Below are 57500 nucleotides of genomic sequence, written 5' to 3'. Positions count from 1 at the left end.
GGCCAGCTCCGCGGCCATCTCGCGCTCCAGCGCCGCGTACGCGGCGACCTGGTGGGCGGCCAGGCTCGGGTGACCGTGCAGTCGCCGGCGCCGGTTGAGCCAGGGCTCGGCCGGGTCGTCGTAACCGTCCTCGGCCTGGGCCAGGGCGGCCCGGGTCAGCGCGGCCCACGGTGGCAGCTGCGGCGGTTGTTGCGCGACCAGCGCGAGGAGCCGGCGCAGCCGCAGCGTGTCGCCGTGGAAGAGGGCCTCCTCCTTGCCGCTGAAGTAGTTGGAGAACGTGCGCCGGGAGACGTTCGCGGCGTCGGCGATCGCCTCGACGGTGATCCGGTCGGGGCCGTGCTCGACGGCGAGCGACAGCGCCGCCTCGTGCAGCGCCTGCCGCGTGGCCGCCTTCTTCCGCTCGCGCAGCCCGGTGCACTCCTCCATGCGACAAGCCTAGGTGACCCATTTCTCAATGGGCAAAGTTGCCCGACGGGCAAGGTTTAGTGTTGATTGCTTGAGGCAACGAAGCGGCCAACCCGCATCGACACATCTGGAGGACGCGCGCATGAGCGCACCCACCGTGACGGCTGAGGCCGCCCCGATGAGCAAGCGGAAGACGCTGGAGGCGCTCAGCGGTCTGTTGCTCGTGCTCTTCGTGGCCATGCTGAGCAGCACCGTGGTCTCGACGGCCCTGCCGAAGATCATCGGAGCGCTCAACGGCTCGCAGACGCAGTACACCTGGGTGGTCACCGCCACCCTGCTCACCGCCACCGCGACCACCCCGATCTGGGGCAAGCTGGCCGACCTGTTCAACAAGAAGCTGCTGATCCAGATCGCCATCGTGGTGTTCCTGGTCGGGTCGATCGCGGCCGGCTTCGCGCAGAGCGCCGGGCAGCTCATCGCCGCCCGCGCGTTCCAGGGCATCGGCGTCGGCGGTCTCCAGGCGCTGGTCCAGGTCGCCATCGCGGCCATGATCCCGCCGCGTGAGCGGGGCCGCTACAACGGCTACCTGGGCGGCGTCATGGCGCTGGCCACCGTCGGCGGCCCGCTGCTGGGCGGCCTGATCGTGGACACCTCCTGGCTCGGCTGGCGCTGGTGCTTCTTCGTCGGCGTACCGGTCGCGGTGGTCGCGCTGTTCCTGCTCCAGGTCACCCTGAACCTGCCCACCGTGCGCCGGAAGAACGTCAAGATCGACTATCTGGGCGCCACGCTCATCGCCGCCGGCGTCAGCGTGCTGCTGATCTGGATCTCGTTCGTCGACGACTCGTTCGCCTGGGCCTCCTGGCAGACCGGGGCCATGGTCGGCGGCGCGGTGCTGCTGCTCGCGCTCGCGGTCTGGGTGGAGGCGCGAGCCGCCGAGCCGGTGGTGCCGCTGCACATCGTCCGGGAGCGCACCACCGCCCTGGCGATCCTGGGCAGCCTCGCGGTCGGCATGGCGATGTTCGGCGGCGCGGTCTTCCTCGGCCAGTACTTCCAGATCGGCCGCGGCTACAGCCCGACCGAGGCCGGTCTGCTGACCATCCCGATGATGGTCGGCGTGTTGATCTCCTCGATCGTGGCCGGCCGGATGATCACGGCCACCGGGAAGATCAAGCCGTACATCGTGTTCGGCGCGGTCGTGCTGGTCGTCGGGTTCGCCATGCTCGGCACCATCGACCACGAGACCTCGCTGGTCTTCGTCGGCCTCGCCATGTTCATCGTCGGCGTCGGCGTCGGCATGACCATGCAGAACCTGGTGCTCGCGGTGCAGAACACCGTCGCGCTCAAGGACATCGGCGCGGCCAGCGCCAGCGTCGCGTTCTTCCGCTCGCTCGGCGGCACCATCGGCGTGTCGGTACTCGGCGCGGTGCTGGCCCGCCGGGTCACCGACCGGATCACTCACGACCTCGCCGCGGCCGGCATCCCCGCCTCCGGCGGAGGCGGCGGCAGCACGCTCAACCTCGACGCGCTGCCCGAGCCGGTCCGGCAGATCGTGCGGGCCGCGTACGGGGACGCAACGGGGCACATCTTCCTGATCTCGGCCGCCATCGCGGTGGTGGGTATCGTGGCGGCGCTGCTGCTGCGCCCGGTCACCCTGCGTTCCAGCCTCGACCTGCCGGACACCGGCCGGTCGGTGGCGGTGGGAGCGGACGCCGTCGACGGCGCGCCCGCCTTCGACGAGGTGAGCGTGGACTCGGCCGGGCGGGAGGAACGCGCCCGCCGCTGAGCCCGTACCCCCAGGGCCGTCGCCGACCCCGGCGGCGGCCCTGATCCGTGCCATTAGGCACCGAAGGAGGAGTCGTGGACATCACGCGGGCCGCGCCGCCGCGCCTGGCCGCATGGCGGCGGGCCGCGCGTGAGCTGGCGCTCGTCGCCGTGCTCTTCCTCGCCTACAAGGCGGGCCGGCAGGTGGTGGCCGACCACGCCGAGGTGGCGCTCGCCAACGGCGAGTGGATCTGGCGGCTGGAGCGACTGCTGCGCCTGCCCGCCGAGGCGGCGGTGCAGGGGCCGCTGCTGTCGCACGAGATCCTGATGCGGCTGGCGAACAGCTACTACGCCTTCGTCCACTTCCCGGCCACCGTGCTCTGCCTGGTCTGGCTCTGGCTGCGCCGCCCGGCCCACTACCTGCGGCTGCGGCGCGCCCTGGCGGCGCTGACCGCGGTGGCGCTGGTGCTGCACGTGTGCGTCCCGCTCGCGCCGCCCCGGCTGACCGAGCTCACCGGTCTGGTCGACACCGGCACCCGGTTCGGCCCGAGCGTCTACGGACCGCCCGACACCGACCAGCTCAGCAACCAGTACGCGGCCATGCCGTCGCTGCACGTGGGCTGGGCGCTGGCGATCGCGCTGGCGCTGATGGCGGTCACCACCGGACGCCTCCGCTGGCTCTGGCTGCTCCACCCCCTGGCGACAGCGCTCGTGGTGGTGGTCACCGGCAACCACTACTGGCTCGACGGCCTCGTCTCGGTCGCGCTGCTCGTGGCGATCCTGGCCGTGCTGCCCCGGCCCGCGCCGGACCGGCCCGCGCTCGTCGAGGCAGCCGGACCGGTGCGCCCGCACGTGGTGCCGGCGCCGCGCCGCGCCGGCCACCACCGGAACCCGCGGGTCCCGGCGGCGGCCGACGCGCGGCTGCGCCCTCCCGGGCGGGACTGAGGGCCGGTCAGCGCAGCGTGCAGACCGTCCCGTTGAGGCGGAACGCGCCCGGCGGCACGTTCGGCCCGCTGTACGCGCCGACGAACCCGACGGTCGTGCTCCCGCCGTCGGCGGCGAGCCGCCGGTTGTCGGCGGTGGGCGTCACCCGGACGTTGCGGCCCTGCTGGTCCCAGGTGGCGCTCCACCCGCTGCTCACCTGCTGCCAGGCCGTCGGCCAGGTCCAGGTCAGCGTCCAGCCGTCGACGGCCTTCGCGCCGGTGTTGATCACCTCGACGTTCGCCACGTACCCGTTGCCCCAGTCGTTGTCGTCGTTGAACCGCACCGCGCAGGAGCTCTCGGCGGGGCTGCCGGTGGCGAACGTCAGCGGCGGGGACGACCAGGAGACCCGCCCGGCCGTGTCCCGGGCGAGCACGTTGACCGTGTAGCGGGCGCCCGGTTCGAGGTTGCCCACCGTCAGCGACGTGCCGGCGGTCTCGCCGAGCTGCTCGCTCACCGCGCCGTACTGCCGGTGCACCTCGTACTTGGCGATCGGGGACGCGCCCGGCGTGGCCGCCGGCCAGGAGATGGTCGCCGCACGGTCGGTCACCGCGCCCGCCGTCGGCCGGCCCGGGGCGCCGGGCCGCCCGGCCGAGCTGCCGGCCGGTCGCAGCACGAGCGTGGTCAGCGAGTACGGCGGCAGCGTGCGCACGGTGGCGCTGCCCGAGCGGCCGGTGCTGATCCCGGTCGCGCCGTTGGCGAGCGTGTGCACTGTCGGGGCCTCGTCGGCCGGGGTGAAACCGGCGTAGTCGAGTGCCACCGGGTGGGCGTTGTCCGGGTCCTTGTTGAGCAGCAGGACCGCGACGCTGCCGTCCGGCCGCCGGACCGCGTGCGCGGCGACCAGCGGCTCGTCGGTCCCGGCGCGGACGAGCTGGTCACCGGGCCGGGCGAACAGGTTCATCATGGACAGCGCGTGGTACGGCGCGAACGGGGTGTTGAACGCCGGCTGGCACACCTCACCGTCGCTGGTGCAGTTGCCGCTGGACAGCATCCCGAAGTCGCCGTAGTCGGTCTGCCCGGCCACCTCGGAGACGGTGCCGATGCCGTTGTGCACGTTCCACCACTGCACCGTGAAGACGCCCTGCTCCAGCAGGCCGCTGTAGGCGTCGGCCAGGAACAGCGCGCCGGGCGCGGTGGTGCGGCCGGCGTCCACGTTCAGCTCGGTGAAGCTGATCCCGATCCGGTCCGCGCCGGGGCCGGCGTACCTGGCGATCTGCTGGCGCAGCAGCCAGGCCGCGTCGGGCAGGTGGTTGGTCCGGGCCAGCGAGTCGGCGGCGTTGCCGCCCGGGTACCAGTGCACGTCCACGAAGTCGATCTTCGGGCCGGCGAGGGAGAGCACGGTCTGGTTCCACGGGCCCGGGTCGGAGCCGGCGGTGATCCCGTCCGGCCAGTTGCCGGGCATGGTGAGCACCGCGCCGACCTTGATGCTCGGGTCGACCGCCTTCATCGCGTCGGCGTACTCGACCACCAGCCGCGCGTACTGGGCGGCGCTCTTGTCCGGGTGGTCGTCGGCCTCCCAGGCCGAGCCGTAGTGGCCGTTGCCGTAGTTCTCGTTCCCGACGGTCCACCACTTGGCGCCGTAGCCCTTTGTGACGTTGGCGTACCGGACCCAGGCGGCGGCCTCGGCGGGCGTGCCGGTGCCGTAGTTCGCGATGATCATCGGCTGGGCGCCGACGCGGCGGGCGCCGGCCATGAACGTGTCGAAGTCGGTGTTCGGCGCGACGTAGCCGCCGGGCGCGGTGTGCGTCTCCCAGTGGTAGATGTCGGCGTACGAGCCGCCGGGGTAGCGCAGCATCTTCACACCCGCGGCCTTGAGCAGGTCGGACGTCTCGGCGCTGCCGAGCTGCGAGTCCCAGATGGCGTGGTTGACGCCGAGCGCGGTCTCCGGGACCGTGGCCAGCCCGGCGCGGGTGTTCACGGTGACGGTGACCGGGTCGGTGGGGTCGGCGGCGGCGACCGGTCCGCCGACGGTGCTGAGCGCGGTGGCGAGCAGGAGCAGGCTGGCCGCGAACGCGGTGGTTCTCCTCATGCGGGGGTGTCCTCCGGGGAGTGGGACGACGAGGCGATGCCCGGTCTGCGTCGTCCTCCCGGACGCCTGGCGGCGGCGGGATGCCCAGGAACGACGATCGGCTCCGCGCGGCGAGCCATCGACGAGGATCATACGCCCGGCGCCGGGCAGTGCAGGGCTTAATTTATAGACAGGAGTCTTTACTGTAAACAATGTTTAATTTATGTTCGGGGCACCTTCCGTTCCCCCCGAAGGAGTTGCCACCATGCGTCGAAGAATCACCCTCCCGCTGCTCACCGCAGGCGCCGTGACCGGCACGCTGGCGCTCGCCGCGCCCGCGCAGGCCCACGGCTACGTCTCCTCACCGCCCAGCCGCCAGGCGCTGTGCGCGCAGAACCGGGTGCCCGACTGCGGCCAGATCAAGTACGAGCCGCAGAGCGTCGAGGGCCCCAAGGGCCTGCGCAGCTGCCACGCCGGCATCGCCCAGTTCGCGGTCCTCAACGACGACAGCCGCAACTGGCCGGCCACCTCGGTCGGCAGCACCGTCACGTTCACCTGGGTCAACACCGCCCGCCACGCCACCGCCAACTGGGAGTACTGGATCGGTGGCACCCGGGTCGCCGTGGTCGACGGCGGTGGCCGTCAGCCCGGCGCGACCGTGTCGCACACGGTCAACCTCGGCGGCTTCTCCGGCCGGCAGAAACTGCTCGCCATCTGGAACATCTCCGACACCGCCAACGCCTTCTACTCCTGCGTCGACCTGCAGATCGGCGGCGGTGGCGGCAACCCGACCCCGTCGCCCACGCCGACGGCGGCGCCGACCACCCCCGCGCCCTCGCCCACGCCCACCCGGACCAGCACGCCGGCGCCGGGCGGCACGTGGACGGCCGGACGGGCGTACCAGGTAGGTGACACGGTCACCTACGACGGCCGCAGCTACCGCTGCCGCCAGGCGCACACCGCCATCGCCGGCTGGGAGCCGCCGAACGTGCCGGCGCTGTGGCAGCAGATCTGAGCCCGCGTACCCGCGCGGCGGAGCCGGCCGGTCCCCGGCTCCGCCGCGCGTCCGCGGCCCTGCTCGGCGTGGTGCTGACCCTGGCCGGTTGCGGCGGCCCGCCCGCGGCCGATCCGTCCCCGCCGGTCCCGTCCGCCACGGCCTCGGCCCCGGACACCACGGTCAGCGGGATCGACGCGCTGTTCCTGGCCATGATGGTGGCCCACACCGAGCAGACGCTGGAGATCGTGCGGCTCGGTCTCGACCGCGCCACCGATACGCGGATCCGCACGCTGATCGCCGCCGTGCGGGCCACCGAGACCGACGAACTGGCCACCATGCGCGAATGGCTGCGCGACGCCGGGCCGTCGGCCGCCGCCGCGGCCGCCCGGCACGACCACTCCGGGCACAGCGACGCCGCCGCCGGACTGGCCCGGCTGCGCGCCGCCGCGCCCGCCGACGCCGACCGCGTGCTGGTCGACGTGCTGAGCCGGCACCAGCGCACCGCGGCCGACCTGGCCCGCGCCCAGGTCGCCGCCGGCACCAGCGACCGGGTACGCGAGCTGGCCCGCCGGATCGAGCGCTCCCGGACCGCGGAGATCGAACTGATGGGCCGGATGGGCTGAAACGGCGCGCCCGCACGCCCCGGAGCTGCCCGGACGCGCCATGACCTTCGTCACGTCGACGTCGCGCCCACTGGCCCGCCGAGGTTCACGAATCGGCGCGCAACCGCCCTTTTCCGTGAGCCGCCGGCCCGCCGTACGGCCGTGCGCAGGCCCGGGACGCCTCGTCCGTCGGCATAATCCGCCCCGGTCTGTCGCCGGTCGTGGTTAGGCTTCCCGCCGGACGTCGCCCCGCCGCGCGTTCCGCCCGCGCCCGGACGGTGCGTGGCGACCCCCACCGCCTTCGGCAGCCGAACCGGATCCAGGAGACCGTTAGTGACCCAGCAACCCGTCGCGACGTCGACAAAGCTCGACGCCGCGGTGCTCAAGGTGGCCGGCGTCGTCGTGCTCGGCGCGATCATGTCGATCCTCGACGTGACAGTCGTCAGCGTGGCGCTCCCGACGTTCCAGAGCGAGTTCGACGCCTCGTACGCGCGCGTCGCGTGGACCATGACGGGCTACACGCTCGCGCTGGCCACGGTGATCCCGCTCAGCGGCTGGGCCGCCGACCGGTTCGGCACGAAACGCCTCTACATGGTGGCGCTGGCGCTGTTCACCATCGGCTCCGGGCTCTGCGCCACCGCCGACTCGATCGGCGAGCTGATCGCCTGGCGTGTGGTCCAGGGCCTCGGCGGCGGCATGCTCATGCCGCTCGGCATGACGATCATGACCCGGGCCGCCGGCCCGCACCGCATCGGCCGCCTGATGGCAGTGCTCGGCATCCCGATGCTGCTCGGCCCGATCACCGGCCCGATCCTCGGCGGCTGGCTGATCGACGTCGCCAGCTGGCACTGGATCTTCCTGATCAACCTGCCGATCGGCGTGGTGGCGCTGATCTACGCCCAGCTCGCGCTGCCGAAGGACAACGCCGAGCCGTCCCAGGCGTTCGACTTCCTCGGCATGCTGATGCTGTCGCCGGGTCTGGCCCTGTTCCTGTACGGCATCTCCACGCTGCCCGAGACCGGCACGATCGCCGACACCAAGGTCTGGCTGCCGATGCTGGCCGGCGGCGCGCTCGTGGTCGCCTTCGTGGCCTACTCGTTCCGGCCCCGCCATCCGTTGCTCGACCTGCGGCTGTTCCGCAACCGCAACCTCACCATCGCCTCGATCACCATGTTCGTGTTCATCATCGCGTTCATGGGCGCGGGCCTGCTGTTCCCGAGCTACTTCCTGCAGGTGCGGGGTGAGACGACGCTCGCCGCGGGCCTGCTGATCGCGCCGCAGGGCATCGGCGCCATGCTGACCATGCCGATCGCGGGCACGCTCGCCGACCGGGTGCCGGTCGGCCGGACGGTGCCCTTCGCGCTGGTGCTCATCGCGGCCGGGTTCTTCACCTTCACGCAGCTCGGCACCGACACCTCGTACTGGCTGCTCTGCGGCTCGTTGTTCGTGATGGGCCTCGGCATGGGCGGCACGATGATGCCGATCATGACCTCGGCGCTGAAGACGCTCAGCGCCGCCGAGGTGGCGCGCGGCTCCACGCTGGTCAACATCCTCCAGCAGATCGGCGGATCGATCGGCGCCGCGATCATGTCGGTCATCCTCACCAGCGAGCTGAACGGCTCGCGGCCCATCCCCGGCGTGACTGACCCGGGCACCGGCGCCCCGCTGACCGAATCCCAGCTCGCCATCGCCGCACAGCAGCGGCCCGAGCTGATCCAGCAGTTCCCGGTGCCGCCGTCGCTCATCGAGCGGGGGCTCGACTACGCCGCGGGCGCCTTCTCGACCACGTTCTGGGTCGCGTTCGGGCTGGTGCTGCTCACCTTCGTCCCGGCCGCCTTCCTGCCGCGCCGGCGTGAGCCGTCGCACCTGCTCGACGGCGAGACGGGCGAGGACAAGCAGCCGATGGCGCTGCCGATCCACTGACCGCCGTGACCGGGGCCGGACGCCTGAGCGTCCGGCCCCGCGCCACATCGGTGCGGTGCCGCCCGCCGTGCCGGGTGGGCGCGTTGTCGGCCACCCGCCGGTGTCCTCGCGCTGTCGGCCCGCCCGGCCGTGTCGGCGTGGCTTTCGCCGCCGGGACCGTGCCGGCGGGGCCAACCCGCCACCGGGGCCGTGACGAGCGCCTACGATCGGCACAGGGGGCCGGCGGGGAGAGGCGGGCAGCGTGAGCGCAGACGACGCGCAGCGGTCGGCGCGACGGCGTAACCGCATGCTGCTGGCGGGCCTGCTCGCCGTCGTCGGGCTCATCCTGCTGCTGCTCGGGCTCACCGTCGCCAGCGGCACCGTGGCCGGCGTCGAGGTGGTGCTGGCGCTGCTGCTCCTGGTCAGCAGCTACGCGATCCAGCGGCTGGCCCGCCGCGAGACCGTCTACCGCGACGAGCGGCGCTGACCGGCGCGGCGGTCCGGCCGGGCTAGGCTGCCAGTGTGGATCACGAAGACCGGATCGCGCTGTTCCTCGACTACGAGAACCTGGCCCTGGGCGTACGCGACCACCACGGTGGTGGTGCGTTCGACTTCCGGCCGATCGCCGACGCGCTCGCCGAGCGGGGGCGGGTGGTGGTGCGCCGGGCGTACGCGGACTGGTCGTACTTCGACGAGGACCGGCGGATGCTCACCCGGTCGCACGTCGAGCTGATCGAGATCCCGCAGCGGATGGGCGCCTCCCGCAAGAACGCCGCGGACATCAAGATGGCGGTGGACGCGGTCGAGCTGGCGTTCGAGCGCGGCTACATCTCCACGTTCGTGATCTGCACGGGCGACAGCGACTTCACCCCGCTGGTCCACAAGCTGCGCGAACTCAACAAGCGGGTGATCGGTGTGGGGGTGGAGAAGTCCACCTCGGCGTTGCTGCCGCCGGCCTGCGACGAGTTCCTCTACTACGACCGCCTCGAAGGCGTCGACGTGCCGCCGCCGTCCGCCCGCCGGTCGCGTCCGGCCCGGACGGCGCCGCCCGGGCCGGTGGCGGAACCGGTGGCGGAACCGGTGGCGGAGGTCGCGCCGGAAGCCGCTGCGGCCGAGGAGGGGCGGGCCCGGGACGTCGACACGCTCGCCGTCCAGCTCGTGCAGACGGTGGCCGGCATGCAGGGCAGCTCCAGCGGTGACGTGACCGCGTCCGCGCTCAAGCGCGCGCTGCTGCGTAAGGACCCGACGTTCAGCGAGTCCGACTACGGCTTCCGTACCTTCGGCGAGCTGCTGCGCCACCTCGCCGCGCGCAACGTGGTGGAGCTGGCGGCGGGGCCGGCGAAGGGCGACCCGGAGGTGTCGCTTCCGGAACAGGGCGACCGCGACGTCGCGTTCGGGCTGCTGCGATCAGTGGTGGTGGACCTGGCCGGCGAGGGCGGCGCGGTCGCGCTGTCCGGGCTGAAGGACCAGCTCCGGCGGGCCCGGCCCGACTTCAGCGAGAAGAAGCTCGGATATCGCAGCTTCCTGCAGTTCTGCAAGGCGGCCGCGACGGGCGGCGCGGTGGAGCTGCGCTGGAGCCCAGAAGACGGCGACTACCTCCTGACCCCCCACACCCCCTGACCCCCCACCCCACCCGCCCCTCGCCCTTCGTTCCCGCGATCTTGCACTTGCGGCCCGCCTAAAGCGGGATTAATCCGGCATCTGCGGGGCGCGAAGTGCAAGATCGACGGCGAGGGTGAGGCGGGGTGACCGCGAGGGCGGGACGGCGGGGAAGTGGGAGAGCGGCGAGCGTGGGGCGGGGTCAGGGGAGGGTTGCGTCTTGCTGGGCTGTTGCGCCGGAACCGACGGCCAGGCCGAGGTGCAGGCCCACCAGGTCCAGGACGCTCGGCTCGGCGGATGCGGCGGACGGGCTCGGCTCGGTTGTCGGATCGGGCTCGCCGGTCGGAACCGGATCAGCCGTCGGGCTCACGCTCGGCGCCGGCGTCGCCGGACCGGCGGCGGGTGGGCCGGACGATTCGACGATCACGGGCGTACGGCCGCTCACGTGCGTCGACGGGGATCCGGCGGCAGGTGGCGCGGTGGTGGGGACCCGATCACCCGAACCGGCGGCCGGAGGTCGCGGCGCGGGCCGGGGCGGCCGGGACGCGGGGGGAGACGACGGGTTGACCGGGGTCGCCACGGGCGGCACTGACGAAACGGCCGGTGGGGGTGCGGTCGCCGGGTGGGTCGCGGTTCGGGCTGCCGGGTCGGTCTGCCCGGCGGTCGCGGTCCAGGTGCCGGCGGAGGTGACGCCCAGCAGTACGGCCATCGCTGCGACGCCCGCCGCGGCCAGCCGCTGGGGGAGCGCCCGTTCGGCGGGGGCGTCCCACGGCCCGAGTGGCCGGGGTGGGCGGGGCCGGGCGGCCCGGTGGGCGGACCACAGCGCCTCGACGTCCTCCACCACCACGGTGCGCGTACCGGTGGCGTCGGCGTGGGCCAGGGTGAGGTAGAACCGGGCGTTCGCCGCGCCCGGCGCCGGTACGCGCAGACCCGCCGGTGCGCCGCCGTCCGTGCCGTGCAGCAGGGTGACCGGACGGCCGGGGTGGTGCCCGAGTCCGCGCAGAGTCGGCAGGGGCCACTCCCGGCCGACGCCGGGCCCGGTGAAGGCGACCCGCCGGTCGGTCACCACGGCGGCGCCGCTGGCGATCACGCGCAGCCCGGCCGGTAGCGGGCCCTCGGCCGGGTCGAGACATCCGGCGAGCGTGCCGTCCGGCACCGGCAGTCCGGGTAGGTGCCGGGCCGTGGCCTCGACGAGGTCGACGGTGGGCAGGATGCGGTAGACGACCTCACCGTCGTCCAGCGGCACCGGTAGCGGGGTGCCGGCCAGGACGCACCCGTGGAAGCCGGCCGCCTCGATCCGCAGCCGGTCGAGGTGCTCCGCGCGCCGCCGCCAGGCCCGCGCCGCCGTCTCGTACGCCTGGCGCCGGCGCTCGTTCTCGCGCCGCGCCCAGGCCAGCCGCCGCCGGGGATGAGCCCCGATCGCGTCGGGTCGCCTCGCCGTCACACCTGGTACAACGCCCTGCGTAAGCCGCGGATACGTGAGCGCGGCTATCGTCCGTTTTGTTGGTGGTATGCCCGCGATTACACTTCGGGGCATGCCGCGGATCGTCCAGTTGCTGGCCTCGCCCGTGCACCGGTACGTGGGCCGCCCCGCGGACGGGCCCGCCCCCGCACCGCCCGGTGAACTGGTCGAGCGGGTGGAGGTGCGCGCCGGGCTCGGCATCGTCGGGGACCGCTACTTCGGCCGCCCGGCGCACCGGCAGGCGAGCGTCACGCTGATCGCGCGGGAGTCGCTGCCGCCCGGGGCGGACCTCACCCAGTTGCGGCGCAACGTGCTGACCGACGGCATCCCGGTGGACGAGCTGGTCGGCCGGGTGCTCACGCTCGACTCCGGCGACGGTCCGGTCCGCCTGCGGGTGCACCGGGCCGCGCCGCCGTGCGCCTGGCTCGACGTGGTGGTCGCGCCCGGCACCTGGAAGGCGATGCGTCGCCGGGGCGGTGTGCGCTGCGCGCCGCTCACCGACGGCGTCCTGCGGGTCGGGCCGGTCACCGTCTCCGTCGACGACGACTGACCCGGTTCGGGAACTTTTCCCGCCCGCCGGCCGACCAACCGGAGGTCGCCGACAGTCAGGCCCGGTGGCAGGAGGGACGCCAGGGATGAACCGAGCGGGCAGCGGATCCGTACCGTCGGGCATGACGATGTCGGGCCGGCGGGCCGGCCGAGGATGAGCCCGGACGCCGACGACGAGCAGGTGACCGGGTGGGCCCGGAGCGCCGCCCGTGGTGACCGGCTGGCCGCTGCCGCGTTCGTCCGTGCCCTCCAGGCGCCGGTGTGGCGGTTCCTCGCCCACCTGGCCGGGCCGGCCGAGGCCGACGACCTGGCCCAGGAGACGTTCCTGCGCGCGCTGCGCAGCCTGCCCGGCTTCGCGGGCCGGTCGTCGGCGCGTACCTGGGTCTTCACCATCGCCCGCCGGGTCGCGGTGGACCACGTCCGGGCGGCGACCGCGCGGCCCCGCACGGCCGCGCTGGCGGACTGGCAGGCCGCCGCCGAGGCGGCCGGGGCGGTGACCCGCGGCGGGGACGACGGGGTGGTGTTGCGCGGGCTCATCGCGGCGCTCGCCCCGGACCGCCGGGAGGCGTTCGTGGCCACCCAGGTGCTGGGCCTGTCCTACGCCGAGGCCGCCGAGGTGTGCGGCTGCCCGGTCGGCACGATCCGGTCCCGGGTCGCCCGCGCCCGGGAGGACCTGGCCGCCGCCTGGTCCGGCGACGTCCGTGACCGCCGGGCCCGCTGACACCCGCGAGCCCCGGCCGTCCGGCGGTTCAGGCCCCGCGCGGCACCGCGCGTCAGGCCGCGCGCCGGTTGCGGGCCTGTGCGGGGTACGGGCCCGGCTGCACCAGCCGCAGCGGCGCCGGCGCGGCCGGTTCCTCGGTGCGCAGCGCCCACCGCGATCCGCTCGACCGGCCCCGCCCGGGCGGCGTGTCGCCGGGGCGCCAGCCCGGCCGGGACAGCACCAGCATCACGGCCCAGCCGACCAGCAGGAAGCCGTGGCTGACCAGCCGGGTCATCGCGACCTGACCGGTGATCAGGTCGTTCACCGACAGCAGCACCAGCGTGGCGACGAACGCGCTGAGCATCGGCAGCAGGCCGGACGGCGTGGTCCGGCGTGCCGCCACGTAGAGGAACCCGGCGCCGACTGCTACGTTCCACGCCGCCGACTCGTGCCACAGGTGCTGGCCGGAGGTGTGGGCGTGCGCGACGACCGCCTCCCGGCCGATCTGGGCCAGCCCGAGCACGAGCTGCACCGCGCCGAGCAACCCGAGCGCCCCGCGTAGTCCGAGCGCGATCCGCTGGCGGCGGCTCGGCCGGGGCGGCGGCGCGGCGGCGAGCACCGCGTCGACCAGGTCGGGTACGCGCGGGGCGAGCTGCGTACGGGCCCGCCGGGTGACCGCCGCGGCCGAGTCGAACCAGCCCCGGCAGCCGGCGCAGCCGGTCAGGTGCGCCTCGGCCGCCTCGATCTCCGAGCGGGACGCCTCACCGTCCAGCTGTGCCGACAGGATTTCCCGCCACTGCTCACACGCCATACAGGGATAGTCGTCGGGAGGGGCGCGCTGGTTCCCGGCGGGGTGCCGGTCACGCCGCCGCGGCCGCTGACCGTTCCGCCCACGCGTGCAGCGCGTCCCGGTCGCCCGCCGAGTCCAGGTTCAGCGCAGCCTCGATCAGTGCCAGATGGGTGAACGCTTGCGGGAAGTTGCCCAGCGCCGTGCCGTCGGGCGCGCGTTCCTCCGGATGCAGGCCGAGCGGCCCGGCCCGGCCGGCCAGCCGGTCGAAGATGTCCCGCGCCTCGCCGTGCCGGCCGGCCAGTACCAGCGCCGAGACCAGCTCGAAGGAGCAGAGCAGGAACGCCCCCTCGGTGCCGGGCAGCCCGTCGTCGGCCCGGTAGCGCCGGATCAGGTCGGGCGCGACGGCGAGGTCGGCGCGGATCCGTTCGACGGTGGCGACCACCCGGGCGTCGTCGCCGGGCAGGAACCCGACGAGCGGCATCCGCAGCAGCGAGGCGTCCGGCTCGGTCCCGCCGTACGCCATGACGAAACTGCCGGCGCGCTCGTCGTACCCGCGGTCGAGCACCTCGGCGTGCAGCGCGTCACGTTCCCGGCGCCACCGGTCCACCGGCGCGGCGCCGTCGCCGAGCAGCCCGGCGAGGCGGATGCCCCGGTCCAGGCAGACCCAGGTCATCACCTTCGAGTAGACGTAGTGCCGGCACGGGCCGCGGATCTCCCACACCCCGTGGTCCGGTTCCCGCCAGCGCTCCGCCATGGTCTCGACGTGCCGCCGCAGCAGCGCCCACTGCGGGCCGGTCAGCTCGCCGGTGAGCAGCTGGTAGGCAAGCGCCGCGTCGAGGATGTGCCCGTACGTGTCGAACTGGATCTGGTTCGCCGCCTCGTTGCCGACCCGCACCGGCGCCGAGCCGGCGTAGCCGGACAGGTGCGGCAGCTCACGCTCCTCGGTGGCGTGGCCGTGGATGCCGACGAGCGGCGCGAGCGGATGCTGCCGCGCGCAGATGCCGAGCAGGAACCGCAGATAGCGGCGGCCCTCCTCGGCGTGGCCCAGGCGGAACAGCGCGAGCAGCAGCAGCGCCGCGTCCCGGTGCCAGGTGAAGCGGTAGTCCCAGTTGCGGACCCCGCCGATCTCCTCGGGCAGCGATGTGGTCGGGGCGGCCAGCAGCGCGCCGGTCTCGTCGTAGGACAGGCCGCGCAGCACCAGGGCGCTGTGCCGGACCGCGCCGGCCGCGAAGCCCGTGTAGTCGCCGCGCGCCGACCACGCCCGCCAGCTGTCGGCGGTCCGCTCGGTCAGCTCCTCGGCGTCGGCGAGGGCGGGCACCGGGTCGGCGTACCCGAGAAGCAGCGTGGCGTCCTGCCCGGCGCGCAGCTCCGCCTCGGCGACGAGCGTGCCGCCCTCGACGGTGACCGGCAGGTCGGTGCGCAGCCGCAGCGGCGTGCCGTCGGCGTGCCAGCCGGTACCGTCGCGCCGCCAGCGCACCGGGCGTGCCCCGTACCCGGGGCGGGGCGTCAGCTCGGCGCGGACCCGCAGCACACCGTCGGTGACCCGCAGCCGGCGCACCAGCACCCGCTCGGCGTGGATCGGCCGGTCGGCGGCGCCGGGCCGGACCGCGAGCAGGTCCTCGCCGGCCGCCGCGCCGGACGGGGCGGCCCAGTCGTTCTCCAGCACCAGCGTGTCCGGCCGGTAGCGGCGCCGCGGCGCCGGGCAGCCGGCGACGGTGAGCGTGAACCGGCCGCCGGTGTCCCGGTCGAGCAGCCGGGCCGCGACCGCGTCGCCCGCCGCGTCCGGTACGCAGAACCACTCGACCGCCCCGTCCGGTGCGACGAGCGCCGTGGTGTGCGTGTCGGACAGGAACGCGTACGCGTCGATCGGCGGGAACGACAGCGGCGGCTCGGACACGGCGGTGACTACCCGGCGCGGGCACGGGTAAGCGGGCCGGGGAGGGGCCGCTGTGACACGCGAGTTCGTGAACTGGTCCGGCAGTCTCCGCTTTACACCGGCGGACCGGGCCGAGCCGGCCGACGAGGCCGAGGTGTGCGACCTGGTGCGCCGTGCCCGGGCCACGCGCGCGACCGTCCGGCCGGTCGGCTCGGGGCACTCGTCCAGCCCGCTGGTGCGTACCGACGGGATCCTGCTGAGCCTGGACCGGATGGCCGGGGTGATCTCCGACGACGGGCGGGTCGCGACCGCGTGGGCCGGCACGAAGCTGCGGGCGCTGGGCGAAGGGCTCTACGACGCCGGGCTGGCCATGGACAACCTGGGCGACGTCGACTACCAGTCGATCGCTGGGGCGACCGCCACCGGCACCCACGGCACCGGCATCGGATTTGGGAACCTGAGCACCCAGGTCACCGGCGTGCGCCTGGTCACCGGCACCGGCGACGTGCTGGACGTCGACGCGCGGCGCAACCCGGAGCTGCTGCCGGCGGTGCGCCTCTCCCTCGGCGCGCTCGGCGTGGTCACCCAGGTCACGCTCGACGTGCAGCCGACCTACCAACTGCACCGCCGCTCCTGGTGCGCGCACCTGGACTGGACCCTGGACCACCTCGCCGTGCTGCAGCACACCAACCGCAACATGGACTTCTACTGGTACCCGCGCAGCGACCAGACGCAGATCCGGGTGATCAACCGCACCGACACGGACGCCGCGCCGGACCGGGCACAGCCCCGGCTGCCGGACGGCGAGCCGCGGCAGAGCCAGGTCGGGCCCACCCACCGCACCATTCCCCGGCACCGGGAGCTGCGCTTCGAGGAGATCGAGTACATGCTGCCGTCGGAGGCGTTCCCGGCCTGCTTCGCCGAGGTGCGCCGCCGGGTGCGCGACCGGCACCGCCGGGTGGCCGCCTGGCGGGTCCTGGTCCGCACCATCGCCGCCGACGACATCTGGCTCAGCAACGCCTACGGCCGCCCCACCACCACGATCGCCTGCCTGCAGAACACCTCGCTGCCGTACGACGAGTACTTCCGGGACATGGAGGCGGTGTTCCGGCACTACGGCGGACGCCCGCACTGGGGCAAGAAGCACTGGCTCGGCGCGCGGGAGCTGCGTCCCCTCTATCCCCGCTGGGACGACTTCCAGGCGGTGCGCCGCCGGCTCGACCCGGACGGGGTGTTCCTCACCCCGGACCTGGCCCGGCTGCTGGAGGAGTCGTGAGCGCGCCGGTCGGCGCCCGGGTCTGGGTGGTGCCGGGCGGGCACGTGCCGTTCCCCGCGCACGGCCCGGAACCGGCGTTCACCGCCTTCGACCAGCTCTGCGTGCTCAACGCCGCCGACGAGGACGCCGAGCTGGAGCTGGACTTCTACTACCAGGACGTCGAACCGGTCGGACCGTACCGGCTACTGGTCGGCGCCCGCCGGATCCGGCACGTACGGGTGAACGACCTGATCGACCCGGAGGCGGTGCGACTGGACCGCCCGTACGGCTGCGTGCTGCGTTCCCCGGTCCCGGTGGTGGTGCAGTTCCTGCGCCAGGACACCCGGCTGCCCGGCGTGGTGGCGCTGACCGGCACGATGGCGTACCCCGGGTGAGGTTCGGGCGGGCGACCGCGGGTACCCGGCCGCATGCGGGATGCCGTCGACCGGGTACGCGACGCCGGGCGGTCCAGCCGCCGGCGACTGGGCACGTACTTCATCGTGGCGGTCCAGGCCGGCCTCGCGGCCACGCTGGCCTGGACGGTGGCCCGCGAGGTGCTCGGCAACCCCGACCCGACGTTCGCGCCGGCCGCGGCGGTCAGCGTCATCGCCGCCTCGCTCGGCAACCGCACCCGGCGGACCGTGGAGCTGGTGGTCGGGGTGGTCCTCGGCATCGTCGTCGGTGACCTGCTGGTGCATCTGTTCGGCACCGGGCCGTGGCAGACCGGCGTGATCGTGTTCCTGGCGGTCTCCGCGGCGGTGCTCGTACGCGGTACCGGCGCGCTCGTCACCCAGGCCGGCGGTACGGCGGTGCTGGTCGCCACGCTGACCCCGGTGTCGCCCGACCTGGAGCTGCCCCGGACCCTCAACGCGCTCGTCGGCGGCGCCGTCGGCCTGCTCGTGGTGCTGGTGATCGCGCCGCTGAACCCGCTGCGCGCGGTCCGCCGCGTGGCAGACCCGGCGCTCGACACGTTCGCCAGTCAGATGACCGCGTCGGCGGAGGCGCTTGCACACGCCGACGTGCGCGCGGCCGACGAGGTGCTGGCCCGGATGCGCGCCGCCGAGACGGAACTGGACCGGATCGACGAGATGGTCGGCGCCGCCGACGAGGTGGTCCGGTTCTCCCCGGTGCGCTGGCGGCGACGACGCGCCCTGGCCGCGTATCGGCACGGCGCCGAGCACCTGGACCGGGCGTTCCGCAACAGCCGGGGCATGGTGCGCCGCATCGGCACCGCGTTACGGGACCGGGAGCCGGTGCCGCCGCACCTGCCCGCCGCGCTGGAGCACTTCAGCGAGGCGATCCGGCTGCTGCACCGGGCGTTCCTGGCCGCCGAGGAGCCGGCCGCCGCCCGGGAGCGGGTGCTGCGCGCGGTCCGCGACGCGGGCGAGGCGTGCCGGCAGGAGATCGGCTTCTCCGGCACCATCGTGGTCTCGCAGTTGCGGACCGTCGCCAACGACCTGCTGCGTGCCACAGGCGTGCCGGCGGACGAGGCCCGCCGTCAGGTCCGCCGCGCGGCAGCGGCCCGCTGAGAGGGCCGCTCACGCCTCGGTCAGCAGGGTCTTCTGCACCTTGCCCATCGCGTTGCGGGGCAGCGCGCCGACCAGCCGTACCTGCCGGGGGCGCTTGTGCGCGGACAGGTGCCGCGCCACGAAGTCGATCAGCTCGGCCTCGGCCACGCCGTCGCCGACCACGTACGCGGTCACCTGCTGCCCCAGGTCGGGGTGGGGCGTGCCGACCACCGCCGCCTCCCGCACACCCGGGTGGGCCAGCAGCGCGTCCTCCACCTCGCCGGCCCCGATCCGGTACCCGCCGCTTTTGATCAGGTCGGTGGCGGCCCGGCCGACGATGCGGTGGACGCCGTCCGGGTCGACCGTGGCGACGTCGCCGGTGCGGAACCAGCCGTCGGCGGTGCGACCGGCTGCGTCGGCGTCCGGCCGGTTCAGGTAACCGTCGAACAGCGTGCCGCCGCGTACCTGCAGCTCACCCATGGCCGCGCCGTCCGCCGGCAGCGGGTCGCCGTGCTCGTCCCGCACCCGCGTGTGCACGCCGGGCAGCGGCACACCCACCGTGCCGGGCCGCCGGGGACCGTCCGCGCGGGCGCTCACCGTCACGAGCGTCTCGGTCATGCCGTACCGCTCCAGCGGCCGGTGCCCGGTCAGCCCGGCCAGCGCCGCGAAGACCGGATCGGGCAGCGCCGCGCTGCCGGACACGAGCAGCCGGGCGCCGCGCAGCGCCCGCGCCGCCGCGGGTTGCGCCGCGATCCGCGACCAGATCGTGGGTACGCCGAAGTACAGCGAGCCGCCCGCCGCCGCGTACCGCTCGGGGTGGGGACGGCCGACGTGGCGCAGGCGGCTGCCGACGCGCAGCGGGCCGAGCACGCCCAGCACCAGCCCGTGCACGTGGAACAGCGGCAGCCCGTGGACCAGCACGTCGTCCGGCGTCCACGCCCAGGCGTCGGCGAGCCCGTCCAGGCAGGCGGCGACCGCGCGGCGGGACAGCATCGCGCCCTTGGGCGCGCCGGTGGTGCCGCTGGTGTAGAGGATCAGCGCGGTCGCCGCCGGGTCGGGCTCGGGATGGCTGGTGTCCGAGCGCCGAGCCAGGTCCAGCGGCACGAGCGGCGGCGAATGGGCTTTCCGTGTGCCCGGCGCCGCCAGCAGCACCTCCGCGCCGGAGTCACGCAGGATGTGGTCGCGTTCCATCGGTCCGGCGTCGGGCGGCACCGGCACCACCGCCGCACCGGCGAGCAGCCCGCCGACCACGCCGACCACCGTCTCCAGGCTCGCCGTCGCGGGCACCGCCACCCGGGCCGCGCCGCGCAGGTCGTCGGCGACCGCGGTGGCCGCCCGGCGCAGCTCCACCCAGGACAGCGAGCGGTCCTGCACCCGGATCGCGCCCGGGCGCTCGTCGGTGGCTTCGGCGAGCCGGCTGAGCAGCGGCACGGGCAACCCCTTTCCGGTACGTCCCTGACGTGACCGTAGCCGGACGGGCCACCCCGGCCGGGTGGGCCGTCAGGAATGTGTCATCGTGGTCGGCGGCGAGAGAGGGGTCGGCATGTCGGGTCCGTTGCACGGCGTGCTGGTCGCCGACTTCTCCCGCATCCTCGCCGGGCCGTACGCGATGATGCTGCTGGCCGACCTCGGCGCGGACGTGGTCAAGGTGGAGGCGCCGGGCGGCGACGACACCCGCGGCTGGCGGCCCCCGGTCCGCGACGACGTCTCCACCTACTACCTGGCGGTCAACCGCAACAAGCGCTCACTGGTGCTCGACCTGACCGACCCCGGCGACCTGACGCTGGCGCACCGGCTGGCCGACCGGGCCGACGTGCTGATCCAGAACTTCCGTCCGGGCGCGCTGCGCCGCTTCGGCCTCGACCACGACACGGTCACCGCCCGCAACGCCCGCCTGGTCTACGCCTCGATCAGCGGCTTCGGCGCCGCCGGGGGCGCCGACCTGCCCGGGTACGACCTCATGGTGCAGGCCGCCGCCGGGCTGATGAGCCTCACCGGGGACGCCGACGGCCCGCCCTACAAGGCCGGCGTGGCCGTGTTCGACGTGATCGCCGGGCTGCACGCGGCGGTCGGGATCCTGGCCGCCCTGCGGCACCGCGAGTCGACCGGGCGCGGGCAGCACGTCACGGTGGACCTGCTCTCCTCGGCGCTGTCCGGGCTGGTCAACCACACCAGCGCGCACGTGGCCGGGGCAGCGCAGCCGCACCGGATGGGCAACGCGCACCCGAGCATCGTGCCGTACGAGCCGCTGCCCACCGCCGACGGCGAACTGGTGGTGATCGCCGGCAACGACGCGCAGTTCCGTACCCTCTGCCGGGTTCTGGGCGTGCCGGAGCTGGCTGGCGACGCGCGGTTCCGGCGCAACGCCGACCGCGTCGCGCACCGCGACGAGCTGCGGCCGCTGCTGGTGGCGGCGCTGTCCCGGCGCGGCAGCGCGCAGTGGTTCGGCGAGCTGCGCGCCGCGGGTGTGCCGTGCAGCCCGATCAACTCGGTGGCCGAGGGGGTGGCGCTGGCGCAGGGGCTGGGCCTGGAGCCGGTGGTGACGACCGGCGGCGTGCCGGGGATCCGCAACCCGATCGGCCTGTCCGGCACCCCGCCGCGCTACGAGCTGCCGCCCCCGGAGCTGGACGAGCACGGCGACCAGCTGCGCGCCTGGCTCGCCGCCCCCTGAGCCGGGCGCGCGGTCAGAGCGTCTCGACCAGGCGGAAGCGTTCCAGCACGGCCATGGTGTCGTCGTCGACGGTGAACGTGGGGTCGCCGAGCCAGCCGCGGTAGTCCTCGCCGTGCCAGAACCGCTCGTGGCCGGCCCGCCAGGCGGCGACCGACTCGTAGCCCTCGCCCTCGTCCCGCGCGTGGTCGAGATCGACGTCGCCGAGGCGGGCGACGCGGACCTCGACCAGCTCGATCACCGCCACGGGCCGGCGGTCGGAGTCGATCACCGCCGAGCGGGTACCGACGGCCGGCAGCGGCTCGCCGTCGATCTCGTAGTCCTGGACCAGCGCGGTAGTGGTGGTCTTGCTCCCGTCGAGCACGGCGGCGACGAGCTGGTCGCGCAGCGGGCCGGGGAAGGCGAACTCGAAGGTGGGCAGCGCGGCATCCATGCCCGGCAGGCTAGCCGTCGGCGGCGGCGCGGCGCGCGGAGAATTGGAGGCGGAACCGGCAGCCCGCTCAGCCGGCCGGCGGCAGCAGGCGGTCCAGCCAGCCCAACAGCACCCGCTCGTACTGCGGGCTGACACTGTCCAGGTCCTCACCCTCGCCGAGCGTGGGCGCGTGGTCGCAGCCCGCCAGCCGGGCCACCGTCAGCTCGGCGTCGCGGGCCGCCCGCCGCCACACCGCGAGGCTGTCCTCGATCGGGATCCAGGCGTCCGTCTCGCCCCAGCAGAGCAGCACCGGGCAGGTCAGCCGCGTCAGCACCGGCTCCGGGTCGTAGTCCATGTCGGTCCACGTGCCGGGCGTGGCGGGCAGTTCCTCGGGCAGGGACGCCAGTGGGAACCAGGGGTGGCGCACGGCGACGTCCAGCTCCGCCTGCGCCACCGCGCGTGGCACGTCGCCGCGCAGGTAGTCCTCGGCGAGCGCGCGCAGCCGGGTCAGCTCCACCACGTCGGCCGGCCCGTACCCGTGCCGGCGCAACTGCTCAGCGGTGCCGTAGCGCATCTGCCTCGCGGGGCTCACCCCGCTGCACCCGACCAGAACCAGGAAGTCGACCGGGTGCCGGGTGGCGGTCAGCGCCGCCGCCCACGCGCCCTGGCTGAACCCCCACAACCCGACCGGGACCGCCCCGACGTGCCGGCGCAGCTCGGTGAGCGCGGCGGAGGCGTCGTCGGCCTGGTCGGCCAGCGGCACGTCGTGCCCGTCGACGCGGGGGCGGCGGTCGTAGCGCAGCACCGCGATCCCGGCCCTGGGCAGCAGCCGGGCCAGGTGCGCGTACAGGAAATGGGAACGCTGCCCGGCGTGCGAGCCGTGCAGCACCACCAGGCCTCCCCGTACCGGCGCGGCCGGCAGGTCGAGGACCGCGGGCAGGCCCGCCGTGCCGATCGTCGTCTCCATGCCGGGCAGTGAACCACCAGCCGTCCCGCCCCGTGGTCCCGGCCGCCGCCCGCAACGCCCGCGTGCGTACGCTGACCAGGTACGCAGCCGCGACCGTGGAGAACCGCCATGACCAGCCCCGCACCCCGTACCGTCCGGGTCGCCCGCCCCGGCGACGTGGCCGCCCTCGTCGACCTGATCGAGTCGGCGTACCGGGGTGAGCGCAGCCGGCAGGGCTGGACCCACGAGGCGGACCTGTTGGCCGGGCAGCGCACCGACCCGGACATGGTCGCCTCGGCGGTCACCGCCCCGGACGGCGTGGTGCTGGTCGCCGAGCAGGACGGTGACCTGCTCGCCTGCTGCCAGCTGGAACGCCGCGACGACCACGTCTACTTCGGGATGTTCGCGGTGGCCCCCGGCCGGCAGGGCGGCGGCCTGGGCCGGGAGCTACTGGCCGAGGCCGAGCGGTACGCGACGCAGCAGTGGCACGCCGGTGAGATGCGGATGACCGTGATCGTCCAGCGCGACGACCTGATCGCCTGGTACGAGCGGCGCGGCTACGTCCGCACCGGCGAGCTGAGCCCGTTCCCGTACGGCGACGAGCGCTTCGGCGTGCCGCTGCGGCCGGACCTGGCGTTCGAGACGCTGCGCAAGAAGCTCGGCTGACTCAACCGGGCCGGTCGACCAGCGCCACGAGCTTCTTCGGGGCCAGCACGCAGTAGCTCTCGGTGAGCAGCTCGGCGACCTCGGTCCAGTCCGTGTCCGCGTCGAGTCGCAGGCCGACCACGTCGGCGGCCCAGTCCGGCTTGAAGAAGTGCGGCCCGGCCGCGAGCAGCCCGGCGATCTCGTCGCCGGGGGAGCGGAACGTCATCACGCAGACCGGCTCGTCGGTCGCCGCCGCCCGCGCGTACGCGGCCTGGTGGCCGGGGTCGACGGTGAGCACGTGGGCGAACGTGCGGCCGCGCACCCGCCACCGCACACCCACCCAGGCCGGCTCCTCGTAGGCGTCGGGCAGGCCGAGGCAGACCGGGCGCAGGCGGTCGAGGTGCTCGGGCGGAACGTCTCCGGGACCGGTCATGCCCGCACGCTAGCCGCAGCCCCCGACATTCCCGCCGTACCGGCGTGGCGCCCGGCCGCCGCGCGTCCGGCGGAGAAATGTCAAGCCTGGGAGTACCACGACGATGAGTTTCGGCGAGGCCCGCGGTCAGTGCAGGGAAGACACCTGGATGGAGGACGAGACATGAGCGGCGTACGGGTACTTGTCGGCACGCGCAAGGGCGCGTTCATTCTGACGTCGGACGGCAAGCGCGACGACTGGACCGTCGACGGACCGCACTTCGGCGGATGGGAGATCTACCACCTCACAGCTTCACCCGTCGAACCGGACCGGCTCTACGCGTCCCAGTCCGGCGGCTGGTTCGGGCAGCTGATCCAGCGCTCGGACGACGGCGGCCGGAACTGGACGACAGTCGGCAACGACTTCGCCTACAGCGGCGAGGTCGGGCAGCACCTCTGGTACGACGGCACCCCGCGCCCGTGGGAGTTCAAGCGGATCTGGCACCTGGAGCCGTCCCGCCACGACCCGGACACCCTGTACGCGGGCGGTGAGGACGCCGCGCTCTACCTGTCCACCGACGGCGGCCAGAAGTGGTCCGAGCTGACCGCGCTGCGGCAGCACCCGACCGGCCCGTCCTGGCAGCCCGGCGCGGGCGGGATGTGCCTGCACACGATCATCCTCGACGCGGCCGACCGGGACCGGATCTACGTCGCGATCTCGGCGGCGGGCGCGTTCCGCAGCGACGACGGCGGCGCGAGCTGGCTGCCGATCAACAAGGGACTTCGTTCCGGCGAGATCCCCGACACCGACTCCGAGGTGGGGCACTGCGTGCACCGCCTCGCCCAGCACCCGTCCCGGCCGGACACGCTGTTCATGCAGAAGCACTGGGACGTCATGCGCACCGACGACGCCGGCGGCAACTGGCGGGAGATCAGCGGCGACCTGCCGACGGACTTCGGCTTCCCGATCGCGGTGCACGCGCACGAGCCGGAGACGGTCTACGTGGTGCCGATCACCAGCGACTCGCTGCACTACCCGCCGGAGGGCAAGCTGCGCGTCTACCGCAGCCGTACCGGCGGTGAGCACTGGGAGCCGCTGACCGAAGGGCTGCCGCAGTCGCACTGCTACGTCAACGTGCTGCGCGATGCGATGGCCGTCGACACGCTCGACCCCTGCGGGATCTACTTCGGCACCACCGGCGGTCAGGTCTATCACTCGGCCGACGGCGGTGACACGTGGGCGCCGATCGTGCGCGACCTGCCGGCCGTGCTCTCGGTCGAGGTCCAGGTGCTGCCGTGATCCGGGTGGTGTTGCCGGCGCACCTGAAGAACCTGGCGCACGTCACCGGCGAGGTACGCGTCGAGGTGGCCGGGCCGCCGACCCAGCGGGAGGTGCTCGACGCGCTGGAGGCCGCGTACCCGATGCTGCTCGGCACGATCCGCGACCGGCACAGCGGGAAGCGCCGGCCGTTCGTCCGCTTCTACGCCTGCGAGCTGGACCTGTCGAACGAGTCGCCGGACGATCCGCTGCCCGAGGAGGTCGTCAAGGGCAAGGAGCCGTTCATCGTGCTCGGCGCGATGGCCGGCGGCTGAGCGCGTTCGGCCGGGAACCGTGCTCGCCGCGGCCACGTCTGACGGCCCATGACCTTTCGCAGATTCCGGACGATCGGATGGACGATGGCCGCCGCGCTGGCCCTCGGTGGCTGCACCGCGTCACCCTCGGCCGACCCGCCGCCCACCGGCCGGCCCGTTCCGGCCGGTGGGTTGCGGCTCGTCGCGTTCGACTCCTGCGACGAGGCGCTACGGCAGATCCGGGCGGCCGCTCGGGCGGCGGTGGGACCGTGGGGTCTCGGGCCGGGCCGCGACCTGCTCCGGTTCGGCGCGGAGGCCGGGGCCGACAGCGGTGCCCAGAAGGCGGCCGGGCCGGCGTCCGCTCCGGACTTCTCCGGGACGAACGTGCACGAGGCCGGCGTGGACGAGCCGGACCTGGTCAAGACCGACGGCCGACGTATCGTCACGTACGGCCGGGGCGTGCTGACGGTCGTCGACCCGGCGACCCGCCGGCAGACCGGCCGGCTGGCGCTCGATCCGGCCGCCGACCGGTTCTCCGGGCAGGAGGGCAGCCTGCTGCTGCACGGGGACCGCGCGCTCGTGCTGCTGCGCGCCGGAAGGGTCCCCGAGTCCACGGTGCCCGGTCGGCGTCCCGCACCCGGCGTGGTCGGGCAGGCCCGGCTGGTCCTGGTCGACCTCGCCGCAGCGCCGCGCGTCGTCGGCGAGTACCGGATCGACGGCCGGATGGTCGACGCACGGCAGGTCGGCGCGACCGCCCGCATCGTGATCAGTTCCGGTCACCGGCTCGAGTTTCCGCAGCAGCCGGGGGAGCGTACCGACGCGCAGCGGATCGCCGCGAACCGCGGGGTCATCGACAAGGCCACGCTCGACGACTGGCTGCCCCGGTACGAGATCCGCGACGGCGTCCGCACTGTCGGCAGCGGTCGGGTCGGCTGCGACCGGGTGAGCCGGCCGGCCGGCTTCTCCGCCGCCTCGACGCTCACCGTGCTTAGCTTCGACCTGGCCGCGCCCGCGCTCGGCGCCGGTGACCCGGTCACCGTGTTCGCGGACGGCGACACCGTGTACAGCAACGGTCAACGCCTCTACGTCGCCGCCGACCAGCGCTGGCGGACGTGGCGGCGCGCCGCGTCACCGGAGGCGCGCGACGTCAGCACCGAGATCTACCAGTTCGACACCGCCGCGGGCACGCCGCGCTTCGTCGCCGCCGGGTCGGTGCCCGGCTGGCTGATCAACCAGTACGCGCTGTCCGAGTGGGACGGTCACCTGCGGGTCGCCACCACCACCGGCGACACGTGGAGGCGGGAGAGGTCCTCCCAGTCCGGCGTCTACGTGCTGCGCGCCGACGGTCCCACGCTCAAGCGGGTCGGCGCGGTCACCGGCCTCGGCAAGGGCGAGCGGATCTTCGCGGTGCGGTTCGTCGGCGGCACCGGATACGTGGTCACGTTCCGGCAGACCGACCCGCTGTACGGCGTGGACCTGCGCGACCCGGCCGCGCCCCGGGTGACCGGCGAGCTGAAGATCAACGGGTATTCGGCGTACCTGCACCCGGCCGGCGACGGCCGCCTGATCGGCGTCGGCCAGGACGCCACTGACGAGGGGCAGGTGACCGGCACCCAGGTGTCGCTGTTCGACGTCGCCGACCCGGCCCGGCCCACCCGGATCGCCCAGCACCACGTCGCCCGTGGCTGGTCGGAGGCGGAGCACGACCCGCACGCGTTCCTCTACTGGCCGCCGGAGCGGCTGGTGGTGATCCCGGTGATGCAGTCGGGCGTGGACACCGATGGGCCCGACGGCACGAAGCGCCCGCCGTTCGGTGGTGTGCTGGCGTTGCGGCTCGGCGACAAGGGATTCACAGTGGCCGGCGCGGTGGACCATCCGGGGAGCCTGGCCGACGGCGGCGAGCGGACGCCGATCCGCCGCTCGCTGATGATCGACGGCGTGCTCTGGACGGTCTCCGACGCCGGTCTCAAGGCGACCGCCCTGGCCGGCATGACCAGCCTGGCCTGGGTGCCGCTGAGCTGACAGCGGCCGGGCCTCGCCGCGCGGTAGGCGTGCGACGAGGCCCGGCACGTCACTGTTCCAGCGCCGCCTCGGCCGCCGCCACCTGCGGTCCCACCCGCGCCGCGTACGCGACGACGCCGCCGAGGAGGAACGTCGTGGCGGTGACCGCGGCGATTCGGTTGCCCGGCTCCTGCGCCATCCACAGCGCCGCCTGCCGCCATTCCGGCCCGCCCGGCGCGGCCATGAAGGACGCCATGGCGGCCCAGGCGGTCGGCGCCTGCCAGGCGGCCCGGGCGCCGGCCAGCGCCGCGCCGAGGCCGACCAGCCCGATCAGCCCGGCCGTGTTGCGGGCCAGCACGGACAGCGGTCCGAAGTCGACGCCGAGGACGCGGGCGGCGGCCAGCAGCCCGACCACCGCCGCGGCGTACCCGAGCAGGTGCCCGGCCCGGCGCGGCGCCCACTGCCACGCGGCGGTCCGTTCCAGCGCCGGGTCGGTGCCGGCGAGCGTCGGCCCCAGCGGCGCCACCGCCAGGGCGGTGGTGAGCACGGCGAGGCCGGCGGGCACCTCGGGGCGGTCGGTGAAGCCGGCCCAGGCGACGGCCATCACGGCGACGGCGATAGCGGATCCGGCCAGGGCGGCGGGTAGCCGGCGGGACCGCACGTACAGCGGCAGCCAGCGGGTCACGGCGCGGCCCGTCCGGTGAGCGCCGGCATCAGGTCCGGCTCGCACCGCGCGGCTGCGTCCCGCAGCGCGGTGATGCGCCGCAGCTGCTCCGGCTCGGGCAGCGCGCGCAGTTGCCGCACCCCGTCCCGGATCTCCTCCTGCTGCTCGTCGGCGTACCGGTAGCCGGTCCAGGAGTCCCACAGCCGCACGGTCTCGGCGTCGAGCAGCCAGGCCGCGGCGATCGCCGGGGCGATGTCGTCGCCGCTGCGCCCGCAGCCCGACCACATGGTGCCGCCGCCCAGGGCGATGCGCTCGGCCACGTCGGCGGCCCGGCCGGTGTCCGGGTCGACCTCCAGGAGGAACTGCACGGTGCCGGGTGCCGGCTTGGGCCGGTGCCACTGCTCGCTGTCGTTGCTGCCGACGGTGTCCAGCCGCACTTCCACCGCGCGGGCCGGCGCGTCCGGCAGCTTTGCCAGCGCCTTGAGCCCTCGGCGGGCCTCGGGAGTGATCTCGGGCAGCAGGTGCGCGTTGACGGCGGTGACGCACACCTGCGGCGTGCCGTCGGCGCAGACGAAGCGGCGTGCGTCCGGATCGAGCTGCCAGATCCCGGTCGGGCCGGGCACGCCGATCAGCAGGAGACCCGCCACGCCCCCGGCGAGGCTCGCGAGCGCCCCGGCCCGGACCGGCCACGACCGGCCCGCCGCCAGCAGCAGCCCGGCGAGGACCAGCCCGACGCCCAGCGCGAGGCGGCTGAGCAGCAGCCGGTCGGACAGCGTCTCCCACGGCGTGTCCGGCGGCCAGGAGATCATCAGGGAGGCGTTCGACAGCCGGCTGGTGCTGCCCGGACCGCCGAGCATGGCGGTGCCCTCCTGCGCGACCAGGCCGGCGGCGGCCAGCAGCGGCGGCAGCAGCGGCGAGGACCACAGCCGGCCGACGGCCACCCCCACCCAGGCCGCGCCCACCAGCACCAGCACGTCGGTCAGGGGCCCGGCGAGTCCGCGTACGCCGAGGTAGGCGCCGTCGAAGGTGACCACCGCGCCGGCGCCGGCGAGCACGAGCAGGTGCGCGGCCGCGACGGCGACGCCGAGCGCGGTCATCGCGGGCAGCGCGCGCTGCCAGCGGGGCCGGCCGGTGCTGTTCATCAGCTCGTCGGCGCGGGTACGCCGGTCCCGGCGGCCCAGTACCGCGCCGCCGGCCAGCGACAGGGGCATCAGGAGGAACATGCCGGAGGAGTGGACGTAGCCCAACCGCAGCCACTGTCCCTGCCAGAAGCTGTACATGCTGGCGGCGCCGAGGATCCCGATGATCAGGAGCAGGACCGCCATGGTCGGCGCGTTGGAGCGGCGCAGTTCGACGCGTACCTGTCGGATCATCAGGCGCTCCGGTGCTGCTGGAGAAGGTACGAGTAGCCGCGCTCGGCGGCGCTGTCGCCGACGCCGCCGGTCTCGCCGTGGCGGACCAGGTCGGCGGGCAGGCCCTGGAACACGCGGGTGCCCTGGTCCATCAGGATGACGTCGGAGCAGGCCGCCACCACGTCCTCCACCAGGTGGGTGGAGACCAGCACGCAGGCGTCCGCGCCGAGTTCGCGGATCAGCTCACGGAACTCGACCCGCTGTTCCGGGTCCAGGCCGACTGTCGGTTCGTCGAGCAGCAGCAGGTCCGGTTCGTTCACGATCGCCTGGGCGATGCCGGCCCGGCGCAGCATGCCGCCGGACAGCGACTTGAGCTTGGCGTCGGCCCGGTCGGTGAGGCGTACCCGGTCGATGGCCCGCTGGGTCGCGCCCGGCACCGCCGAGGCCGGCATCTCCCGCAGCCAGGCCACGTACTCGACGTACTCCCGGACGGTGAACCGCGGGTAGTAGCCGAACTGCTGCGGCAGGTAGCCGAGCCGGCGGCGCACCGGCCGCAGCTCGCGGGACGCGGTGGCGTCCGCGCCGAGCAGCCGGAGCACCCCGCCGTGTGGTTTGACCACTGTGGCGAGCGCGCGCATCAGCGTGCTCTTGCCGGCGCCGTTGGGGCCGAGCAGCCCGTGCACACCGGTGCCGAGCGTCAGGCCGAGGTTGTCGACGGCCAGGTGCCGTCCGGCCTTCACCGACAGTCCCACCGCCTCGATCCGCCAGGCGTGCCGGGTCGGCGCCACCTCGTCGGCGCTCACTGCGCGTACCAATGTCGTCTCCTTCTCGGGGCAGGGTCGTCCGCGGCGCCGGCGGGGCGCCGTGGCGTGGTTCCGGGGGGCCGGCGTCAGCCGGCGGGCCGCCGCAGGTGGTCGGCGCGCAGCACGGTCAGCGCGGTGAGCACGGCGGCGGCCGCCGCCCAGGCGGGCATGGTGGCGGGCCGGAGCAGGGCTTCGGTGACGGCGGCGGCGCGGGCCGCGTCGGCGTCGCCGGTGAACGACGCGGCCGCGACCGCGGTGAGCCAGCCGCCGCCGAGGACGGCGGCGGCCAGCGGCACGCCGACGCGGCTGCCGAGCAGCAGCGTCGCCGCGGTGAACGTCAGGCAGGGCAGCAGCCACAGCGCGGGGTTGCGGCCGACCGCCAGCCCGGCCACCGCGAGCACGGGCGCGACCAGGAGCAGAACCGCGAGGGTACGGCGAAGCAGCAGTTCCAGCCCGGCGCGGGCGGTGCCGGCGACCACCTCCCAGTTCGGGTTGGCGCGTCGGGACCAGGCCACCGCGAGCCCGGCCAGCGGCGCGACCGGCGCGAGCAGCAGCACCGTCGAGGGCTGCTCGGGGTAGTTGCGGTCCAGCAGCACCGCGGCGAGGATCGCCGTGCACGTCATCGCCGCCCAGGCCAGCAGCGACCAGTCGGTCCAGCGCAGCCACCACCGTCGCAGCGGTCGCCGGGGCACCGGTCGCGGCCCGGTGCGGGCCTGTGCCAGGATCGCCTCCCGGGCGTCGCCGAGCAGCGCCCGCAGCGGCGGCGCGGCCAGCTCGCCGAGCCGGTCGCGGCACTCGGCGCAGCCCTCCAGGTGCACCTCGATCGTCCAGGCGGCGGCGTCGTCGGGGCTGCCCGCCGCGTACGCGACCAGTGCCGGCGGGGGAACGTGAGCGGTCATGCCAGTGCCTCCCGTAGCGCGTTGCGGGCACGCCGCGCCCGGCTCTTCACGGTGCCTTCGGGCACCCCCAGCAGGACCGATGTCTCCCGGACGGTCAGTCCGTCCAGGACCATCGCGGCGAGCACCGCCCGCAGTTCCGGGGCCAGCGCGTCCAGCGCGGCTCCTACCTCCGAGCCGAACGACCCGGCGAGCGCCTCGTCCTCGGCGGCCGGCGCGCTGCGTACCGGAAGCACGTCGGTGGGCACCTCCTGGACGCGGGCGCGGCGGCGCAGCGCGTCGACCAGGCGCCGGGCCGCGATGGTCCAGATCCAGCCGGCGGCCGAACCGCCCGGCGCGTCCGATCCACCGGAGCGCCGGATGCCGGAGAACGAGCCGGCGGCCCGCCACACCGTCAGGTACGTGTCCTGGAGGACCTCGGCGACGATGCCGTCGTCCGCGCAGCGCCGCCGCAGCCGGATCGCGAGCCACGGCGACGTACGCCGGTACAGCTCGTCGAACGCGTCGAGGTCGCCGCGTGCGACCCGCCGCAGCAGCCGCTCCTCGTCCTGTTTGCTTCCTCCCACGCCTAGATGGTCGTTCACGGCCCCTCCGACGGATCACGGCGCGGCGTGACCTGGGTCACACCGCGCCGTGGGCGGGTGTCCGTCACTGCGCGGCGGCGAACGGTCCCTTCGGTCCGAACGCCAGCGCGGCGAACCGCTCGCCGATGCGGCGGTCGGCGGCCGGGTCGGGGTGCAGCTCGTCGGGCAGCGGCAGCTCGGCGTAGTCGGCCTCGCCGTACAGGTCCAGCCCGTCGAGGTAGTGCAGGTTCGGGTCCGCGCCGGCCCGGGACGCCACGATCCGGGCCAGCTCGGCGCGGATGACGCGCAGCGTGAGCCGGCCGGATGCCACCTCGGCCGGGTCGCCGGTGGCCCGGAACCGCACCTTCCCGTCGATGAACTCGACAGCGCCCGGGCCGGGCGTGTCCTCCTGGATCGGGCACAGGATCGACGACACGACGAGCAGCGGCGTGTCCGGTTGCCCCTCCCGGATGGTGTCCAGGAAGCCGTGCACGGCCGGGCCGAACGCGCGCAGCCGCATCAGGTCGGCGTTCACCACGTTGATGCCGATCTTGACGCTGATCAGGTCGGCCGGGGTGTCGCGCATCGCGCGGGCGGTGAACGGATCGAGCAGCGCGCTGCCGCTGAACCCCAGGTTGACCAGCTCCACGCCGGCCAGCGTGGCGGCCACCGCCGGCCAGGTGCCGGTGGGGCTCTCCGCGTCCGAGCCGTGGCTGATCGAGCTGCCGTGGTGCAGCCACACCCGGCGGTCACCCGTGTCGACCGGCTCGACCGGCGCATCCGTGCGCAGCGCCACCAGCTCGGTGATCTCCCGCTGCGGCAGCCAGATCACCACCTCCTTGTCGGTGGCGGGCAGGTCGGTGAAGCGCACCGTGCCGACCGGGCCCGGCTCGATGCCGGACGTGCCGGTGGCCAGGTCGATGGTGAGCACCTTGCCGCCACCGGCGGTGGCCTGACCGGCGAGGCGGCCGTCCACGACCAGGTCGTAGCGGCCGTCGGGACGCGGCCCGGTGCCCCGGTAGACCATCTTCATCGGCAGCACGTCCAGCTCGACGGTGGTGGCGCGGGTGCGGAACACCAGCCGTACGCCCGAGGGCATCGCCTCCGCCGTCGTCAGCTGCGGGTCGATGTTCTGCGCCCGGGCCCACGCGGGCAGCCGGTGCGGCAGCACCCCGTCGGCGGTCTGTTCCAGGTCGAGCGCGCCGCGCAGCAGGTCGGAGGTGATCGGAGTGGTGAGGTGCGGGGATGCCATGATCCCGATCCTGCCCCCGGATCCGGGGGACCGGCCACCTGATTTATCCGACAGGCCGGACTCGTGACACTGAGTCAGTCGGTGAGCACGAGATCCACGTACCGGGCGGTCATGGTGGCGAGCACCTGGTCCGGGTCGGTGGCCCACACCTCGGCGTTGAAGATCTCCACCTCGACGTCGCCCGAGTATCCGGCGGCCTCCACCGCGCGGCGCAGCGGCGGGAAGTCGATGTGCCCGTCGCCCATCATGCCGCGCCCCAGCAGCACGTCGGCCGGGAGCGGGGTGAGGAAGTCGCAGATCTGGAAACTCGCGATCCGCGTCCCGGCGCGGGCGATCTGCCGCCACACGTCCGGATCCCACCAGACGTGGAACGTGTCCACCACGACGCCGACCTGCTCGGCCGGGAACGCCTCGGCCACATCGAGGGCCTGCCCGAGCGTGGACAGCACGGCCCGGTCGGCGCAGTACATCGGGTGCAGTGGCTCCAGCGCGAGGCGTACCCCGCGCGCAGCCGCGTACGGGGCCAGCTCGGCCAGCGCGTCGGCGACCCGCTGCCGGGCGCCCGCCAGGTCACGGGAGCCGGGCGGCAGCCCGCCGACGACGAGCACCAGGCAGGCGGCGCGCAGCGCGGCGGCCTCGTCGATCGCGCGCCGGTTGTCCGCGAGGGCCGCGGCCCGTCCGGCGTCGTCGGCGGCGGTGAGGAAACCGCCCCGGCACAGCGACGACACCCGCAGCCCGGCGTCGGTGACGAGCCGCGCCGCGGCCGGTACGCCGATCTCGGCCACCTGCTCGCGCCACAGCCCGATCGCCGGGATGCCGGCGCGCACACAGCCGTCGACCGCCTGCGCCACCGACCAGCGTTGCGTGGTGCGCTGGTTGAGCGACAGCCGGGCCAGCCGGGGATCGGCGCTCATCCGGGCACGCCCGCCACGTCCAGGTACGCGCGCATCCGCTGTGCCGCCAGCTCGGGGTCGAGCAGCAGCCCGGCGGCGTCGGCCAGCCGGAACGCCTCGACCAGGTGCGGGACGCCGCGCCCGCCGTGCAGGCCGCCGACCATGGTGAAGCCGGGCTGCCGGCCGTTGAGCCAGGACAGGAACGCGATGCCGGTCTTGTAGTACGGCGTCGGCGGGGCGAACAGGTGCCGGGACAGCGGCACCGTCGGGTCGAGGATCGCCCGGAACCCGGCCCTGTCGTCCGCGTCGAGCCGGGCCAGCGCGGCCGACGCGGCCGGAGCGATCGCCGCGAACGCGCCGAGCAGCGCGTGGCTGAACAGCTTCCCGTCGCCCTCGATCAGCTCCGGGTAGTGGTAGTCGTCGCCGGTGTATACCTTCACCGTCGGCGGCAGCAGTTCCCGCAGCCGCACCTCCCGCCCGGCGTCGAGCAGCGACACCTTCACGCCGTCGACCAGGTCGGCGTGGGCGTGCACCAGCGCGGCGAACGTGGCGGCGGCCTCGTCCAGGTCGGTCGAGCCCCAGTAGCCGGACAGCGCCGGGTCGAACATGTCGCCGAGCCAGTGCAGCACCACCGGCGCGCCGGCCTCCCGCAGCACCCGCTCGTAGACGCGCAGGTAGTCCTCCGGGCCGGTGGCGAGCGCGGCGAGGTGCCGGCTGGCCATCAGCACCGGCGTGGCGCCGTACCCCTGCACGACCGCGAGCTGCTCGGCGTACGCGGCGACGACCTCGTCGAGCGTGCGCGGGACGCCGGTGAGCTGGTCGGTGCCCACCCCAGCGACGATCCGCCCGCCGCAGGAGGCGGCCTCGGCGGCGCTGCGCCGGATCAGCTCGCGGGTGGCCGTCCAGTCCAGCCCCATCCCGCGCTGCGCGGTGTCCATCGCCTCGGCCACACCGAGCCCCCAGGACCACAGGTCGCGCCGCACCGCGAGCGTCGCGTCCCAGTCCAGGCCCGCCGGGCGGCCGGGGGAGTTGTCGGCGTACGGGTCGGCGACGACGTGCGCCGCCGCGTACGCGATCCGGCTGGCCGGCTGCGCGGACGGCCGCTGCCAGGCGGCCGGTTCCCGCAGCGTGAGCCGCTCGGTGCCGCCGTCCGGCGCCGGCAGCGTGATCTGCGTGCTCACCGGGGGATCTCCTCGATCGTCACCCGCCGCCCCTCCCGGGCCGAGCGCAGTCCGGCCTCGGCCAGTTGCACGCCGCGCGCGCCGGCCAGGAAGTCCCACGGGAACGGCTCGTCGTCGACGACGTGCCGCAGGAACGCCTCCCACTGCACCTTGAACGCGTTGTCGTGCTCGCCGTTGTCCGGCACTGTCTGCCACTGCGCGCGGAACGGCTCGGTGACCGGCAGGTCCGGGTTCCACACCGGCATCGGGGTGGTGCCCCGGTGCTGGATGCGGCAGTCGCGCAGCCCGGCGACAGCGCTGCCGTGCGTGCCGTCGACCTGGAACTCGACCAGCTCGTCGCGGTGCACACGCACCGCCCAGGAGGAGTTGATCTGCGCGACGATGCCGCCGGCGAGTTCGAAGATGCCGTACGCGGCGTCGTCGGCCGTGGCGCGGTAGTGGCCGCCGTTCTCGTCGACGCGCTCGGGGATGTGCGTGGCGGTGACGGCGGTGACCGCGGTGACTGGGGCGATGATCTGCTCCAGCACGTAGTGCCAGTGCGGGAACATGTCCAGCGTGATGCCGCCGCCGTCCTCGGCGCGGTAGTTCCAGCTCGGACGCTGCGCGGCCTGCCAGTCGCCTTCGAACACCCAGTAGCCGAACTCGCCGCGCACCGACAGGATCCGGCCGAAGAAACCGCCGTCGACCAGCCGCTTGAGCTTGCGCAGGCCGGGCAGGAACAGCTTGTCCTGTACGACACCGTTGCGGACGCCCTTCGCGGCGGCGAGCCGGGCCAGCTCCAGCGAGGCGAGGAAGTCCTCGGCGAGCGGCTTCTCGGTGTAGACGTGCTTGCCGGCCTCGATCGCCGCCCGGATCGCCTTCTCCCGCGCGGCGGTCACCTGGGCGTCGAAGTAGATCTGGTGGGCGTCGTCGGCGAGCGCCGCGTCCAGGTCGGTCGTGTACGCCGACAGCCCGTGCCGCTCGGCGATCTCGGCCAGGCGGCCCGCGTCGCGGCCCACGAGCGTCAGCTCGGGCCAGATCCGGCTGCCGTCGCGCGCGGGCACGCCGCCCTGGTCGCGGATGGTCAGCAGGGACCGGACGAGGTGCTGCCGGTAGCCCATCCGCCCGGTGACGCCGTTGAGGATGATCCCGACGGGTGTGCGCTCCACTGTGCCCCTCCCAGCGGTGAATGCGCTTTCAGTAAGCGCTTTCAGGGTGCTACCGTAGCCACGCCGGAACACCGGGTCAAGACGTTCCGCAGGGAGACTCATCGATGCCGCACGTGACGCTGGAAGACGTGGCCAGAGCGGCCGACGTCTCACTGGCCACCGCCTCCCGGGCGCTCAACGGGCGGCGGGTCACCCCGCACCTGCACGACCGCGTCCTGGCCGCCGCCGCGCGGCTCGCGTACACCCCGAACGCCCACGCCCGCGCGCTGGCCGGCGCGTCGCACCGCAGCGTCGGCGTGATCTGCCACGACGTCACCGACCCCTACTTCGCCGCCGTCGCCGGCGGCGTGATGCGGGTCGCCGCCGACAACGACCTGCTGGTCATGCTCGCCAGCACGTTCCGCGACCCGGAACGCGAGATCGCGTACGTGTCGATGCTGCGCGCCGAACGCGCCCCGGCCATCCTGCTCATCGGCTCCGGCTTCGAGGACCCGCGCTGGGACCGCGCGCTGGCCGCCGAGCTGACGCCCTACCTCGACGGCGGCGGCCGGGTCGCCGTGGTCAGCCGGCACCGCAACCTGAAGGTCGACAGCGTCCTGCCGGAGAACCGGGCCGGGGCCGCCGCGCTGGCCCGCGCGCTGCTCGGCCTCGGGCACCGCCGTTTCGCCGTGCTCTCCGGCCCGTCCGAGCTCACCACCGTCGCCGACCGGTTCGGCGGGTTCCGCGACGAGCTGGCCGCCGCCGGCGTGACGCTGTCCCCGGCGGCGGTGGCCGAGGCGGAGTTCACCCGTGACGGCGGCTACCAGGCGATGACCGAGCTGCTCGGCCGTGGCCTCGACGCCACCTGCGTGTTCGCGCTCACCGACGTGATGGCCGTCGGCGCGTACGCGGCGCTGCGCGACCACGGGCTGTCCGTGCCCGGCGACATCTCGGTGGCGGGCTTCGACGACATCCCGATCGTCCGCGACCTCACCCCACCGCTGACCACAGTGGCGCTGCCGCTGCGCCAGCTCGGCGAGAAGGCGATGGAGCTGGCGCTCACCGAGAACCCGGGCCGCCGCCGGCGGATCACCCGCCTGCCCGCAGAGGTGGTGCTGCGGGCCAGCACCGCGCCGGCCCGCGCCTGAACCCGGCCGGTAGGGTGCCGTCATGATCGAGGATGCCCCGTGCCGCTGACGAACCCCTGGCTGACCGGGCCGGCGCCGACGAGGAAGCTGGACCGGGACCGCCTCGCCGAACGCATCCTCAACCTGCTGTCGTCGCAGAACATGTGCGTGCTCGCCACAGTCGGTCCGGACGGCCCGCTGGCCACGCCGGTGCGCTACTACCCGCTGGGCTTCACGCTGATGTTCACCGCCGCGCCGCGCTCGCCGAAGATGCGCAACATCGCCGCCGACCCGCGCGTGTCGGTCGGCGTCTTCGCGCCGCTGGTCGGGCTGGCCAGCAGCCGCGGCGCGCAGGTGTTCGGCACCGCCCGGGTGCTCGGGCCGGAGCATCCGGACCGGGCCCACCACTGGGCCGCGTTCCGCTGGGAGAGCGAACACGCCGAGCGCGGCCGCTCGCTGTCCGAGCCGCCCGCGGACCCGCTCGTCGTGATCGAGGCCGACCGGATCGTCTACACCGAACACTGGCTGCGCCGCGAGGGCTACGCCCCACGTCAGCACTGGCGCCGCTGACGCCGCCCGCCGGACCAGTCCCGCTACGGACCGACGGGGGAGCGGGTGGCGCGCAGCAGATTGCCGGCCAGCCGCAGGTCCGCGCCCTCGACCCGGGCCAGCACGTCGATCCGCTCCACCGTGACGTGTGACCACAGCGGCTCCGGGAACGCCGCGCGCAGGGCGTCGGCGTCCAGACCCCAGCCCTGGCCCGCCTCCGGCGACACCGCCAGCACGAACACCGCCCCGCCGGGCGCGGTCAGGCGCGGCAGCAGCGCCAGGTAGTCGCGTACGGCGGCGCCCCGCCGGTCCAGCGAGTGCAGCAGCCCGGAGTCGAACACCGAGTCGTACGGCACCGGCGGCACCGGGATCGCGGTGGCGTCGCACACCTCGAAGTGCGCCGGCAGTCCCGCCGCGGCGGCCTTGGACCGGGCCTGGCCGATCGCCACCGGCGAGATGTCGACGCCTGTCACGTCGAGGCCGCGGCGGGCCAGCGCGAGCGCCAACTCCCCGGTGCCGCAGCCGACGTCGAGCACGCGCGGCCCGCGTATCCCGGTGTCGAGGACCGCGGCGAGCGCCGGCTGCGGGCCGCCGATCTCCCACGGCGGCCGTTCGGTGTCCCGGTAGAGGCGGTCGTAGTGGACGTCGTCCGGCTCGTCGGTCATCGCGTACCCCCTCGGTCGGCGCGGCCACCCCGAGCGTGTCACGCCCGGCGGCCGTCCGTGCCCCGCTGCGGGTCAGAACCGCAGGCGGCGCAGGTAGCGGTAGCCGACCTCAGCGGTCCGTTGCGGCGTCACGTCCGGCGTGTCGTTCTCCACGATGTACTCCAGCACCTGGTGCCCCCGGAAGATCCGCGCGAAGTCGATCATCCCGGTGCCCAGGTCGGCCATGTCGCCGGTGGCCGGGTCGCGGTCCTTGACGTGGTACTGCAGGACCCGCTGCGGCGCCGAGCGGATCACGTCGAGCGTGAAGCCCTCCGGGTCGGCGACGCCCTCGCCGGAGGTGATGCCGCCGGTGACCGCCCAGTAGATGTCGATCTCCAGGTGCACCAGTCGCGGGTCGAGTTCCTCGGTCAGCACGTCCCACGGCCGCCGGCCGTTGCCGAAGTCGATGGTGAACTCGTGCGCGTGGTTGTGGTAGCCGTACCGCAGACCCGCCTTGCGCGCCGCGGCGGCCTCGACGTTCATCTGCTCCGCCCAGCGCTTCCAGTCGTCCTCGCGGTCGGAGTTCAGGTACGGCACCACCATGAACCGCTGGCCCAGCGTACGGGCGTCGGCGATCTTCTGGTCCAGCGCGGCGGCGTCGGCGGCGATGCCGTCGTGGCTGGAGCTGGCCTTGATGCCGATGCCGTCCAGGAAGCGGCGCAACTCCCGCGCGGTACGCCCGAAGTAGCCGAGCGCCAGCTCCACCCGGGGGTAGCCGATGCGGGCCAGGTGCGCCAGCGTCGCGTCGTAGCCGGGGGAGCCGTTGAGCGCGTCGCGGACCGTCCAGAGCTGGAGGCTGATCATCTCCTTCGGCACCGGGCGCCGGCCGTGGTGGTGCCCGCCGCCGGCCTGGGCGGCCGTCGCGCCGAGCCCGGTGGCGAGCCCGATCCCGGCGAGCGCCGCCAGGGAGCCGCGCAGCAGGCCACGCCGGTCAAGTGACTGTTGCAGCGCGGCGTGTCCGTCATGTCCGTAGCACATGGTCGCACTCCTTCGTCGCCTGTGCGCTGACGCTACAAAAGCCATGTCGATATGTCTATGGCTTCTGGCTCTCTGAATCGAACTTTCGGTCGATACTGCGGAAAGTGGGGGCTGCGTGTCGCCGGTGCCGCGTGGCAGGCTCGGGGAGTGGCCGCATACGACGTCGCCCTCGTCCTGCTCGTCGACCGGACCGGCGCGATCCTCATGCAGCACCGCGACGGCAACGCGCCGGTGTCTCCGTACCAGTGGAGCCTGCCCGGCGGCAGCATCGAACCCGGCGAGACACCGGAGCAGGCGGCCCGCCGCGAGCTGCTGGAGGAGACCGGCCTGACCGCCGGGGAGCTGCACCTGCTGTGGAGCGGCCCCCGCCCGCACGAGGACGGCTTCCCGCACACCGTCACCGTGTACGTCTTCCGCGGCATCACCGACGCGCGCCAGGAGGACGTGGTGCTCGGCGAGGGACAGGCGATGGTCTTCGTACCCCGCGCCGAGGTGCTCGACCGCGACCTCGCGGTGAGCGCGGCGAAGGTGCTGCCGCTGCACCTCGCGGAGACCGCCTAGCCCTCGGTCAGCGCCCCGGCCAGCACGCCGGCGAACCGGGGGAGCAGCTCGTCGTCCGGCAGATGGTGCGGGTTGATCTCGGTGACCGACAACCCGGCGAACCGCGGGCTCGCCACCAGCTCCGTCAGCGTCGCCGCCGCCTCGTCCAGGCTCAGCCCGGACGGCTCCGGCACGTCCGCCAGCGGCGCGTCCACGAAACGCAGCACGTCCACGTCGAAGTGCACCACGAACCCGTCGGCCGCGTCCTCGGCCACCGCCCGGGCCCGGCGCGCCGCCGCCCGCGCGTCGGCGTGCACCTCATCGGCGGGCACGTACGCCAGCCCCAGCTCCGCCACCAGATCCCGCTCGTGGTCACCCCGGGGCAGCGAATCCCCGTACACCACCACCCGCTGCGGGGACAGCAGCGGCACCACCGGCCCGACGCCCGCCACCTCGGGCAGCGTTCCCGGCAGGCCCAGCATGTGCGCCAGCCCCATCGCATCCAGGTTGCCGTTCGCGCGGGTCACCGGCGTGTAGAGATCCGGGCCGCCGTCCACGTACACCAGCGCGGGCGACAGCCCGGCCCGCGCGCACCCGGCGACCAGGCCGACAGTCACGGTGCAGTCGCCGCCGAGCACCAGCGGCACGCGGCCCCGGCCCAGCGCGCCCGCGACCCGGTCGGCCACCGCCGACGCGACGGCGGCCACCGCGCCCGCGTTCTGCCCCCTCGGGTACGCCGGATCGGGCCGCCACCGGAAGCCCGGCACGTCACCGCAGTCCTCGACGTCCGCCCCGTCGCGCAGCAGGTCGAGCAGGCCGGCGGCGCGCAGGGCGGCCGGGGCGCGCTCGACACCCGGGGTGTGCGCGCCGGCGCTCGACGGCGCGCCGACGACCGTCCACTGACGATGATCCATCGCCCCACCCTAACCGCGTGTTTCAGCGCAGCACGAGCAGATCGAGGGCGTCGACGACCGGGCCGTCGACCGTCCTTGCTGCCTCGCGTAGCCGCTGGATGCCGGCGGCGTACTCCGCATCGGTGATGAGCTGAAGCGGCGTGTGCGCCTCCCGGCGCAGGCCGGCCGCCACCTCCCGCAGCGAGGGTGCGGTGACCTGCGGGACCGCCTCGACCGCCGCGGTGGCGAAGCCGGCGGCGGCGAAGGCGGCCCCGACGTCGGCGATGCTCGGGTACGTGTCCAGCACGCGGACCGCCTCCGGGAAGTAGTCGAACAGCGTGATCGCCTCGTGCCTACCGGCGAACGCGGACCGGATGAGCACCGGGGCGCCGGGACGCAGCACCCGGCGCAGCTCGCGTGCCGTCGCGGCCAGGTCGGGCACGTGGTGGATGACCGTGGACAGCCAGGCGCCGTCGACACTGCCGCCGGCCAGAGGGAGGTGCCCGGCGTCGCCTGCGACGAGTGGCGCGAACACACAGCGGGCGCGCATCGCCGCCGACGGCTCGACGGCGACCACCTCGACGCCGGGAAACCAGTCGGTGAACGCGCGTGCCCAGCTACCCGTCCCGGCACCCAGGTCGAGCAGTCGCATCCCGGAGCGCGGGGTGAGATGCCGGGCGACGGCGGCCCGCCAGGCCGTGAGACCGTCGTCGGTGAGGTGCCGGGTCGCGGCGAACGCCTCGGCGTCAGCGTCGTGGTACGCAATGCGGGCCATACTCGACAGCCAACTCCCCGGCGGGGCGCCGAGGCAAGACACTGTGGCGGATCGGGCTCGGCTTCGGAGAGGGGCAGGGGTGCGATATTGGATCCACTTCGAGGCCGAGCTGGCGGCGGACGCCCTCCGCCGGTTCCTGCTGACGGAGTACGGCGTCGCGCCGGAGAGCGTGTACGTCGGTCGGGTCGAGGACCGCGCCGTCGACGATCCGCGCCCGGTGGCGATGCTGACGCCGCCCGACGCGGACGAGGGATTCGGCTGGATCCTCACCGGCGACACCGAACTGGCCGCCGCCACCGACCACGGCGAGCGTGATCTCGCGGTCACCCTCGCCCGCGAGTTCGGCGTATGGGCGCTCGTCGACGACGGCGGCATCCACCCCGACCGGTGGGTGCTGGTCAGCACCGACGGCAGCAGCGGCCGGGTGCTGACCGACTCCGACGCCGCCGCCGACGGGGACCTGCGGATCGTGCACGCGCTCGAACCGATCAGCGGGGAGCCGCAGCTCGCCGTCGTACCGCCGCCGGACTGGGCCCGCGACTGGTGACCCGGCGGGTCCACCGTCCGGTCGCGTACCCGATGCCACCCGTACGGCGCCGCCGCCTGGCGCCAGTCCTGGCGACGACCGGCGCGGGCACCGCCGTCCACTGGACGGGCAGGCCGTGGCCGGGTGACGGATCGGGTTGCGGGGGACGGATGGTGCCGTGTTCCTCGGCGAGCCGGACGGCGTTGTCGAGGAGTTGCCCGGCCGAGGCGAGCCGGCCGTAGTGAGCCGCGGCGAGCGCGAGCGTGACCGCGTCGCCGACGCGCCGACACGGCGGGCAGGCGATGTGGACGACGCACCGGCGAAGCGGAAGCGCGCGCTCGTGCAGGGCAGCGGGGAGCAGGCTCAGGGCGTGGCGGAACTCGTCGGGTCGCATCGTTCCTCCTGGGTGGTCGATGGCGCGGCGGCAGACAGGGGTGACCGGCCCGGCGGGCGCGCGGTGCGCCGGGCGGTCGGATCCGGAAGCGGTGCCGGTCAGGCGGACGGGATGGCGACGACCTCGACGTCGACGCCCTCCGTGCGCAGCGTCTTCACCGCCTGGTAGAGCGCGACCTGCGCGAACGTGAACAGCGATTCCGCGGTGACGGTGCGGCCGGCACTCAGGGCGATGGCGTAGACCACGGTGCGCGGGCGGAAGTCCTCGGGCAGGTCCGGCCCGCCCGGCTGCGCGCGCACCAGGTCGCGGAATCGGTTACGCGCCTGCTTGTCGTAGCGCAACGCGTCGAACGACGTGATACCCAGCGCGAAGAGGTGACTGAGCGGCGAGCTGCCCGACGCCCGCTTGACGTGGATCAGCTCACCGTTCGGTCCGAGCAGGTCGCAGGCCTCGATGCCATGCGGGTGCTGCCCGGTGCGGAGGAGCTTCTTGTCCAGCAGCACCAGGCCCGGGTGCTTCTCGGCGGCCTCGCGGTTGTAGCAGTCCTCGTTCGCCAGCTCCTCTGTCCACGGCGGCAACACGACGCTGGCCGGCCGGTTCAGGATGCGGGTCACCTCCTGGCGCAGGAACTCGCGGTGGCGGTCGCCGATCTCGTACCACTGCCCCTCGTGCAGCAGCATGTGGCTGCCGCCGACGGCGACCTCGGCGGTGATCCACCGGGACACCGGCGTCGATGCCATCTCCTCGGTACCGGCGGCGTCGGCGTAGAGCGTCAGCGTGCCATTGCGCAGCCCGGTCCACCGGTCACCGTCGAGGGCGTGGACGGTGTGCGACAGGACGGTCGACAGGTCCAGGTCCGTGGTCAGGATCGGGCGTCGCCCGGACCGGGGCACGCGAACCCGGTACGAACCGACGTGCTCGACGTCGGCCACCAGGCTGCCCGGCACCGCCACGCCGAGATCCGGAGGGTCGGGCAGGCCCAGCCGCCGGTCGAGAACCTCGGTCAGCGCCGCTTGCCGGGGGTCGTTGGAGCGCAGAGGCCGGATCTGCTCGATGAACTCCAGGTCGGCGAGCGGCGACTCCTGCCGGCACACCCGGTCGATCTCCCGCAGATCGGCGAGCAGCCGCTCGGGGGAGACGCCGAGAGGGATGCGCAGCGCGTCGCTGCCTTCGACCCTCACCGCAGCGCGCGCACCCTGGCACGCGGTCAGGTTCGGGTTGTTGACGCGGCCGCACACCTGGCCGACGATCTCTCCCCACTTGTCGATGCCGTACCTCCAGATGGGCTGGCCACCCGGAACCATGCTGCGGTCCACCCGGCCGCTGGCACCCACCACCCGGCGGCGAACCTGGCGGATGTCAGCGGGCTGAAGCGTCCGCACGGCGAAGGAGACGCCGAACGTCGGGTCCACCTTCTCCGGCTCGATCATGAACCGGCCCAGGGTGCCGAAGGTCAGGGCGTATGCCCGGTCGTCCACCGCCAGCAGCAGGGCGCCGCCGCCGCTGCTGTAGCCGATGGTCACGTCCGCCCCGACCAGGCCGGACAGGACGCCGCACCACTCGGCCCGGTCGCGGGGCGCGCTGCCGTGCACCAGCAGCGCCGGTGCGTCGAGGACCCGGTGCGGGGTGGGCTCGAAGCCGTGCCGCCGCAGGTAGCCCAGGTTGAGCGCGGCGCATAGGCCGTCGTCGGTGGCCGGAACGGTGAGCCGGTAGACAGTCGTCGGGTAGGTGCCGGGCGGCGACTGGCGGTCGCGGCCGTCGTCCGGGTTGTTCGCACTGCGCATGTCGATCTCCTCGCGTAGAGAATCGGGCTGGCGGTGGTGCGGTGGGATAGCGCCGGGGCGGGGTTCGCGGATCCCGCCCCGGCCGGCGCAGGCCAGCTCAGCTCAGGGAGACGGTGACGCCGCCGGAGAACGGCGAGTCGTGCAGCTCGAGCTTGGCGAGCTTGACGTTCTTCGGGATGTCGAAGACGACCACGCCGGTGACCTGGTTGCCGGGGTTGATGTCGTTGAGGAACGTCTCGGCGTTCTTGTTGGCGTAGATGGCGGCCGAGCCGTCGGCGGAGTACTCGGTGCCGTTGGCGGCGTACGCCTTCTGGCTGCTGCCGTCGAACATCTGCGACTCCTTGCCGATGTTCTTCACGTTGAGCGTGACCAGGCAGAACTGGCCCTGCGCCTTGGCGCCGAACGCCGACGAGCCGACCTTGCTGACGCCGCACTTGGCGGACTTGACGGTGAACTCGAACTTGCCGTCACGGGCCGGCTGGCCGATCTTCGCGGTCTTCGGCTTGTCGTCGCTCTTGCCGGCGTCCGCCTTGCCGCCGTCGGTGTCGCCGGCGGCCGCCTCGGTGCCGGAGTCCGCCTTGCTGCCGGTGGTGTCGTCGGTGGTGCCGGCACCGCAGCCCAGGGCGACGAGGGCGCCGGCGATCAGGGCGAGCGTGGTGGTCTTGCGCATTGTTTTCCTCCTGCTGTGAACGTGGCGGCGTCAATGAGAGCATCATCTGTGAACGCTGTCAACGAGAATCATGCTTGACAGGTGTGACACACTCCGAACGTGCAGGAGACACCGACAATCACCGCAGCGGAGATCGCCCGGCTCGCCGGTGTCGGCCGGGCCGCCGTCAGCAACTGGCGCAAACGACACGGCGACTTCCCCGAGCCAGTCGGCGGCAGCGCCACCAGTCCCGAGTTCGACCTCGCCCAGGTCGAGCGCTGGCTGCACGCCCAGGGCAAACTCCCGGAACTCACCACCGCCGACCGGCTCTGGCGGCACCTCGTCGCAGCCGGCCCGTCATCTGCGGCCGGGCTTGCCGCCGTCGGCGCTCGGCTGCTCGCCCGGCAACGCGGCCAACGCCCCACCCGCCCGGCAGACCCGCAGCTGAAGGCGCTGGCGCCGGACATCGACGCGCTCGCCGACGAACTCGGCCCACAGGGCGCCTTCGACGCGCTCTGGCAACGCTTCTCCGCCCCCGGACCGGCTCGCCCGCACGCCACCCCCGACGACATCGCCGACCTGATGGCCGGGCTCGCCGCCGTAGCCGGCGGCTCCGTCCTCGACCCCGCCGCTGGCACCGGCGCCACACTGCGCGCCGCCGTCCGCGCCGGCTGCACCTCCGCGTACGGACAGGAACTCGATCCCGACCTCGCCCGGCTGGCCGGGCTGTGGCTGGCGCTGCGCGACGTGCCGGGCGAGGTGAGCACCGGCGACTCGCTGCGCTCCGACGACTACTCCGGACGCACGTTTGACGCGGTCGTCTGCCACCCGCCCTTCGGCGCCAGCAACTGGGGCGACGAGGAGCTCGGCCACGACCCCCGCTGGATCGTCGGCACCACCCCACGTACCGAACCGGAGCTGGCCTGGGTCCAGCACGCGCTCGCCCACCTGCGGCCCGGCGGCCACGCCGTACTCCTGATGCCGCCCGCCGTGGCCGGCCGACGACCCGGCCGCCGCATCCGCGCCGAACTGCTGCGCCGCGGCGTGCTGCGCGCCGTCATCGCGCTGCCGCCGGGGGCGGCCGCGCCGCACGGCGTACCCCTGCACCTGTGGGTGCTGCGCCGCCCACCGGCCGACGCGCCCCCACCGGCGCGGACGCTGCTCATCGACGCCGCCACCGGCGACCACACCCGGATCCTCGACACCTGGCGGTTCTTCGCGAACGACGGCGAGATCGACGAGCCCGGCTACGCGCGCGCCGTCCCGGTCATCGAACTGCTCGACGAGGAGATCGACCTCACCCCCGCGCGTCGCCAGCCCGCCGTCGTGGGCGAGGCGACAGGCGAACATCTGGTACGCACACGCGAGCGCCTCGCCGCCGTCGTCGCCGACCTGCCCACACTGATGCCGCAGGTCACGCCCGTAGCCGACGAGGGGCAGGGGGAGTTCCTCACGGTCGGCGAACTGGTCCGGGCCGGCGCGTTGCAGCTCCTCGGGCCGATCCGGGGTGCTGCGGGCGACGACGGTGAGCTTGCCGGTGACGGTCGGCCGGTGCTGACGGTGCCGGACGTGCTGGGCGGCGGTGAGCCGTCGGGGCGGGACGACGGGCGGCTCGGGCAGGAGATCGCCCTGGCCGCTGGGGACGTGGTGGTGCCGATGATCGCGCGGCAGCTCACCGCGCGGGTGGTGACGGCGGAGGGCGCCCTGTTGGGGCGCAACCTGTACCTGCTGCGGCCGAATCCCGCCGCGTTGGATTCGTGGTTCCTGGCCGGGCAGTTGCGGACGTCGACGAATGAGCGGCAGGCGTCGAGTCTGTCGGGGACGCTGCGGTTCGACGTGCGACGGGCGCAGGTGCGGCGGGTGACGCGGGAGGAACAGGAGCGGTACGGGGAGGCGTTCCGGCGGCTGCACGCCTTCGAGTCGGCAATCCGACAGGCCGCCTCGCTGGGCGCGGAACTCGCCCAGTTGACCGCGGACGGACTGGCCCAGGGCGGGCTCGCACCGGCGGCACGACGTCCGTACCAGCGGAAATCGCCGAAGGGGCACTAGCTCCTTGATCGAACAACGATGTACGGTCGTGCGTCCGCCGGGCTCCGACCCGACGGGTGGCAGTTCGGTTGGGTGTCATCGTGAGGGGGCGGGATGACGCTGGGCACCATCGGCGGCTTCGAGTTGGTCAAGCCGCTGGGCTCGGGCGGGATGGGTGAGGTGTTCTTCGCCGTGTCCCCGACCGCCGACCGCGTCGCGCTCAAGGTGATCCGGAAGCACCTGATCGAGGAGCCGACGATCCGGGACCGATTCGCCGCCGAAGTCGACAGCCTCAAGCTGGTGTTCGGCTCGCGGATCGCCCGCCTGGAGAACGCCGACCCCTACGGCGACCCGGCGTGGCTGGCCGTGGAGTACGTGCCCGGAGCGACGTTGCGGCAGCACGTCGACGCCCACGGACCGCTTCCGTTGCCGCTTGCCGCCATGATCGGCGCGATGCTCGCCGACGGGCTGGGCAAGGTGCACCAGGCCGGCCTGCTCCACCGCGACCTCAAGCCGCAGAACATCATCCTCGGTCCCGACGGCCCGAAGCTCATCGACTTCGGGCTGGCGATCCTGATCGATCGCAGCGACTACCTGACCGAGCCGGGTGCCCTGGTCGGCACGCCCGCCTACATGTCGCCGGAGCAGGTACGCGGTGAGCGGGAGCTGACCGCGGCGGTGGACGTCTACGGGCTGGCGGCGACGCTGGTGTTCGCCCTGACCGGTCACGGCCTCTACCCGCCGACCAACTCGTGGAACCTGCTGCTGCGCATCACAGAGCCCAGCGACCTGCCCGACCTGTCGGGCGTGCCCGCCGAGCTGACGCCGTTGCTCGGCGCGATGCTGGCCCACGACCCCGACGCCCGGCCCGGCCTGGACGACGCCGGCGCCCGCCTGCTTGCCGTCGCCACAGCGAGTAGCGGCAAGACAGCGTCCGGCCTGCGCCAGGAGGTCGCCGGCCTGACCTATGACGGGGACACTGAACTGCTCGTCCCAGCGGATCTGCAGGATCCCCAGCGGGACCCGGAGGACACCTCGGTCGAGCCCGAGGACGACACAGTGCCGGTGCCGGACCCGAAGCCCACCGTGGTCGACCCGGAGCGACAGACCGATTCCGGCCCCGACGTCACATGGCTGGTCGAGAGGATCCGCCGCCAGTACGCCCGACGCTCGACCCTGTAGGAAGGCTCCACCGATGACCACCTCCCAGGACGCCACCTTCGCCCCGGGCTCCCGCATCGTCGTCCGGGACGAGGAGTGGCTTGTCCGAGGCGTCAAGACCGGCACCGCCGACGGCACCATGATCAAGGCTGTCGGGGTGTCGGAATTCGTCCAGGACGTCGAGGCGACATTCTTCACCGGCCTCGAGGACATCAGACCGCTGGTTCCCGAACAGACGGAACTCGTCGTGGACACCTCGTCGCGGTTCCGGCAGAGCCGGCTGTTCCTGGAGGCGGTGCTGCGGCGTACGCCACTGCCGCGCACCGAACGCGGCCTCGCCCTCGCCGACCGGTTCCTGCTCGACCCGCTCACCTACCAGCAGCGCCCGGTCGAACTGGCGCTGTCCGGTCTGCGACCGCGCATCCTGCTCGCCGACGTGGTCGGCCTCGGCAAGACCCTGGAGATCGGGCTGATCCTCGCCGAGCTGATCCGCCGGGGCCGGGGTGACCGGATCCTGGTGGTGTCACCGCAGCAGGTGCTGGAGCAGTTCCAGCGCGAACTATGGACCCGCTTCGCGATTCCCCTGGTGCGACTCGACTCGACCGGAATCCAGCGCATCCAGCAAGAGATCCCGGCCGGGCGGAATCCGTTCACGTACTTCAAGCGCGCCATCATCTCCGTCGACACCCTCAAGGACGCCGGCCAGTTCGGCCACCACCTCGACGCCACCACCTGGGACGTCGTGGTCATCGACGAGTCGCACAACCTCATCAACAAGGGCACTAAGCGCAATGAGCTGGCCCGCCGGCTTGCCGCGAAGACCGATGCCCTGCTGCTCGCCAGCGCCACTCCGCACAACGGTGACAAGGAGTCGTTCGCGCAGCTGATCTCGCTGCTCGACCCGGCCGCGATCGCGAACGAGAAGCAGTACGAGGCCAAGGACATCGCCCACCTCTACCTCCGTCGTACGAAGGTCAGCCCGGAGGTGCGGGACCAGATCGGCGACCGCTGGGCCGACCGGGGCCCCTCCCAGGCGGTGTACTGCACGGCCGGCCCGATCGAGGAGCAGATCTTCGACGAGCTGACCGACGTGTGGCTGGCCGGCAAGTGGAGCGACGAGGCAGTCACCGGGCAGCACCGGCTCTTCCCGTACACGTTGTTGAAGTCTTTCCTCTCCTCGCACCGGGCGCTGCACGAGACGGTGACCAACCGGCGCAAGAAGGCCACTGGCGCCGAGCGCGCGGCGCTGGACCGGCTCGCGGAGCTGACTTCGGCGATGACCGACCACGACTCCAGCAAGCTCGTAAAGCTTGTCGAGGAGTTGAAGAAGATCGGCGTGGGCAGGGGCAGCGACACCAGGGCGGTGGTGTTCTCCGAGCGCGTTCCCACCATCAAGTGGCTGGCCGAGACGGTCCCGGGCATGCTCGGCCTCAAGCCGAACGCCGTGCGGGTGCTGCACGGCGGCGTCGCCGACCAGGACGAACAGCGCATCCTCCAGGAGTTCGAGCTGGCCGGCAGCGAGGTGCGGCTGCTGTTCACCGGCGACGTCGCCTCCGAGGGCGTCAACCTGCATCAGCAGTGCCATCACCTGATCCACTACGACATCCCTTGGAGCCTGATCCGGATCGAGCAGCGCAACGGCCGCATCGACAGGTACGGGCAGAAGCACCAGCCGCAGTTCCGGGCGCTCATCCTCACCTCGGAGCGGGACGACGCCAAGGACGACCGGACGGTCTCCGAGAAGCTGCTCGACCGGGAAGCGGTGGCCCATCGCAGCCTGGGCAGCGTCGAAGCCGCAACTGGTCTCTACGACGCCAAGGCCGAGGAGGACCGGCTGGTCCGCGACCTGCTGGCCGGCAAGAGCGTCGACGAGTCCTACGAGGCGGCCCACGCCGAGATCGACGTGATGGCCGACCTCTTCGGAGATGTCGGCACCGCCCCCGTCATGACGGACGTTGCCGTGGCCCGGGTGCCGAAGCTCTTCGACTCCACCGAGGACTTCGTCGACGCGGCACTGCGGGAGATCTACGAGGACCGGCCCGAGGACCACATCGACCTGCGCCGGGAGGACGAGTTACTCACGTTCCTCGCCCCCGACGACCTGGTGCACCGGCTCACCGACCTGCCCCGCTCCTACCTGCGCGCCCACCGTGAGGGCGAGGACCTTCGGCTGAAGGTCACCTTCGACCGCACACTCGCCCAGCGCAAGCTCGACCAGGCCCGGCAGAGCAAGACCCCGATGTGGCCGGAGATCGCCTTCCTCAGCGACGTCCACCCGATGGTCGACTGGCTTGTCGACAAGGTGCTCATCCGGCTCGGCCGCCAGCAGGCCCCGGTGTTAACCGCCGACGTGACCAAGCCGACCTACCTGATCCAGGGCGTCTACGCCAACCGCCTCGGCCAGCCCACAGTGGTGCAGTGGATGGCCGTCTCCGGCCTGCCCGCCGCGCCAGAGATCCGGCCGATGGACGAGGTGCTGCGCGAGGCCAACGTCGGCCCGGCCATGGTCAACCGCGCGGAGGCCCTGGCGCTCGACCCGTTCCGTCAGCTCCTGCCGCAGGCCGTCGCGGCAGCCCGCCGGCACCTTGAGGCCGAACGCGCCGAGTGGGACGCGGCGAACGCCGAACCGTTGGAGCACTACCGGCGGCGGCTGCAGACCTTCGAGCAGGCCAGCATCTTCGACGAACTGCCCGCCTCGCACCGTGCGAAGCGCCGTGAGCGGGCGCGGAACACCGTCGCCGAGCAGCACGATCTGCTCGACCGTCTGGAAACCGCTGGTGATCCGTTGCTGCGGGTCCTCGCCGTCCTCGTCCCGTCCCCGGAGAGTGCCGCATGAGCTTCGAAGCGCTGACCAACCGCGGCGAGTACCTTTCCGCCCACTACCTCGCCGAGATCCTGCCCACCACCCTGAAGGGTGGCCTGCTCAAGCAGTGGGCCGAGCGGGAGAAGGCGGGCGACCAGACGCCGCGCACCGGGCTGCGGGGCCTGCGCCGCCCCTACTTCGACGCGAAGACGGAGCTGGCCGACGACGACTTCTTCGACCCCGAGCGGCTGCGCAAGCTGCATCAGGAGCTGCTGAAAGCGCTCGGCTTCGAGCCGCAGCCGCAGACCATCACCGTCGAGCGCGCCGGCCAGGAGCATCAGATCACTGTCGCGCACGCGGAACTCACCTCCGCGCACGGCATCGTCGCGCTCGACTGCGGCTGGGCCGTCGACGCCGAGGCCGCGCAAGACCCGGACGACGCCGGCCGCCTGCTCGCCCCGGTCACCCTGAGCGGCACCGAGACGATTGACACCGGTGCGAAGCTCGCGTCGTGGCTCTTCGCCGCCGACGACCCGAAACCCCGGTACGTCCTGATCCTCAGCGGCGGCGTGGTGACCCTCGCCGACCGCACCGCCTGGGGTGAGGGCCGCTACCTGGCCGTCAGCCTGGACACCGCCTACGCCCGCAACGACGACCGGGAGTACGACGTCGTCGCCGCGCTGTTCGGCGCCGACTCGCTGCGCCCGCCCGCCGAGGGCGGCACCGAACCCCTCGCCGACCTGGTCGCCGGCTCCCGCCAGCACGCTGTCGGCGTCTCCGGTGAACTCCGCGAAGGTCTCAAGGTCTCCGTCGAACTCATCGCCAACGAGGTGCTCGACCGCATCCGGCAGGCCGGCTACCAGCCGCAGGACGTGATGGAGCTCGACGAACTGGCCAGGGCACTCGGGCGGGAGGCGTTGCGCTACCTCTACCGGATCCTGTTCCTGCTCTACGCCGAAGCCCGGCCCGAACTGGGCGTCCTGCCGGTCAACGACCGCGAGTACGTCGAGGGCTACAGCCTGGCCCGCATTGGCGACCTCGTCTCCCGCAAGCTCGCCCCCTCGGCCGAGGGCGGCTTCCACCTGTACGAGTCGCTCGACCTGCTGTTCCGTATGGTCAACGACGGCCACCGGCCGCGTGCCGGTGCAGAGGTCGACGACAAGGCCAGCGAGGGCGAGGGCCTGCGCTTCGAGCCGATGAAGTCGGACCTGTTCCTGCGGGAGAAGACCAAGCTCATCGGCCGACTCCTTGCGCCGGACAGCGACGACGAGGACGACCCGGACGCGGCGACCATCGACACGCGGCTACGTAACAAGGTCCTCTACCAGGTGCTGCGTCGGCTGATGCTCACCAAGGGCGCGAAGAGGCGCCGGGGTGGCTTCATCTCGTACGCCCAGCTCGGCATCAACCAGCTCGGTGCCGTGTACGAGGGCCTGATGTCCTACACCGGTTTCGTCGCCACCGAGCAGCTCTACGAGGTCGCCAAKAACGGCGACCCGAAGGACGGCTCGTGGATGATCCCCGCCTCCAAGGCCGACGAGTACGACGACAACGTCTTCGTCTACAAGGAGGACCCGTACACGGGCGTACGGAGCCGGGTCAGCTACGCCCCCGGCGCATTCGTCTACCGTCTCGCCGGCCGGGACCGGCAGACCAGCGCCTCCTACTACACCCCGCAGTCGCTGACCGAGGTCACCGTCCAGCTCGCCCTGAAGTACCGCCTCGACCAGGACGGCACGGTCACGCCGGCGCGGGAGCTGCTGGACTGGACGATCTGCGAGCCGGCGCTCGGCTCCGGCGCGTTCCTCAACGAGGCGATCAACCAGGTCGCCGCCGAATACCTGCGCCGCCGCGCCCGCGAGCTGAAGGTCGACCTGGACCCGGAGCAGTACCACCTCGAACTCCAGCGGGTGAAGGCGTACATCGCGCTGCACAACAGCTACGGCGTCGACCTCAACCGCACCGCCGTCGAGCTGGCCGAAGTCTCACTCTGGCTGAACGTCATGCACGCCGGCCTCCAGGCCCCCTGGTTCGGCCTGCACCTGCAACGCGGTAACTCCCTGATCGGCTGCGGACGCAAGACCTACGACCCGAAGCAGCTCGCCGACAAGTCCTGGCTGACCACCGCCCCGGCGGAGAAGCCGTTCCGGGACGGGCCGATCGACGAGGGCACCGTCCACCACTTTCTGCTCCCCGCCGACGGGTGGGGCGCGGTAGCGGGGGAGAAGGAGGCCCGCGAGCTGGCGCCGGCCGAGACCGCCAAGCTCAAAGCCTGGCGTACGGCGATGAAGCGCGTGCCGTCGGCCAAGGGTAAGAATTCACAGGTCAAACGCTTGCAGGCACTGGCCCGGCGGGTCGAGTTCCTGTGGGGGCTGGTGCAGCAGCGGCTCGCCATCTCCGAGCGGGAGATCCGCCGTGACATCACCGTTTGGGGCGCCGACGACCTGCCGCCGGTGAACGGGGCGGTACCCCGGGAGAAGATCCTCGCCGACCTAACCGCGCCGGGTACGCCGTACTGGCGGCTCAAGACCCTGATGGACGCCTGGTGCGCGCTGTGGTTCTGGCCGCTGGACAAGGTCGGCCTGCTCGACGGCTCGGACGCGGCGTACCCGGCCGCGCCCGTCCAGGTGTCGCACGTCAAGGACGTTCCGGCGTACGAGGAGCAGGTGGTCTACGAGACGCCGGACATCTTCGGCAACGTGGAGCCACGGCAGATGACCCTGCCGACCAGAGCGACCGGCACCCGCCGGACGACCGTGGCCGAACAGCTCCGCAAGCAGGTGCCGCTGACCAACCTGGACGACTGGCTGACGTTCGCGGAGGCGCTGATCGGGCGCAGCGATGTGGACGAGAACACCGAACGCTTCTACGGCCGCAAGCTCGACAGCCTGGCCGAGATGAGCGAGCTTGAGCAGAAGCTCGACGGCGTGATCGGGGTCGACTCGCCGTGGATGCTGGCCGACCGGTTCCCGTGGCTGCTGGCCGCCGAGCGGATCGCCGAGCAGCAGGGCTTCTTCCATTGGGAGTTGACGTTCGCGCAGGCGTTCGCCAAGGGCGGCTTCGACCTCCAGGTCGGCAACCCGCCGTGGGTCCGCCCACGGTGGCAAGCAGACGTGTTGCTTGCTGAGCATGAGCCGTGGTTCAAGCTCGTGGAGCGGGCACCTGCCGAGCTTTGGCGCGAGCGCATGAACGATGTCCTTGAGACTGCTGCCATTCGTACTAGCTTCTTGAGCGAAGCTGCACGCAATAATGGCATGGTGGCATTTCTTGGCGATGTCACTACCTATCCCCTGCTTGTTGGGACTCAGCCAGATTTATATCGCGCTATGATGTGCCGCGTTTGGGATCATTCTCGGCCGCACGGAACCGCTGGAATGGTTCATCCAGATACGCACTTCGGCGGCGTGAAGGAGGGTCTTCTGCGGAAGACAGCCTATCGACGAATGCGGGTCCACGGCAGTCTGGTAAACGGTGCGAACTGGGCCTTCGAGGACGCAGTGCGAAGTCTCGAATTTGGTGTGCACATCTACGGAAACCCGCGGACTCCTCGCTTCAAGCACCTTAGCCGCCTTTATAGTGCGGAAGCTCTTGCGGCGTCTCTCTCCCATGATGGTCAGGGTGATGTGCCGGGCTTGAAGCACAAAGGGAAGTGGGATACGCGCCCCCATCTAGCACGGGTTGTCGATGTTGACCTGGATTTGATGTCGGAGTGGCAGCGTCTTAAAGCCGATGCGGATGTCCCGGTTGATGAGGCGCAAATGCTCTTTCCGATCACCGTGCACGAGGCTGACGCCATCTCCGCACTTGCAACTTTCAAGCGCCGTCTTAGCGACTACTCTCCGCGGATTAGTCGCGGATACGATGAGTCGAATGCGCGGCGGGATGGACTGATTCGCTGGGAGCAGCGTGAGACGGGCTCGCTCGAACAGTTGGTGCTTCAGGGGCCGCATTTTGGAATTGCGTTGCCGTGGGCGAAAGAGCCGAGGGTGCCCTGCCGAAGCAATCGCGACTGGGACTCGGTGCGCCTGTCGGATTTGCCTGACAACTTTGTTCCGAGGACCAACTACGTCCTGTCGAGTAATGAGGCGAGCACGAGATCGGGTCAAGATACATGGGATGGTCAGAGCTGCACTGAATTCTTCAGGTTAATGTGGCGTAGGATGATTCCCTTCAACACGGAACGGTCGCTCTTCGCTGCAATCATGCCGCCCGGCCCGGCGCATGTGAACACCATTCGATCGATGGTTCTCGAAAACAATCTAATCACAGTGCTCACTGCTGGTTTCTGGGCGTCCCTTCCGCTTGACTACTATCTTCGAATCACGGGTCGCGCTGATCTTACTCCAGCTGATTGTCAGTCAATGCCGGCTCCGCAGCCCGACCATCCGCTCGCCTCCGGGCTTTTGCTGCGCACCCTCCGCCTTAACTGCCTTACTAGAGCTTACGCAGACCTTTGGGCCGAGCTTTTCCATCCATCCTGGCTGAGTGAAGAGTGGGCGAGCGACTGGCCAACCCTTGAGGCGCTCGGTGACGTTCGCCCTGCCTGGGACACACATTCTCCCCTGCGTAGTGAACATGCGCGTCGCGCACTCCTTGCCGAGCTTGATGCTTTGGTTGCAGTTTGGCTTGGTATCGACGTCGAGCAGCTGATCGCGCTTCTTAGATCCCGATATCCGATCCTGACTGACCGTGAAGATCAAATGTGGTTCGATGCGGTGGGTCGCAGGATCGCCGCAGATCCGTACTCGTACGGACTCGGACAAACCAGAAAAAGCTTTGAGCAACTCGTGGCGTACATCGGCGATCCGAAGCGGAATCCTGTGCCGGAGGGGTATGCGGCGCCGTTCTACAAGGTGGATCGGGAGAACGAGTATCGGCAGGCGCATGCTGTGTTCAGCAAGCGGCTTCAGGATGCGATCGACGCGGGCTGGCAGCCGTCGTAGCCCGTATCCCTTCTCACCCCCGAGGAGAGCAGATGGCTCCGAGTAACCACCAGAAGCACCAGGCTGGGCGGCACCTCGCGGTGGCCGGAGCCCTGTTGCAGGGCTATTCGGCGAGCCTTGAGGGTCCACAGACGTTGTGAAGAGCAGCGGCAGGCGGGCGGCGGTTTAGGTCGCCGCCCAGGGCGCATGGATGACTGCAGACGTGTACAAGGTTACGGCGCCTCGATTGACTTCTATGTCCTGGTGAACGTGACCGATCGGCCGCGGGACTTCTACGTAGTACCCGGAGACGACCTGCGCAGCGGCATGGATGAGCGGCACCAGGAGTTCATGTCGAGAGTCGGTGGCGTGCGCCCGCGCAACCCCGACAGTCGTCACACGGCGATCTACCCGGCGCAGGTGGAGACGTGGCGGAACCAGTGGTCGCTTTTCGCCCAAGCGGCTCAACCTGCGAGCAAAGAGGCAAGCTCCTGGAGTGACAGCGCGACGGGAGCCATGGACGCCGACAGCAGCCTTATCCGAGAACGTAAGGACGACGGCTATTAATCGCGAACACTAGGGCACCTCGGGATCAATTCGACGAAAATCACCGGACGCAGCTTCGTATATACAGGCAATTCCGAGAGATGTCAACAGGTCACACAAGTCATCGTCAGGGAGAGATGGCAGAAGAACAGCCAGTCTGCGGTAACTCACAAACCTTGCATAGTCAAGTAGTTGCCCTATAGCTAATCGCACAGAATTACGAGACGCGGACGATTTTGCCTCTATCAGTTCAAATGTGAGAGCGTCGAATACGTCAGTGAAGAGATACCCCTTACTGCCGGGTATCGATATGCGGTGACGAGGCACGAGGCGCCTGCCTGATCCAACAAGCCAGTCAAGGTATCGACTGACCAAGCCTGCTTCTGGGCGACCCGTAACGCGACTACTAGATTCACAATGCCGCACGCTAGCCGGCATGTAAGCCTCTACAGCAACATAGCGATAACAACGGCGATCAGATGCGCTAGTGGATGCTCGGCGATTTTCGACAAGGCCGGAGTCATACTTCTCGGTTAACGCACGGAAGTGGTCGCGGATGAAACCGACGAGAGGGGTTGCGGCGTCTTCAGCCAGGTCCTCGTAGTCGGCAACCAAGGCGTCGAGCACAATTTGGGCTGCACTACTCTTGGCGAGAACATCCCGCCCAGAAGTGAGCGATCCCTCAACCGTAAAAGATTTGGCGAGAGCAGCACTCTTAAGCGTCAAGTACGCCCGGAATCGCTCTGCATGCTTTGGGCCTTCGACCTCAACTCGCCATAGCTCAATATCAATCTGCGTCGTCTTTAGGGTCTTGGTCAACGCGTCGATGGGACTGAGCGCCCGAAGACCACCAGGCGCAATGTGTACTTGGATCGCCGCCCATTCGACAGGCCAGTCGGCGAGGAGTGTATCTGGCCGCCCTTTTGCCAAATAGACAGCGCCAACCACCGCCTTGAAGAACTCTGCGGCCATCTTCTCCCGCATACCAAGGCGCTCTTCGCTCGGCGAGAGGAGCGCCCCTGGCTCAAGGTTGGCGAGTTCAAACGATTTCACGAAGTGGGCCTGCGTCAAGTCTTGAAACTTGAACGCTGGAGGAGGCTGCCTGCAAGCCTGAATCACAGCAGATAATGCATACTCGTGTGAGAGTACTGCGGACCCAAGAGCAGCTAATACTAAACTAGAGTTCTTTCGAGTAGCCGATCTAGGGGTAGGGTCTTCGCTATACGTCCAAGATTTGTGAGTCAACGCAGACGACACAAGGACTGATGCTCGCTTGGGTAATTCAAACAGATCCATCACCCGACGTACCGCATCGAGATGCCTTTGAGGCAGTCTACGGG

General features: G+C 72.5%; 51 protein-coding genes (2 of these 51 cut by a window edge). 26 read left to right on the top strand and 25 right to left on the bottom strand.

The window, feature by feature from the left end:
• Window positions 1–426: the 5' portion of a TetR/AcrR family transcriptional regulator gene (locus A8711_RS27170; protein ID WP_069089765.1), read on the bottom strand. The gene continues 165 nt to the left of window position 1, outside the view; only the first 426 of its 591 coding nucleotides appear in the window; it begins with the start codon at window positions 424–426; the stop codon falls past the left edge of the window.
• A gap of 121 nt (window positions 427–547) precedes the next feature.
• On the opposite strand from A8711_RS27170, the gene A8711_RS27165 reads away from it, so the two are divergent.
• A complete protein-coding gene (locus A8711_RS27165; protein ID WP_069089764.1) occupies window positions 548–2188 on the top strand; it encodes an MDR family MFS transporter in 1641 nt (546 codons plus the stop codon).
• Between the two features lie 74 nt (window positions 2189–2262).
• Complete coding sequence (locus A8711_RS27160) at window positions 2263–3111, top strand: phosphatase PAP2 family protein (protein WP_069089763.1); 849 nt, start codon at window positions 2263–2265, stop codon at window positions 3109–3111.
• A 7-nt stretch (window positions 3112–3118) separates the two neighbouring features.
• Here the strand turns inward: A8711_RS27160 and A8711_RS27155 are convergent, their stop codons facing one another.
• Window positions 3119–5176 carry a cellulose binding domain-containing protein gene (locus tag A8711_RS27155; RefSeq protein ID WP_069089762.1) on the bottom strand — a complete coding sequence of 686 codons (2058 nt, stop codon included), beginning with the start codon at window positions 5174–5176 and terminating at the stop codon, window positions 3119–3121.
• Between the two features lie 244 nt (window positions 5177–5420).
• On the opposite strand from A8711_RS27155, the gene A8711_RS27150 reads away from it, so the two are divergent.
• The 5 genes from A8711_RS27150 to A8711_RS27130 all read left to right on the top strand — a co-directional run bounded on the left by A8711_RS27150 (window position 5421) and on the right by A8711_RS27130 (window position 10276).
• A complete protein-coding gene (locus A8711_RS27150; protein WP_043324278.1) occupies window positions 5421–6170 on the top strand; it encodes a lytic polysaccharide monooxygenase in 750 nt (249 codons plus the stop codon).
• Window positions 6155–6775, top strand: a complete 621-nt coding sequence (locus A8711_RS27145) for a DUF305 domain-containing protein (protein WP_069089761.1) — start codon at window positions 6155–6157, stop codon at window positions 6773–6775. The genes A8711_RS27150 and A8711_RS27145 overlap by 16 nt, the downstream gene beginning before the upstream one ends.
• Window positions 6776–7087: 312 nt before the next feature.
• A complete protein-coding gene (locus A8711_RS27140; protein ID WP_043324274.1) occupies window positions 7088–8677 on the top strand; it encodes a DHA2 family efflux MFS transporter permease subunit in 1590 nt (529 codons plus the stop codon).
• Window positions 8678–8918: 241 nt separating this feature from the next.
• Entirely contained in the window at window positions 8919–9143 is a 225-nt protein-coding gene (locus A8711_RS27135) for a DUF3040 domain-containing protein (RefSeq protein ID WP_064446063.1), read from the top strand.
• Window positions 9144–9178: 35 nt separating this feature from the next.
• Window positions 9179–10276: a PIN domain-containing protein gene (locus A8711_RS27130; RefSeq protein WP_069089760.1), complete on the top strand. Its 1098-nt coding sequence runs from the start codon at window positions 9179–9181 to the stop codon at window positions 10274–10276.
• Window positions 10277–10457: 181 nt separating this feature from the next.
• Here A8711_RS27130 and A8711_RS27125 read toward each other — a convergent pair whose 3' ends face one another.
• Window positions 10458–11699: a hypothetical protein gene (locus tag A8711_RS27125; protein ID WP_255365709.1), complete on the bottom strand. Its 1242-nt coding sequence runs from the start codon at window positions 11697–11699 to the stop codon at window positions 10458–10460.
• Window positions 11700–11790: 91 nt separating this feature from the next.
• On the opposite strand from A8711_RS27125, the gene A8711_RS27120 reads away from it, so the two are divergent.
• Together A8711_RS27120 and A8711_RS27115 are read left to right on the top strand one after the other, a co-directional pair.
• Complete coding sequence (locus A8711_RS27120) at window positions 11791–12267, top strand: molybdenum cofactor biosysynthesis protein (protein WP_043324270.1); 477 nt, start codon at window positions 11791–11793, stop codon at window positions 12265–12267.
• Window positions 12268–12420: 153 nt separating this feature from the next.
• A complete protein-coding gene (locus tag A8711_RS27115) occupies window positions 12421–12987 on the top strand; it encodes a sigma-70 family RNA polymerase sigma factor (protein WP_043324268.1) in 567 nt (188 codons plus the stop codon).
• 52 nt (window positions 12988–13039) lie between these two features.
• On the opposite strand, the gene A8711_RS27110 is transcribed toward A8711_RS27115, so the two are convergent.
• Window positions 13040–13777 carry a zf-HC2 domain-containing protein gene (locus tag A8711_RS27110; protein WP_043324265.1) on the bottom strand — a complete coding sequence of 246 codons (738 nt, stop codon included), beginning with the start codon at window positions 13775–13777 and terminating at the stop codon, window positions 13040–13042.
• Between the two features lie 49 nt (window positions 13778–13826).
• The gene (locus A8711_RS27105; protein ID WP_199744102.1) at window positions 13827–15653 is read right to left on the bottom strand and encodes a glycoside hydrolase family 15 protein; all 1827 of its coding nucleotides are present in this window, start codon (window positions 15651–15653) and stop codon (window positions 13827–13829) included.
• 52 nt (window positions 15654–15705) lie between these two features.
• On the opposite strand from A8711_RS27105, the gene A8711_RS27100 reads away from it, so the two are divergent.
• Genes A8711_RS27100 through A8711_RS27090 form a run of 3 tightly spaced genes read left to right on the top strand, consistent with a single transcriptional unit; the run spans window position 15706 to window position 18416 of the window.
• Window positions 15706–16908: a D-arabinono-1,4-lactone oxidase gene (locus tag A8711_RS27100; protein WP_030502307.1), complete on the top strand. Its 1203-nt coding sequence runs from the start codon at window positions 15706–15708 to the stop codon at window positions 16906–16908.
• A complete protein-coding gene (locus A8711_RS27095) occupies window positions 16905–17282 on the top strand; it encodes a sensory rhodopsin transducer (RefSeq protein ID WP_030502308.1) in 378 nt (125 codons plus the stop codon). The genes A8711_RS27100 and A8711_RS27095 overlap by 4 nt, the downstream gene beginning before the upstream one ends.
• 33 nt (window positions 17283–17315) lie before the next feature.
• Window positions 17316–18416 (top strand): aromatic acid exporter family protein, encoded by a 1101-nt coding sequence (locus A8711_RS27090; RefSeq protein ID WP_030502309.1) that lies wholly within the window; start codon window positions 17316–17318, stop codon window positions 18414–18416.
• Between the two features lie 9 nt (window positions 18417–18425).
• Here A8711_RS27090 and A8711_RS27085 read toward each other — a convergent pair whose 3' ends face one another.
• The gene (locus A8711_RS27085; RefSeq protein WP_069089759.1) at window positions 18426–19826 is read right to left on the bottom strand and encodes an acyl-CoA synthetase; all 1401 of its coding nucleotides are present in this window, start codon (window positions 19824–19826) and stop codon (window positions 18426–18428) included.
• A gap of 112 nt (window positions 19827–19938) precedes the next feature.
• Between A8711_RS27085 and A8711_RS27080 the strand changes: the two genes are divergently transcribed.
• A complete protein-coding gene (locus tag A8711_RS27080) occupies window positions 19939–21066 on the top strand; it encodes a CaiB/BaiF CoA-transferase family protein (protein ID WP_069089758.1) in 1128 nt (375 codons plus the stop codon).
• Between the two features lie 13 nt (window positions 21067–21079).
• Here A8711_RS27080 and A8711_RS27075 read toward each other — a convergent pair whose 3' ends face one another.
• Complete coding sequence (locus A8711_RS27075; RefSeq protein WP_069089757.1) at window positions 21080–21496, bottom strand: ASCH domain-containing protein; 417 nt, start codon at window positions 21494–21496, stop codon at window positions 21080–21082.
• A 67-nt stretch (window positions 21497–21563) separates the two neighbouring features.
• Complete coding sequence (locus A8711_RS27070; protein WP_069089756.1) at window positions 21564–22442, bottom strand: S9 family peptidase; 879 nt, start codon at window positions 22440–22442, stop codon at window positions 21564–21566.
• Window positions 22443–22550: 108 nt separating this feature from the next.
• On the opposite strand from A8711_RS27070, the gene A8711_RS27065 reads away from it, so the two are divergent.
• The gene (locus A8711_RS27065; protein WP_069089755.1) at window positions 22551–23087 is read left to right on the top strand and encodes a GNAT family N-acetyltransferase; all 537 of its coding nucleotides are present in this window, start codon (window positions 22551–22553) and stop codon (window positions 23085–23087) included.
• Between the two features lies 1 nt (window position 23088).
• Here the strand turns inward: A8711_RS27065 and A8711_RS27060 are convergent, their stop codons facing one another.
• A complete protein-coding gene (locus A8711_RS27060; RefSeq protein ID WP_043324249.1) occupies window positions 23089–23499 on the bottom strand; it encodes an MmcQ/YjbR family DNA-binding protein in 411 nt (136 codons plus the stop codon).
• A 162-nt stretch (window positions 23500–23661) separates the two neighbouring features.
• On the opposite strand from A8711_RS27060, the gene A8711_RS27055 reads away from it, so the two are divergent.
• The 3 genes from A8711_RS27055 to A8711_RS27045 all read left to right on the top strand — a co-directional run bounded on the left by A8711_RS27055 (window position 23662) and on the right by A8711_RS27045 (window position 27071).
• Entirely contained in the window at window positions 23662–24777 is a 1116-nt protein-coding gene (locus A8711_RS27055; RefSeq protein ID WP_069089754.1) for a sialidase family protein, read from the top strand.
• Window positions 24774–25070 carry a MoaD/ThiS family protein gene (locus tag A8711_RS27050; RefSeq protein WP_064446057.1) on the top strand — a complete coding sequence of 99 codons (297 nt, stop codon included), beginning with the start codon at window positions 24774–24776 and terminating at the stop codon, window positions 25068–25070. Before A8711_RS27055 ends, A8711_RS27050 begins: the two co-directional genes overlap by 4 nt.
• An 84-nt stretch (window positions 25071–25154) precedes the next feature.
• On the top strand, window positions 25155–27071 hold the full coding sequence (locus tag A8711_RS27045) for a beta-propeller domain-containing protein (RefSeq protein WP_069089753.1): 1917 nt from the start codon (window positions 25155–25157) through the stop codon (window positions 27069–27071).
• 49 nt (window positions 27072–27120) lie between these two features.
• Here A8711_RS27045 and A8711_RS27040 read toward each other — a convergent pair whose 3' ends face one another.
• The 9 genes from A8711_RS27040 to A8711_RS27000 form a co-directional block, all read right to left on the bottom strand.
• Window positions 27121–27735, bottom strand: coding sequence for a hypothetical protein (locus A8711_RS27040; RefSeq protein WP_064446055.1), 615 nt, complete (start codon window positions 27733–27735; stop codon window positions 27121–27123).
• Complete coding sequence (locus A8711_RS27035) at window positions 27732–29087, bottom strand: ABC transporter permease (protein ID WP_069089752.1); 1356 nt, start codon at window positions 29085–29087, stop codon at window positions 27732–27734. The genes A8711_RS27040 and A8711_RS27035 overlap by 4 nt, the downstream gene beginning before the upstream one ends.
• Window positions 29087–29881: an ATP-binding cassette domain-containing protein gene (locus A8711_RS27030; RefSeq protein WP_069089751.1), complete on the bottom strand. Its 795-nt coding sequence runs from the start codon at window positions 29879–29881 to the stop codon at window positions 29087–29089. The genes A8711_RS27035 and A8711_RS27030 overlap by 1 nt, the downstream gene beginning before the upstream one ends.
• A gap of 74 nt (window positions 29882–29955) precedes the next feature.
• Window positions 29956–30768: a hypothetical protein gene (locus A8711_RS27025; RefSeq protein ID WP_064446052.1), complete on the bottom strand. Its 813-nt coding sequence runs from the start codon at window positions 30766–30768 to the stop codon at window positions 29956–29958.
• Window positions 30765–31349 carry an RNA polymerase sigma factor gene (locus A8711_RS27020; RefSeq protein ID WP_104113132.1) on the bottom strand — a complete coding sequence of 195 codons (585 nt, stop codon included), beginning with the start codon at window positions 31347–31349 and terminating at the stop codon, window positions 30765–30767. Before A8711_RS27020 ends, A8711_RS27025 begins: the two co-directional genes overlap by 4 nt.
• A 64-nt stretch (window positions 31350–31413) precedes the next feature.
• The gene (locus A8711_RS27015; protein ID WP_069089749.1) at window positions 31414–32580 is read right to left on the bottom strand and encodes a GDSL-type esterase/lipase family protein; all 1167 of its coding nucleotides are present in this window, start codon (window positions 32578–32580) and stop codon (window positions 31414–31416) included.
• A gap of 74 nt (window positions 32581–32654) precedes the next feature.
• Window positions 32655–33494, bottom strand: coding sequence for a sugar phosphate isomerase/epimerase (locus A8711_RS27010; protein WP_069089748.1), 840 nt, complete (start codon window positions 33492–33494; stop codon window positions 32655–32657).
• Complete coding sequence (locus tag A8711_RS27005) at window positions 33491–34654, bottom strand: dihydrodipicolinate synthase family protein (RefSeq protein WP_069089747.1); 1164 nt, start codon at window positions 34652–34654, stop codon at window positions 33491–33493. Before A8711_RS27005 ends, A8711_RS27010 begins: the two co-directional genes overlap by 4 nt.
• Window positions 34651–35802: a Gfo/Idh/MocA family protein gene (locus A8711_RS27000; RefSeq protein ID WP_069089746.1), complete on the bottom strand. Its 1152-nt coding sequence runs from the start codon at window positions 35800–35802 to the stop codon at window positions 34651–34653. Before A8711_RS27000 ends, A8711_RS27005 begins: the two co-directional genes overlap by 4 nt.
• A gap of 104 nt (window positions 35803–35906) precedes the next feature.
• On the opposite strand from A8711_RS27000, the gene A8711_RS26995 reads away from it, so the two are divergent.
• Entirely contained in the window at window positions 35907–36929 is a 1023-nt protein-coding gene (locus A8711_RS26995; protein WP_064446046.1) for a LacI family DNA-binding transcriptional regulator, read from the top strand.
• 39 nt (window positions 36930–36968) lie between these two features.
• Window positions 36969–37478 carry a pyridoxamine 5'-phosphate oxidase family protein gene (locus A8711_RS26990; protein ID WP_069089745.1) on the top strand — a complete coding sequence of 170 codons (510 nt, stop codon included), beginning with the start codon at window positions 36969–36971 and terminating at the stop codon, window positions 37476–37478.
• A gap of 23 nt (window positions 37479–37501) precedes the next feature.
• On the opposite strand, the gene A8711_RS26985 is transcribed toward A8711_RS26990, so the two are convergent.
• Together A8711_RS26985 and A8711_RS26980 are read right to left on the bottom strand one after the other, a co-directional pair.
• Window positions 37502–38122 carry a bifunctional 2-polyprenyl-6-hydroxyphenol methylase/3-demethylubiquinol 3-O-methyltransferase UbiG gene (locus tag A8711_RS26985; RefSeq protein WP_043324229.1) on the bottom strand — a complete coding sequence of 207 codons (621 nt, stop codon included), beginning with the start codon at window positions 38120–38122 and terminating at the stop codon, window positions 37502–37504.
• 72 nt (window positions 38123–38194) lie between these two features.
• Entirely contained in the window at window positions 38195–39139 is a 945-nt protein-coding gene (locus A8711_RS26980; RefSeq protein ID WP_069089744.1) for a sugar phosphate isomerase/epimerase, read from the bottom strand.
• A gap of 147 nt (window positions 39140–39286) precedes the next feature.
• Here A8711_RS26980 and A8711_RS26975 point away from each other — a divergent pair, with 147 nt between their 5' ends.
• Window positions 39287–39700, top strand: coding sequence for an NUDIX domain-containing protein (locus A8711_RS26975; RefSeq protein ID WP_069089743.1), 414 nt, complete (start codon window positions 39287–39289; stop codon window positions 39698–39700).
• Here A8711_RS26975 and A8711_RS26970 read toward each other — a convergent pair.
• Complete coding sequence (locus tag A8711_RS26970) at window positions 39697–40593, bottom strand: arginase family protein (RefSeq protein WP_069089742.1); 897 nt, start codon at window positions 40591–40593, stop codon at window positions 39697–39699. The genes A8711_RS26975 and A8711_RS26970 overlap by 4 nt on opposite strands.
• A gap of 22 nt (window positions 40594–40615) precedes the next feature.
• Window positions 40616–41347, bottom strand: a complete 732-nt coding sequence (locus A8711_RS26965; RefSeq protein WP_069089741.1) for a class I SAM-dependent methyltransferase — start codon at window positions 41345–41347, stop codon at window positions 40616–40618.
• A 79-nt stretch (window positions 41348–41426) separates the two neighbouring features.
• On the opposite strand from A8711_RS26965, the gene A8711_RS26960 reads away from it, so the two are divergent.
• Together A8711_RS26960 and A8711_RS32230 are read left to right on the top strand one after the other, a co-directional pair.
• Entirely contained in the window at window positions 41427–41894 is a 468-nt protein-coding gene (locus A8711_RS26960) for a hypothetical protein (protein WP_233607790.1), read from the top strand.
• A 157-nt stretch (window positions 41895–42051) separates the two neighbouring features.
• On the top strand, window positions 42052–42435 hold the full coding sequence (locus tag A8711_RS32230; protein WP_124778931.1) for a hypothetical protein: 384 nt from the start codon (window positions 42052–42054) through the stop codon (window positions 42433–42435).
• Here the strand turns inward: A8711_RS32230 and A8711_RS26955 are convergent.
• Together A8711_RS26955 and A8711_RS26950 are read right to left on the bottom strand one after the other, a co-directional pair.
• A complete protein-coding gene (locus tag A8711_RS26955; protein ID WP_069089740.1) occupies window positions 42366–44051 on the bottom strand; it encodes a DUF6119 family protein in 1686 nt (561 codons plus the stop codon). The genes A8711_RS32230 and A8711_RS26955 overlap by 70 nt on opposite strands.
• 97 nt (window positions 44052–44148) lie before the next feature.
• Window positions 44149–44721, bottom strand: a complete 573-nt coding sequence (locus A8711_RS26950; RefSeq protein ID WP_069089739.1) for a DUF4352 domain-containing protein — start codon at window positions 44719–44721, stop codon at window positions 44149–44151.
• Window positions 44722–44820: 99 nt separating this feature from the next.
• On the opposite strand from A8711_RS26950, the gene A8711_RS26945 reads away from it, so the two are divergent.
• The 4 genes from A8711_RS26945 to A8711_RS26930 all read left to right on the top strand — a co-directional run bounded on the left by A8711_RS26945 (window position 44821) and on the right by A8711_RS26930 (window position 55635).
• On the top strand, window positions 44821–46749 hold the full coding sequence (locus A8711_RS26945) for an N-6 DNA methylase (protein WP_176722892.1): 1929 nt from the start codon (window positions 44821–44823) through the stop codon (window positions 46747–46749).
• A gap of 93 nt (window positions 46750–46842) precedes the next feature.
• On the top strand, window positions 46843–47910 hold the full coding sequence (locus tag A8711_RS26940; RefSeq protein ID WP_069089738.1) for a serine/threonine-protein kinase: 1068 nt from the start codon (window positions 46843–46845) through the stop codon (window positions 47908–47910).
• 13 nt (window positions 47911–47923) lie between these two features.
• Window positions 47924–50725, top strand: coding sequence for a helicase-related protein (locus A8711_RS26935; RefSeq protein ID WP_069089737.1), 2802 nt, complete (start codon window positions 47924–47926; stop codon window positions 50723–50725).
• Entirely contained in the window at window positions 50722–55635 is a 4914-nt protein-coding gene (locus tag A8711_RS26930; protein WP_069089736.1) for a restriction endonuclease, read from the top strand. The genes A8711_RS26935 and A8711_RS26930 overlap by 4 nt, the downstream gene beginning before the upstream one ends.
• Window positions 55636–56190: 555 nt before the next feature.
• Here the strand turns inward: A8711_RS26930 and A8711_RS32225 are convergent.
• Window positions 56191–57500, bottom strand: the 3' portion of a protein-coding gene (locus tag A8711_RS32225) for a hypothetical protein (RefSeq protein ID WP_124778934.1). 559 nt of this gene lie beyond the right edge of the window; only the last 1310 of its 1869 coding nucleotides appear in the window; the start codon falls outside the window, past its right edge; it ends in the stop codon at window positions 56191–56193.

Source organism: Micromonospora sp. II, assembly GCF_001709195.1.
Taxonomy (GTDB): Bacteria; Actinomycetota; Actinomycetes; order Mycobacteriales; family Micromonosporaceae; genus Micromonospora; species Micromonospora chalcea.
Note: the sequence above shows the minus strand (reverse complement) of the source record. Positions and strands in the feature narration are given on the sequence as shown.

Bases quoted from the DNA above. Each gene is read 5' to 3' on its own strand.
- A8711_RS27065 (WP_069089755.1), top strand. From the start codon at position 22,551: ATGACCAGCCCCGCACCCCGTACCGTCCGGGTCGCCCGCCCCGGCGAC.
- A8711_RS26965 (WP_069089741.1), bottom strand. From the start codon at position 41,347: ATGGCCCGCATTGCGTACCACGACGCTGACGCCGAGGCGTTCGCCGCG.
- A8711_RS26940 (WP_069089738.1), top strand. From the start codon at position 46,843: ATGACGCTGGGCACCATCGGCGGCTTCGAGTTGGTCAAGCCGCTGGGC.
- A8711_RS27025 (WP_064446052.1), bottom strand. From the start codon at position 30,768: ATGACCGCTCACGTTCCCCCGCCGGCACTGGTCGCGTACGCGGCGGGC.
- A8711_RS26970 (WP_069089742.1), bottom strand. From the start codon at position 40,593: ATGGATCATCGTCAGTGGACGGTCGTCGGCGCGCCGTCGAGCGCCGGC.
- A8711_RS27045 (WP_069089753.1), top strand. From the start codon at position 25,155: ATGGCCGCCGCGCTGGCCCTCGGTGGCTGCACCGCGTCACCCTCGGCC.
- A8711_RS27115 (WP_043324268.1), top strand. From the start codon at position 12,421: ATGAGCCCGGACGCCGACGACGAGCAGGTGACCGGGTGGGCCCGGAGC.
- A8711_RS27055 (WP_069089754.1), top strand. From the start codon at position 23,662: ATGAGCGGCGTACGGGTACTTGTCGGCACGCGCAAGGGCGCGTTCATT.
- A8711_RS27120 (WP_043324270.1), top strand. From the start codon at position 11,791: ATGCCGCGGATCGTCCAGTTGCTGGCCTCGCCCGTGCACCGGTACGTG.
- A8711_RS27150 (WP_043324278.1), top strand. From the start codon at position 5,421: ATGCGTCGAAGAATCACCCTCCCGCTGCTCACCGCAGGCGCCGTGACC.
- A8711_RS26955 (WP_069089740.1), bottom strand. From the start codon at position 44,051: ATGCGCAGTGCGAACAACCCGGACGACGGCCGCGACCGCCAGTCGCCG.
- A8711_RS27070 (WP_069089756.1), bottom strand. From the start codon at position 22,442: ATGGAGACGACGATCGGCACGGCGGGCCTGCCCGCGGTCCTCGACCTG.
- A8711_RS26980 (WP_069089744.1), bottom strand. From the start codon at position 39,139: ATGTGCTACGGACATGACGGACACGCCGCGCTGCAACAGTCACTTGAC.
- A8711_RS27165 (WP_069089764.1), top strand. From the start codon at position 548: ATGAGCGCACCCACCGTGACGGCTGAGGCCGCCCCGATGAGCAAGCGG.
- A8711_RS27015 (WP_069089749.1), bottom strand. From the start codon at position 32,580: ATGGCATCCCCGCACCTCACCACTCCGATCACCTCCGACCTGCTGCGC.
- A8711_RS27155 (WP_069089762.1), bottom strand. From the start codon at position 5,176: ATGAGGAGAACCACCGCGTTCGCGGCCAGCCTGCTCCTGCTCGCCACC.
- A8711_RS27110 (WP_043324265.1), bottom strand. From the start codon at position 13,777: ATGGCGTGTGAGCAGTGGCGGGAAATCCTGTCGGCACAGCTGGACGGT.
- A8711_RS27010 (WP_069089748.1), bottom strand. From the start codon at position 33,494: ATGAGCGCCGATCCCCGGCTGGCCCGGCTGTCGCTCAACCAGCGCACC.
- A8711_RS26950 (WP_069089739.1), bottom strand. From the start codon at position 44,721: ATGCGCAAGACCACCACGCTCGCCCTGATCGCCGGCGCCCTCGTCGCC.
- A8711_RS27090 (WP_030502309.1), top strand. From the start codon at position 17,316: ATGCGGGATGCCGTCGACCGGGTACGCGACGCCGGGCGGTCCAGCCGC.
- A8711_RS26985 (WP_043324229.1), bottom strand. From the start codon at position 38,122: ATGACCGACGAGCCGGACGACGTCCACTACGACCGCCTCTACCGGGAC.
- A8711_RS27080 (WP_069089758.1), top strand. From the start codon at position 19,939: ATGTCGGGTCCGTTGCACGGCGTGCTGGTCGCCGACTTCTCCCGCATC.
- A8711_RS27060 (WP_043324249.1), bottom strand. From the start codon at position 23,499: ATGACCGGTCCCGGAGACGTTCCGCCCGAGCACCTCGACCGCCTGCGC.
- A8711_RS27075 (WP_069089757.1), bottom strand. From the start codon at position 21,496: ATGGATGCCGCGCTGCCCACCTTCGAGTTCGCCTTCCCCGGCCCGCTG.
- A8711_RS26995 (WP_064446046.1), top strand. From the start codon at position 35,907: ATGCCGCACGTGACGCTGGAAGACGTGGCCAGAGCGGCCGACGTCTCA.
- A8711_RS27035 (WP_069089752.1), bottom strand. From the start codon at position 29,087: ATGATCCGACAGGTACGCGTCGAACTGCGCCGCTCCAACGCGCCGACC.
- A8711_RS26935 (WP_069089737.1), top strand. From the start codon at position 47,924: ATGACCACCTCCCAGGACGCCACCTTCGCCCCGGGCTCCCGCATCGTC.